Origin of the sequence: Microbacterium sp. 22242, from assembly GCF_052045495.1 — a bacterium.
Lineage (GTDB): Bacteria > Actinomycetota > Actinomycetes > Actinomycetales > Microbacteriaceae > Microbacterium.
The window spans coordinates 1-41,846 of record NZ_JBQEOZ010000021.1 but is presented as its reverse complement, the minus strand read 5'-3'; the positions used below and the strand labels follow the sequence as shown (position 1 = coordinate 41,846).

General features: G+C 71.6%; 36 protein-coding genes. 15 read left to right on the top strand and 21 right to left on the bottom strand.

Going from position 1 to position 41,846, the window contains the following annotated elements:
- The first annotated feature begins 282 nt into the window (after window positions 1–282).
- On the top strand, window positions 283–1,491 hold the full coding sequence (gene metX, locus ACTJJZ_RS16865; RefSeq protein WP_440722346.1) for a homoserine O-acetyltransferase MetX: 1,209 nt from the start codon (window positions 283–285) through the stop codon (window positions 1,489–1,491).
- A 209-nt stretch (window positions 1,492–1,700) separates the two neighbouring features.
- Here metX and ACTJJZ_RS16860 read toward each other — a convergent pair whose 3' ends face one another.
- The 5 genes from ACTJJZ_RS16860 to ACTJJZ_RS16840 all read right to left on the bottom strand — a co-directional run bounded on the left by ACTJJZ_RS16860 (window position 1,701) and on the right by ACTJJZ_RS16840 (window position 6,312).
- Window positions 1,701–2,378, bottom strand: a complete 678-nt coding sequence (locus tag ACTJJZ_RS16860; protein ID WP_440722345.1) for an NUDIX domain-containing protein — start codon at window positions 2,376–2,378, stop codon at window positions 1,701–1,703.
- Window positions 2,379–2,401: 23 nt separating this feature from the next.
- On the bottom strand, window positions 2,402–3,643 hold the full coding sequence (locus ACTJJZ_RS16855) for an MFS transporter (RefSeq protein ID WP_440722344.1): 1,242 nt from the start codon (window positions 3,641–3,643) through the stop codon (window positions 2,402–2,404).
- Between the two features lie 79 nt (window positions 3,644–3,722).
- Window positions 3,723–4,040: a thiamine-binding protein gene (locus ACTJJZ_RS16850; protein ID WP_440722343.1), complete on the bottom strand. Its 318-nt coding sequence runs from the start codon at window positions 4,038–4,040 to the stop codon at window positions 3,723–3,725.
- Window positions 4,040–5,356 carry a hypothetical protein gene (locus ACTJJZ_RS16845; protein ID WP_440722342.1) on the bottom strand — a complete coding sequence of 439 codons (1,317 nt, stop codon included), beginning with the start codon at window positions 5,354–5,356 and terminating at the stop codon, window positions 4,040–4,042. The genes ACTJJZ_RS16850 and ACTJJZ_RS16845 overlap by 1 nt, the downstream gene beginning before the upstream one ends.
- Window positions 5,353–6,312: an ADP-dependent NAD(P)H-hydrate dehydratase gene (locus ACTJJZ_RS16840; protein WP_440722341.1), complete on the bottom strand. Its 960-nt coding sequence runs from the start codon at window positions 6,310–6,312 to the stop codon at window positions 5,353–5,355. Before ACTJJZ_RS16840 ends, ACTJJZ_RS16845 begins: the two co-directional genes overlap by 4 nt.
- Before the next feature lie 115 nt (window positions 6,313–6,427).
- Between ACTJJZ_RS16840 and ACTJJZ_RS16835 the strand changes: the two genes are divergently transcribed.
- A complete protein-coding gene (locus ACTJJZ_RS16835) occupies window positions 6,428–7,495 on the top strand; it encodes an NADH:flavin oxidoreductase/NADH oxidase (protein ID WP_440722340.1) in 1,068 nt (355 codons plus the stop codon).
- 136 nt (window positions 7,496–7,631) lie between these two features.
- On the opposite strand, the gene ACTJJZ_RS16830 is transcribed toward ACTJJZ_RS16835, so the two are convergent.
- From ACTJJZ_RS16830 to ACTJJZ_RS16815, 4 genes are all read right to left on the bottom strand, one after another.
- The gene (locus tag ACTJJZ_RS16830; protein ID WP_440722339.1) at window positions 7,632–8,693 is read right to left on the bottom strand and encodes a hemolysin family protein; all 1,062 of its coding nucleotides are present in this window, start codon (window positions 8,691–8,693) and stop codon (window positions 7,632–7,634) included.
- Window positions 8,690–10,015 carry a hemolysin family protein gene (locus ACTJJZ_RS16825; RefSeq protein ID WP_440722348.1) on the bottom strand — a complete coding sequence of 442 codons (1,326 nt, stop codon included), beginning with the start codon at window positions 10,013–10,015 and terminating at the stop codon, window positions 8,690–8,692. Before ACTJJZ_RS16825 ends, ACTJJZ_RS16830 begins: the two co-directional genes overlap by 4 nt.
- Before the next feature lie 347 nt (window positions 10,016–10,362).
- Window positions 10,363–11,121: a hypothetical protein gene (locus ACTJJZ_RS16820; RefSeq protein ID WP_440722338.1), complete on the bottom strand. Its 759-nt coding sequence runs from the start codon at window positions 11,119–11,121 to the stop codon at window positions 10,363–10,365.
- Window positions 11,122–11,656: 535 nt separating this feature from the next.
- A complete protein-coding gene (locus ACTJJZ_RS16815; protein WP_440722337.1) occupies window positions 11,657–13,111 on the bottom strand; it encodes a GuaB1 family IMP dehydrogenase-related protein in 1,455 nt (484 codons plus the stop codon).
- A 170-nt stretch (window positions 13,112–13,281) separates the two neighbouring features.
- Here ACTJJZ_RS16815 and ACTJJZ_RS16810 point away from each other — a divergent pair, with 170 nt between their 5' ends.
- Window positions 13,282–16,959 carry a multifunctional oxoglutarate decarboxylase/oxoglutarate dehydrogenase thiamine pyrophosphate-binding subunit/dihydrolipoyllysine-residue succinyltransferase subunit gene (locus ACTJJZ_RS16810; protein ID WP_440722336.1) on the top strand — a complete coding sequence of 1,226 codons (3,678 nt, stop codon included), beginning with the start codon at window positions 13,282–13,284 and terminating at the stop codon, window positions 16,957–16,959.
- Here ACTJJZ_RS16810 and ACTJJZ_RS16805 read toward each other — a convergent pair.
- Genes ACTJJZ_RS16805 through ACTJJZ_RS16790 form a run of 4 tightly spaced genes read right to left on the bottom strand, consistent with a single transcriptional unit; the run spans window position 16,956 to window position 20,613 of the window.
- Window positions 16,956–18,305: an APC family permease gene (locus ACTJJZ_RS16805; RefSeq protein WP_440722335.1), complete on the bottom strand. Its 1,350-nt coding sequence runs from the start codon at window positions 18,303–18,305 to the stop codon at window positions 16,956–16,958. The genes ACTJJZ_RS16810 and ACTJJZ_RS16805 overlap by 4 nt on opposite strands.
- 29 nt (window positions 18,306–18,334) lie before the next feature.
- Window positions 18,335–19,636: a GNAT family N-acetyltransferase gene (locus tag ACTJJZ_RS16800; protein ID WP_440722334.1), complete on the bottom strand. Its 1,302-nt coding sequence runs from the start codon at window positions 19,634–19,636 to the stop codon at window positions 18,335–18,337.
- A 57-nt stretch (window positions 19,637–19,693) separates the two neighbouring features.
- Window positions 19,694–19,939 carry a mycothiol system anti-sigma-R factor gene (rsrA, locus tag ACTJJZ_RS16795; protein ID WP_440722333.1) on the bottom strand — a complete coding sequence of 82 codons (246 nt, stop codon included), beginning with the start codon at window positions 19,937–19,939 and terminating at the stop codon, window positions 19,694–19,696.
- Entirely contained in the window at window positions 19,936–20,613 is a 678-nt protein-coding gene (locus ACTJJZ_RS16790; RefSeq protein WP_440722332.1) for a sigma-70 family RNA polymerase sigma factor, read from the bottom strand. Before ACTJJZ_RS16790 ends, rsrA begins: the two co-directional genes overlap by 4 nt.
- A 63-nt stretch (window positions 20,614–20,676) precedes the next feature.
- Here ACTJJZ_RS16790 and aroA point away from each other — a divergent pair, with 63 nt between their 5' ends.
- The 3 genes from aroA (at window position 20,677) to bcp (ending at window position 23,661) form a co-directional block, all read left to right on the top strand.
- A complete protein-coding gene (gene aroA, locus ACTJJZ_RS16785; RefSeq protein ID WP_440722331.1) occupies window positions 20,677–22,041 on the top strand; it encodes a 3-phosphoshikimate 1-carboxyvinyltransferase in 1,365 nt (454 codons plus the stop codon).
- Window positions 22,038–23,111: a ribosome small subunit-dependent GTPase A gene (gene rsgA / locus ACTJJZ_RS16780; RefSeq protein ID WP_440722330.1), complete on the top strand. Its 1,074-nt coding sequence runs from the start codon at window positions 22,038–22,040 to the stop codon at window positions 23,109–23,111. Before aroA ends, rsgA begins: the two co-directional genes overlap by 4 nt.
- A gap of 73 nt (window positions 23,112–23,184) precedes the next feature.
- Window positions 23,185–23,661 (top strand): thioredoxin-dependent thiol peroxidase, encoded by a 477-nt coding sequence (gene bcp, locus ACTJJZ_RS16775; RefSeq protein ID WP_440722329.1) that lies wholly within the window; start codon window positions 23,185–23,187, stop codon window positions 23,659–23,661.
- A gap of 120 nt (window positions 23,662–23,781) precedes the next feature.
- Here bcp and ACTJJZ_RS16770 read toward each other — a convergent pair whose 3' ends face one another.
- The gene (locus tag ACTJJZ_RS16770) at window positions 23,782–24,207 is read right to left on the bottom strand and encodes a hypothetical protein (RefSeq protein WP_440722328.1); all 426 of its coding nucleotides are present in this window, start codon (window positions 24,205–24,207) and stop codon (window positions 23,782–23,784) included.
- Between the two features lie 248 nt (window positions 24,208–24,455).
- Here ACTJJZ_RS16770 and ACTJJZ_RS16765 point away from each other — a divergent pair, with 248 nt between their 5' ends.
- Window positions 24,456–24,704, top strand: a complete 249-nt coding sequence (locus ACTJJZ_RS16765) for a WhiB family transcriptional regulator (protein WP_308490387.1) — start codon at window positions 24,456–24,458, stop codon at window positions 24,702–24,704.
- 60 nt (window positions 24,705–24,764) lie between these two features.
- Here ACTJJZ_RS16765 and ACTJJZ_RS16760 read toward each other — a convergent pair whose 3' ends face one another.
- Both ACTJJZ_RS16760 and ACTJJZ_RS16755 read right to left on the bottom strand, forming a co-directional pair.
- A complete protein-coding gene (locus tag ACTJJZ_RS16760) occupies window positions 24,765–26,249 on the bottom strand; it encodes a sensor histidine kinase (protein WP_440722327.1) in 1,485 nt (494 codons plus the stop codon).
- 65 nt (window positions 26,250–26,314) lie between these two features.
- Window positions 26,315–26,698, bottom strand: a complete 384-nt coding sequence (locus ACTJJZ_RS16755) for an Rv3235 family protein (protein WP_440722347.1) — start codon at window positions 26,696–26,698, stop codon at window positions 26,315–26,317.
- 139 nt (window positions 26,699–26,837) lie between these two features.
- Here ACTJJZ_RS16755 and ACTJJZ_RS16750 point away from each other — a divergent pair, with 139 nt between their 5' ends.
- Window positions 26,838–27,437 (top strand): hypothetical protein, encoded by a 600-nt coding sequence (locus ACTJJZ_RS16750; RefSeq protein WP_440722326.1) that lies wholly within the window; start codon window positions 26,838–26,840, stop codon window positions 27,435–27,437.
- Between the two features lie 20 nt (window positions 27,438–27,457).
- Here the strand turns inward: ACTJJZ_RS16750 and ACTJJZ_RS16745 are convergent, their stop codons facing one another.
- Window positions 27,458–27,736: a helix-turn-helix domain-containing protein gene (locus ACTJJZ_RS16745; RefSeq protein WP_440722325.1), complete on the bottom strand. Its 279-nt coding sequence runs from the start codon at window positions 27,734–27,736 to the stop codon at window positions 27,458–27,460.
- A gap of 97 nt (window positions 27,737–27,833) precedes the next feature.
- Here ACTJJZ_RS16745 and ACTJJZ_RS16740 point away from each other — a divergent pair, with 97 nt between their 5' ends.
- Window positions 27,834–28,448 (top strand): SAF domain-containing protein, encoded by a 615-nt coding sequence (locus ACTJJZ_RS16740; RefSeq protein WP_440722324.1) that lies wholly within the window; start codon window positions 27,834–27,836, stop codon window positions 28,446–28,448.
- Window positions 28,445–29,692, top strand: coding sequence for an AAA family ATPase (locus ACTJJZ_RS16735; RefSeq protein ID WP_440722323.1), 1,248 nt, complete (start codon window positions 28,445–28,447; stop codon window positions 29,690–29,692). The genes ACTJJZ_RS16740 and ACTJJZ_RS16735 overlap by 4 nt, the downstream gene beginning before the upstream one ends.
- Window positions 29,693–29,696: 4 nt before the next feature.
- Here ACTJJZ_RS16735 and ACTJJZ_RS16730 read toward each other — a convergent pair whose 3' ends face one another.
- The 3 genes from ACTJJZ_RS16730 to ACTJJZ_RS16720 form a co-directional block, all read right to left on the bottom strand.
- Window positions 29,697–30,920 (bottom strand): pyridoxal phosphate-dependent aminotransferase, encoded by a 1,224-nt coding sequence (locus ACTJJZ_RS16730; protein ID WP_440722322.1) that lies wholly within the window; start codon window positions 30,918–30,920, stop codon window positions 29,697–29,699.
- Between the two features lie 96 nt (window positions 30,921–31,016).
- Complete coding sequence (locus ACTJJZ_RS16725; RefSeq protein ID WP_440722321.1) at window positions 31,017–31,715, bottom strand: GntR family transcriptional regulator; 699 nt, start codon at window positions 31,713–31,715, stop codon at window positions 31,017–31,019.
- A gap of 51 nt (window positions 31,716–31,766) precedes the next feature.
- Window positions 31,767–32,714 carry a carbamate kinase gene (locus ACTJJZ_RS16720; RefSeq protein ID WP_440722320.1) on the bottom strand — a complete coding sequence of 316 codons (948 nt, stop codon included), beginning with the start codon at window positions 32,712–32,714 and terminating at the stop codon, window positions 31,767–31,769.
- A gap of 153 nt (window positions 32,715–32,867) precedes the next feature.
- Between ACTJJZ_RS16720 and ACTJJZ_RS16715 the strand changes: the two genes are divergently transcribed.
- Genes ACTJJZ_RS16715 through ACTJJZ_RS16695 form a run of 5 tightly spaced genes read left to right on the top strand, consistent with a single transcriptional unit; the run spans window position 32,868 to window position 38,736 of the window.
- Window positions 32,868–33,824 carry an oxamate carbamoyltransferase subunit AllH family protein gene (locus ACTJJZ_RS16715; protein ID WP_440722319.1) on the top strand — a complete coding sequence of 319 codons (957 nt, stop codon included), beginning with the start codon at window positions 32,868–32,870 and terminating at the stop codon, window positions 33,822–33,824.
- Window positions 33,821–35,116, top strand: a complete 1,296-nt coding sequence (locus ACTJJZ_RS16710; protein ID WP_440722318.1) for a purine-cytosine permease family protein — start codon at window positions 33,821–33,823, stop codon at window positions 35,114–35,116. The genes ACTJJZ_RS16715 and ACTJJZ_RS16710 overlap by 4 nt, the downstream gene beginning before the upstream one ends.
- Window positions 35,113–35,736, top strand: coding sequence for an ankyrin repeat domain-containing protein (locus ACTJJZ_RS16705; RefSeq protein ID WP_440722317.1), 624 nt, complete (start codon window positions 35,113–35,115; stop codon window positions 35,734–35,736). The genes ACTJJZ_RS16710 and ACTJJZ_RS16705 overlap by 4 nt, the downstream gene beginning before the upstream one ends.
- Window positions 35,737–35,755: 19 nt before the next feature.
- Window positions 35,756–37,303 (top strand): acyl-CoA synthetase FdrA, encoded by a 1,548-nt coding sequence (gene fdrA / locus ACTJJZ_RS16700; protein WP_440722316.1) that lies wholly within the window; start codon window positions 35,756–35,758, stop codon window positions 37,301–37,303.
- The gene (locus tag ACTJJZ_RS16695) at window positions 37,303–38,736 is read left to right on the top strand and encodes a DUF1116 domain-containing protein (protein ID WP_440722315.1); all 1,434 of its coding nucleotides are present in this window, start codon (window positions 37,303–37,305) and stop codon (window positions 38,734–38,736) included. Before fdrA ends, ACTJJZ_RS16695 begins: the two co-directional genes overlap by 1 nt.
- Before the next feature lie 69 nt (window positions 38,737–38,805).
- Here ACTJJZ_RS16695 and secA read toward each other — a convergent pair whose 3' ends face one another.
- Window positions 38,806–41,607, bottom strand: coding sequence for a preprotein translocase subunit SecA (secA, locus tag ACTJJZ_RS16690; protein WP_440722314.1), 2,802 nt, complete (start codon window positions 41,605–41,607; stop codon window positions 38,806–38,808).
- Between the last annotated feature and the right edge of the window lie 239 nt (window positions 41,608–41,846).

The window sequence follows — 41,846 nt, the reverse complement described above, 5'->3', positions numbered from 1 at the left end:
GCCCCCTCCCAGGACCGCACCTGCGAGGGGGCGCCGACGCTACGAGGGGGCGCCGACGCAAGGGCGGGCCACGGCAGCAAGCCTCGACGCAAGGGCGGCCCGCGGCAAGCAGGCCTCGACGCAAGGGCGGCCCGCGGCAGCAGGCCTCGACGCAAGGCGGCCCGCGGCAGCAGGCCTCGACGCAAGGGCGGGCCGCTACGAGGGGGCCTCGACGCACGCGGCGCAGCGGCCGAGAACCGTAACCTTCCGCGCTCTCCGGCCCGCACCCGGGAGAATGGGTGCATGGACTGGCAGACCACCTCGGAGGACACGGTGCCCTCGGCGCGCGTGTCGGAGGCGGATGCCCGGCTCCTCCGCGCGCGTCCGCCGGCCACCGGCGCCTGGCGGGACGGCGATCCGCCCGGGGAGCGCCGGTTCGAGGCCTTCGGTCCGTTCCGCACCGAGGGTGGCGCGCAACTGCCCCTCATCCGCCTGGCGTACGAGACCTGGGGCGAGCTCAACGAGACGCGCGACAACGCGATCCTGATCCTGCATGCCCTCACCGGCGACTCGCACGTGGTCGGCGCGGCGGGCCGCGGTCATCCCACGAGCGGCTGGTGGGACGAGATCGTCGGCCCCGGCGGCGCGATCGACACCGACGAGTGGTTCGTGGTGGCGCCGAACATGCTCGGCGGCTGCCAGGGCTCCACGGGACCGGCGAGCGTGGCGCCCGACGGCTACGAGTGGGCCTCGCGCTTCCCGTACCTCACGATCCGCGACCAGGTCGCCGCACAGGTGCTGCTCGCTGACGCACTCGGGATCGACCGCTGGGGCGCCGTGATCGGCGGATCCATGGGCGGCATGCATGCGCTGGAGTGGGGCATCGGCCACCCCGACCGCGTCGCACGCCTCGCGATCCTGTCCTCTCCCCCGGTCACCACCGCCGATCAGCTCGCCCTGAACTTCGTCCAGCTGGAGACGGTGCGGATGGATCCGCGCTTCGCGGGCGGCGAGTACTACGACGCCCCGATCGGCGAGGGGCCGCACCGCGGGCTCGCCCTGGCGCGGCGCATGGCGCTGCTGAACTACCGCAGCCCGATCGAGCTCAACCAGCGCTTCCAGCGCTCCTGGCAGTCGGAGGTGTCCCCGCTCGGCCACGGCGGGCGATACGCGGTGGAGAGCTACCTCGACTTCCACGGCAACAAGTTCACCCGCCGCTTCGACGCCAACAGCTACCTCACCCTGGTCGAGGCGATGAACTCGCACGACGTCGGCCGCGACCGCGGTGGCGTCGAGGACGCACTCAAGCGGGTCACCGCGACCACGCTGGTGCTCGGGATAGACACCGACCGGCTGTTCCCGGTGGACGGGCAGCACCGGATCGCCCGGGGCATCCCGCACACGCTGGACGGGAACGAGGCCGTGGTGCTCGCGAGCGACTTCGGCCACGACGGATTCCTCATCGAGACTGACGAGGTCGGCCGGCACCTGCGGCGGCTGCTCGCGGCCTGAACCGCGGGTCCTTCCGCCGCACAGCCTCTGCCCCGCCGTATTCTTCCACCGGCTTCCGCCACCGGCTTCCTCTTCCGCCGGCTTCCTCTTGCGGCGGCTTCTGCCACACTTTTCGACCGATGCGCCGCCAATCGATGCGGCACCGGCGAAAAAATGCAGCACCGGCGAAAAAGTGCAGCACCGGCAGAGAGGTGCAGCAGGGCGGAAGGTCAAGAGCCTTCGTACCGCCACGCCGGCTCCGCCGCGATGAGCCGGTCCCTCGCACCCGGCGGCCCGCCGGCGAGCTCGTCCCCGTCCCAGAAGAACACCGTGCCGGTCTCGGTGCGCACGACCCGGGTGCGGAACAGCTGCGGCTCGCGTCCGCGCGCGAGCGCGAAGGCGTCCGCGATGCTCGCCGCGCCGAGGAGCCCGTGCAGCGTCCGCCAAGTGGGCGGCAGCAGCGCGATCTCGCCCGCCTGGTGCGCCGCGAGGGCGGCGGCCGGCGCGAACCAGCGCGCCTCGACGACCTCGTCCGGCGCGGCGACGATCATGCCGCCGGGATCCGCGCCGAGGAAGAACCACGTCCTGACCCGCTTCGGGATCCCGGCGGGCGGCACCCAGCACGACAGCGGCACGAGCAGCTCCAGCTCCAGCCCCGCCTCCTCGGCCGTCTCCCGCACCGCCGCACGGCAGGCGTCCTCCTGCTCGTCCGAACCCTCGCGACGATCGCCGGCGTCCACCATGCCGCCGGGGAACACCCACGCCCCCGCGAAAGAGCCGCGGTCGGGGCGACGCAGCAGCAGAACCTCGGGCGCGGACGGCACGTGCGGATCCGCGACAGGCGTCGCGTCGCGCAGGATCACGGCGGTCCCCGCGACCGGCAGGTCCTCGTCTTCGGCGGAGGTCATCCGCCCATGCTAGGCCGGACCGGTCAGAGCGTGTCGCGCACCCGCACGGATCCGGTCTCGGTGTGGAAGCGGCGCTGCACCGCGTACGAGACGAGCGCGATGCCGAGACCCAGGACCGCGAGGCCGGCACCGATCCAGGAGGGCGCGGCGAAGCCCCACCCCCACGCGATCACGAGGCCGCCGAGGAACGCGCCCAGGCTGTTGCCGATGTTCAGCGCCGAGTGGTTCAGCGCCGCGGCGATCGACTGGTTGTCTCCGGCGACCTCCATCAGCCGGGTCTGGATCGACACTCCCAGGATCGAGGACAGCAGCGCCATCACGAAGGACAGCGGCACGAGCAGCCAGATCGAGAAGGACAGCGCCGCCAGCAGCACCAGGACGCCGGCCATCAGGCCGAGTCCGAGCAGCAGAGTGCGGCGCAGGTCGCGGTCGGCGAAGTGGCCGCCGAGCAGGTTCCCGATCGTCATGCCGAGCCCGAACACCACCAGCGTGACCGGCACCATCCACTGCGGAGCCCCCGCCCGCTCCGTGACGAGCGGCGCGATGTAGCTGTACACCGCGAAGAACCCGCCGAACCCGATCGCGCCGGTCCCCAGCGCGAACCAGACCTGCGGGCGGCGGAACACCCCCAGCTCCGCCCGGAAGGTGCGCCCGGGATCGCCGGCGTGCTCGGGCACGAAGAGCGCGATGCACACGGTGGCGAGGGCGAACACGACCGTCACGACGAGGAACGCGCTGCGCCACCCCACGTGCTGGCCGAGGAACGTCCCCGCGGGCACCCCGACCACGTTGGCGATCGTGAGACCGGTGAGGATGAACGCGACGCCCTTGGCCCGCTTGCCCGGGCCGAGCACGTCGGCCGCGACGAGCGCACCGATCCCGAAGTACGCGCCGTGCGGCAGCCCCGCGATGAAGCGCGCGAGCCCCACGGTCTCGAAGGTCGGCAGCACGACGGCCAGGCCGTTGCCGAGGGTGAGCGCGATCGCGAGGCCGAGCATGACCCTGTGGCGCGGGAAGCGTGCGACCAGTCCGGCGATCGTCGGCGCTCCGATGACGACGCCGAGGGCGTACAGGGACACCAGGACGCCGGCGCGTCCGATCGCCTCGTCGGGGTTCTGCGCCCAGAGCTTCGGCAGCAGGTCCTGCGCGATGTTGGGCAGCAGGCCCATGGCGACGAACTCGGTCATGCCGATGCCGAAGCTGCCGATGGCGAGCGAGAGGAGCGCCCGCATCGCCGCACCCCTCGAGAGGCTCGAGGGTTTCATCCGTCCAGTTTAGAGGGGCCGGACGCGTCGACCGCACGCCCGAGGCGTTGGATCGAGGCGTTGGATCGAAGCGCCCGATCTAGTTGCCGGACGAGGCGTCCTCGATGGCGGCCTCCAGCCGTTCGATCTTCGCGTCGATCTCGCCCTCGTAGCCGGGGCGGATGTCCGCCTTGATCACGAGCGAGATGCGCGAGCCGAAGGGCTCCACGGCCTCGGTGGCACGCTTGACGACGTCGAACACCTCATCCCACGTGCCTTCCAGCTCCGTGAACATGCTCGACGTCCTCGACGGCAGACCGGAATCACGCACGACCTTGACCGCCGCGGCGACGGCGTCGTGGACGGAACCATCGGCGCGTCCGGTACCGGACGGGGCGACGGAGAAGGCGATGAGCATCAGGACTCCTCTGACTTTCGAAGGGGGACGGGGGTGCGCATGAGCGCGCGGATCGCGATCACGCAGATCACGACGACCATGACGTTCCGGGCGCTCAGCAGCGCGATGGCCAGGGGTTCGGCGCGCAGCAGCTCGTCGTAGGCGACGGGGTACACGGCCTGGGTGAGCGCGTAGTCGACGAGCAGCAGGATGGCGGGGACCCGTACGCGCGGGCGGTCGAACAGCCACCACAGGATCAGCGGGGTGAGCAGCCACACCTGGAACTGCGGGGATCCGATCTTGTTGCAGGCGATCAGCACGGCGACCATTGCGAGCATGGTCGCCGGCAGCAGCCTGCGCACCGAGGCCCCGGCGCGGAGCTTGCGCAGCGCGAGGACGGCGATCGCGACCACGGCGAGCGCCATCAGCGGGGTGAGCACCGCGCCGACCGCCGCGACCCCGGGCCCGGCGAGCTCGAAGGTGAGGATCTCGTGGGAGTACTGGATCCTGGTCACGCCGATCTGCGTGAGCCAGAGCAGCGGGGTGGCGCCGACCGCCTCGATCTGCAGGCCCCGGCCGGACATCTGGCTGAGGAACCCGAACAGGTACTTCCCTCCGCCGAGCGCGACGAGGCTCAGCACCACGACGACGGTCACGATCACGGCGGCCCCGATCATCCTGACGCGGTTGCGCAGGAGCACGAGCGCCGACACGAACAGGGCGCCCGGCCAGATCTTGATCCAGGCGCCGATCGTGAACAGCGCGCTCGCGACCGCGGGGCGGGACAGCAGCCACAGACCGCCGATGATGGCGAGCGGCACCGTGACCGCGTCGATCCGGAACATCGCGATCGGGCCGAGGGCCACCAGCGCGGCCACCCAGAACCAGGCGGCGCGCTGCCGGATCCGGCTGCGGCCGGCACGGGCGGCGCGGAGCAGGAACGCGAACCCGACCGCGTCCAGCGCGGTGACGAGGATCGACCAGGCGACCACGTAGCTCGCGGATCCGACCGCGTATCTGCCGGGCAGCAGCGGGTGCAGGAGCTCGGAGATCCCCTGCGCGATCAGGATCGGCAGCAGGGCGACCTGCGGGTAGACCCAGCTCTCGGTGATGCCGACGATCGGTCCGCCGCCGAGCGCGGCCCTCGCCCACGGCTCGTACACGAACACCGTGTCGCCCATGGCCAGGGCAGGCAGGAACCAGCCGATCGACGCGGCGTACACATGCGCGGCGACGAACGCCAGCCACAGCAGGCCGAGCGGCACCCCGACGCGGCGCACGGCCGTGCTCATCCGGCCACGGGCGTGTTCCGCACCGCGCAGCTCTGCACCGCTCACGCGGGAACCTCCTGGGTCTCGTCGCCGGTCTCGTCGCCGGTGCCATCGCCGTCACCCGAATCGTTGCGAGCACCGTCCGCGGCGAGGGCGAAGGCTGCGGGCAGCGCCTCAGCCACGTCCAGCGCGACGATGGGATGCCCCGCGGAACCCGCCCGCACGCCGGCGGCGATCCGCCCTGCCGCGCCGTGCAGCCGAGCCGCGGTGGCGGCGAGCTCGGCGAGCGATGACGCGGCGCCGGCGGCGCGGTCGGCGGCGATGAGGGCGCCGATCACCCCGCCGAGCACGTCGCCGGTGCCGGCGGTCGCGAGCCAGGCGGTTCCCGCCGTGACGGCGAGCACGAAACCGGCGCCGGGATCCGCGACGAGCGTGGTCGCGCCCTTCAGCAGCACCGTGGCGCGCGCGGCATCCGCGGTCTCCTGCACGGCGGAGGAACGACGTGCGGGATCCTGCAGCGCGTCCGACGCGAGCTCGGAAAGGTCCAATGCGCTGCGCAGGCGGCGGAACTCGCGCTCGTGCGGGGTCGCGACCACGGGTGCGGACCCTGGCAGCAGCTCCAGCGCGCCGGCGTCGACGACGACCGGGACGGAGCCGCGAAGCAGCAGCTGCAGTGCCGCGGTCTCCCCCGCACCCCGGGAGGCGGCGTCGGTCCCGGATCCGATCACCCAGGCGTCGGCGTGCACGGATCCGTCGCCCGTTCCGGTGGCGACGGTCTCCGGTCGCCGCGCGAGCACGAGATCGGCGGCGCGGCGGGGCCCGACGTAGCGCACGTACCCGGCGCCCGCGCGCCAGGCGCCCTCGACGCCGAGCACTGCCGCTCCGGGGAAGGCGTCGGATCCGGTGCGCAGCGCCACGATGCCGCGGCTGCGCTTGTCGGCCGTGTCCCCCGGGGCGCGCAGCAGGCGGCGAGCGTCGTCGCCCGACCACGCGCGCACGGACGGAGCTGACGCATGAGGCATGGGACAACGGTACTGTGCGACGGCTGTGCCCGCCGTCAGTGCCCGCCGTCAGGAACCGCCGCGATGCTGGTGCCCGCGCGACCCTCGCCTGCTCGGCGACCGGTAGCGTCGTACCGTGAGCCTCTTGTTCTCCCCGCTGACCATCCGTTCCGTCGAACTCCGCAACCGCCTCTGGGTCTCCCCGATGTGCATGTACAGCGCCGTGGACGGCGTGCCGCAGGAGTGGCACCACACCCATCTCGCGCAGTTCGCGTCCGGCGGCGCGGGCCTCGTCGTCGCCGAGGCCTCCGCGGTGGTGCCGGAGGGGCGGATCAGCCCGCGGGACACCGGACTGTGGAACGACGAGCAGCGTGACGCCTGGGCGCCCATCGTCGAGGCCGTGCACGCCCGCGGAGCGCGCATCGGGGTGCAGCTCGCGCATGCGGGCCGCAAGGCGTCGACGTGGTGGCCGTGGGCCGACGAGCGCGGATCCGTTCCCTCGGCCGACGGCGGATGGACGACGGTGGCGCCCTCGGCGATCGCGTTCGAGGGGTTCGCGGAACCGGTGGCGCTGGACTCCGCGGGCATCGCCCGGGTCGTGGACGGCTTCGCCGACGCCACCCGGCGGGCCGTCGACGCCGGCTTCGACGTGCTCGAGATCCACGGCGCGCACGGCTATCTGCTGCATCAGTTCCTCTCGCCGCTGAGCAACCATCGCGAGGACTCCTACGGCGGATCGCTGCAGAACCGCGCGCGGCTGCTGCTCGAGGTCGTCGACGCCGTGCGCGCGGCCGCCGGCGACGAGGTGCCGGTCTTCGTGCGCATCTCCGCCACCGACCACGCCCCCGGCGGGTTCACTCCCGAGGAGGCTGCGACGGTGGGCGGCTGGGCGATCGAGCACGGCGCCGACCTCATCGACGTCTCCAGCGGCGGCCTCGTCGCGCACCAGCGGATCGACGTGCATCCGGGCTACCAGGTCCCGCTGGCCGCGACGGTGCGGCAGGGCGGCCGGATCCCTTCGTCCGCCGTGGGGCTGCTCACCAGCGGCGCCCAGGCGGAGGAGGTGCTCGTCTCCGGCGACGCCGACGCGATCTTCGCCGCGCGGGAGTGGCTGCGCGATCCGCACTTCGGGCTGCGCGCCGCGCACGAGCTGGGCGCGACGGTGGAATGGCCCGCGCAGTACGAGCGGGCGCGCTGGCGCTGAGCACCGCTCCCCTGAACGCCGCAGCCTTGAGCGGCGCGATCGGGTTCCGGTCCTCTGAAGGTCGCAGCCCTGAGCGGCGAAGTCGGGTTCCGGTCCCCTGAACGTCGCAGCCCTGAGCCGCGAAATCGGGTTCCGGTCAGCGCCCGAAGCCGCGGCGGGTGATGTCGCGCACCTCGCCGACGAGCTCCTCGATGATGTCCTCCAGGAACAGGATCGCGGTGGTCCGGCCGTCCGCGTCCCGCACCTGCGCGAGGTGGCGGCCGGCGCGACGCATGATCGCGAGCGCGTCCTCGAGATCCGTGTCCTCCTGCATCGGCACCATCTGGTGGATCCGCTTCGCGGGGATCGGCTCCGCGAACTTCGCCGCGGCGTCCGGTCCCTCCGCCGAGCGGATCACGTCCTTCAGGTGCACGTAGCCGACCGGCACGCCGTCCTCGTCGACCATCACATAGCGGGAGAAGCCGTGCTTCGCCACCGCCCGCTCCACGTCGTCCGGGGTGGCGTGCAGCGGCAGCGTGACCAGTCCGTCCAGCGGGACAGCCACGTCGCGGGCGTCCTTGTCGGTGAACTCGACCACGGCGGTCACCGTGCCGGCAGCGTCGGTGAGCACGCCCTCGCGCCGGGACTGGCTCACGATCGTGGCCACCTCCTCGAGCGTGAAGGTCGAGGCCGCCTCGGCCTTGGGCTCGACGCGGAACAGCCGCACCACGCCGTTCGCGGCCGCGTTCAGCGTGCGGATCACGGGGTACAGCACCTTCGACAGCCACACCAGCGGCGTCGCGAGGATCAGCACGGCACGGTCCGGCATCGAGAACGCCAGGTTCTTCGGCACCATCTCGCCGAAGATCACATGCAGGAACGACACGAGCACCAGCGTGATCGCGAACGCGATCACGTCCACGGCCGCGTCTGCGAGCCCCAGCACGTGCAGCGGTGCGGCGAGCAGATGGTGCATGGCCGGCTCGGAGACGTTCAGGATCAGCAGCGAGCAGACCGTGATGCCGAGCTGCGAGGTCGCCAGCATCAGGGTGGCGTGCTCCATCGCGTACAGGGCCGTGCGCGCCGACCGCGACCCGCGCTCCGCGAGCGGCTCGACCTGCGAGCGGCGCGCCGAGATCACGGCGAACTCCGCCCCGACGAAGAAAGCGTTCGCCGCGAGCAGCACGATCAGCCAGAGGATCCCCGCCCAGTCGCTCATCGGGTGCCCCCTTCGCTGTCGGCCGCGTCCGGCTCCGGGTCGGGCGTGAATCGGATCCGATCCACCCTGCGCCCCTGCATCCGCACCACGTGCAGCGTGCCCCCTGGCACCGCGACTTCGTCGCCGCTCACCGGGATGCGCTCGAGCACGCTCATCACGTACCCGCCGATCGTGTCGTAGACGTCGCCCTCCGGCACCTCGATCCCCGCGCTCGCGCGCAGCTCGTCCGGTCGCAGCTCCGCCGGGAACGTGATCGAGTCGCGTCCCCGCACGACGCCGGTGCGGCTGCGATCGTGCTCGTCCGAGACCTCGCCGACGATCTCCTCCACGAGGTCCTCGAGCGTCACGACACCGGCGGTCCCGCCGTACTCGTCCACGACGATCGCGAGCTGATAGCCGCCTCCGCGCAGCTCGGCCACGAGGGCGTCCAGGTGCACGGTCTCCGGAACGCGCAGGGGTTCGGAGGCGAGCGCCCCCGCCGGCACGTCCGTGCGACGCTCCCGCGGCACCGAGACCGCGGCCTTCAGGTGCACGACGCCGGTGATGTCGTCCAGGTCCTCGTCGTACACCGGGAAGCGGCTGTGCCCTGTGCGCCGGGCGAGGCGGATGACGTCGTCAGCGGAGTCGCCGGCGGCGATCGCGTGCATGCTGGGCCGGGGCGTCATCACATCGCCCGCCGTGAGCCGGGCGAAGCCGAGGCTGCGGTCGAGCAGCGTCGCGGTGTCCTTCTCCAGCACGCCGGCGCTCGCCGAACGGCGCACGAGCGAGCTCAGCTCCTCCGCGGAGCGCGCTCCGGAGAGCTCCTCCTTCGGCTCGATGCCCATCCCGCGCAGCACGGCGTTCGCGCTGCCGTTCAGCAGCGCGACGACGGGACGGAACACGGTCGTGAACACCGTCTGGAACGGGATGACCAGTTTCGCGGTCGCGACCGGCAGCGCCATCGCGAAGTTCTTCGGCACGAGCTCGCCGAGGATCATCGACAGCATCGTGGCGACGAGCATGGCGACGAGCACCGAGATCGTCGCGGTCACCGGATCCGGAACTCCCCACCCGGACAGCACCGGGCTCAGCAGGTTGGACAGCGCCGGCTCCATCGTGAAACCGGTCAGCAGCGTCGTCAGCGTGATCCCGAGCTGCGCCGACGAGAGATGCGTCGACGTGATCCGCAACGCCGCGATCGTCATGCCGAGACGGGTCTCCCCGCGATCCCTTCGCGCCTCCAGATCGGCGCGATCGAGGTTGACCAGCGCGAACTCGCTCGCGACGAAGAGGCCGGTCCCCACGATGAGCAGAAGCCCCACGCCCAGCCAGATGTAATCCATCATGGCGTCACCTCCGCGATGGCGGAGAGCGGGCAGTGGGGCGATGTACTACAGGAGGGAGGGTCGTCCATGGTGCGCACGAGTCTACCGGCGGATCGCGGCCGGGAAGCCGAGCGGACCGTGGCACCCCGAGCAGACCTTGGCACGGCCCGAGCAGACCGAGCGGACCGTGGCACGGCCCGAGCAGACCGTGGCACGGCCCGAACGGTGCGCGGTGGCCGAACAGTGCGCCGCCGCCGAACAGTGCGACACGCCGGCCTCGCGCTCGGAGGCCACACTTTTTTGCCTTCTGCGCCACCAATAGATGTGGCGCCGGTCAAAAAGTGTCCGATTGGGCCGGTCTGCCCTCAGCTCCAGCGAACTCCCCGAGGCGGGCGCGATCTGCGGGTGGGGAGGCCCGCCGTCACCAGCAGGTCGTACAGCAGACGCGGATCATCGAGCGCCGGGGTGCGCCATCGGGACAGGCCGGACACCAGGCGGCGCAACGCGTCCTCGCGGTCCTTCTCCTCGACGAAGATCTGCGCAGGGTCCTTGCCTTGCGTGAGCCGCGGGTCCAGATACTTCCCCATTCCGTCGAATTCGCCGACGTGGTCCTGATCGGGGAAATAGAAGTCCGTCTCAGCACGCTTGCCCGGGGACAGCGAGAAGCTGTGCTGCAGAATCGGTTCCGGAAAGCCCAACCGGTCCAGGACGACCCGGCTCTGCGACTCGCGCACCGAGTCGGAGAGGTGCGTCGCGAACGACAGCGCTCTGGCGGCGCGCGACGACCCTCGCCTGCCGAGCGCGCCGTGCACCACGGCCTCCACCTCGTCGCGCCGCACGAGCGCTCCTCCCGGGCGTCGCCGCCAGAGCGCCTGATCGAGGACGACCACCGTCCCCGTGTAGCTCAGCTCGGCGGCAAGATCCGCGACGGTCTGGGCCGGGCTGGTCACCCAATGCCCGCCCCACGGCATCGCATCGACCCCGTCATCGAGGACGTGCCGGCGGATCAGGCCCGTGGATCGTCCGCCAGACGCGCCGCCCACCCGCACATCGATCGTCCGCGGCCAAGGACCGAGGACGTCGATGCCCCAGATCGCAGCCGCCGCAAAGTGCGAGAACAGCACCGGGCTCCGCACCCGGCACGCCGCCTCGGCGACGCGGATCCGATGCTGTTCGATTCCGCGCAGTTCCGCCCACTGCGCAGCCGGCGCGTAGGCGCCGGGCGCGACTCGCACGTACTCCTGCTTTCCGAGGGCACGCCGGAGTCGACGGTAGTCGATCGGATCGGGGAGACGATCGCGACGGCGGACGAGGGGGAGGTCGATGGCCGGTCGAAGCATGCGGAGATGCTGGCGCGCGCGGCGTCGCGGAGACGAGGGAACGCCGGAAGCCGTGCAGAACTCGTGCAGATCACGCCCGGTGCGGGCTCAAGCGAACCCCGCCCGCGGACCGCCCGTCCACCGCCCGCGGACCGCCCGTCCACCGCCCCCGGACGGCCCGCGGACCCCCGTGCACCGCGTGGCGGCCAAGACGAAGGCCACACGCCGCCTGGCTCGCCCGTCCGCACCGCTCCATGCCACACTTTTTGGCCCGCGCGCCATCGAATGACGTGGCATTGGTCAAAAAGTGTGGCAGAGGACGCGCCGACGGGCCCCGCGATCACCAGCTGACGGGGAGCGCCTTGCCCTCTTCGTAGCCCGCGGCGGACTGCAGGCCGACGAGCGCGCGCTCGTGGAACTCGGTCACCGAGGCGGCTCCGGCATAGGTGAACGAGGAGCGCACCCCCGAGGTGATCATGTCGAGCAGGTCCTCCACGCCGGGGCGGAGCGGATCCAGGTAGATCCGCGACGACGAGATGCCCTCGGCGAACAGCTCCTTGCGGGCCCGCTCGTACGCGTTCAGCCGTCCGAACCTGGCCTGCACCGCCTTGGTCGACGCCATCCCCCAGGACTCCTTGAAGACGCGTCCGTCGGGATCGGTCTGCAGCTCCCCCGGCGCCTCGATCGTGCCCGCGAACCAGGAGCCGATCATGACGGAGGCCGCCCCCGCGGCGAGAGCGAGCGCCACGTCGCGCGGGTATCGCACGCCGCCGTCGGCCCACACGTGCGCCCCGGCCTCGCGAGCCGCCTCCGCGGTCTCCAGCACGGCGGAGAACTGCGGGCGTCCGACGGCGGTCATCATCCGGGTGGTGCACATGGCGCCGGGGCCGACACCGACCTTGAGGATCGACGCGCCGGCCTCGACGAGGTCGCGCACGCCGTCCGCCGACACGATGTTGCCGGCCACGATCGGGATCCCGAGGTCGAGCGCCGCGACCGTCCGCAGCGCCCCGAGCATGCCCTCCTGGTGCCCATGCGCGGTGTCGACCACCAGCACGTCCACCCCGGCCGCGGCGAGCGCCTTGGCCTTGGCGGCGACATCGCCGTTGATGCCGACCGCGGCGGCGACCGCGAGTCGCCCCGAGGCGTCGACGGCCGGACGGTACAAGGTCGCGCGCAGCGCGCCACGAGCGCTCTGCGTGCCCACCAGATGACCGTGCCGCAGCACGCACACCATCTCGGCCCCCGCGGCCGTGATCGTGTCGAAGGCCTGGCGCGGATCGGTCACGTCCTCGGCGTCGAGCGACGGCGAGTCGGGGCGGACCAGGTCGCCCAGCTGCGCGTCCGGCAGCGCGGTCGCCAGCCGGGTGGCGGGGAGGATCCCGTGGATCGACTCGGCGAGGACCTCGCCCCGCGCATCCGCCACGACGACGCCGTACCCCTCCGTGGCGGGGAGCAGCCGCAGCGCGTCCTCCACGGTGGCACGCGGCGACAGCACCAGCGGGGTGTCCCAGGCGACCGGCTGGCGCTTGACCCAGCGGATCGCCTCGTCGAGCTGCTGCAGCGGCATGTCCTGCGGCAGCACGCCGATCCCGCCGCGGCGGGCCAGGGTCGCCGCCAGGCGGGGCCCGGTCACCGAGTTCATGTTCGACGAGACCAGCGGGATCGTCGCCGGGGTGCCGTCCTGCGGCGCCAGGTCGACCTGCAGCCGGCTGGTCACGGCGGATCGGCGGGGCACGAGGAACACGTCCGAGTAGGTCAGATCCACCATCGGTCGTTCACCGGAGAACTGCATCCCCTCAGGGTAGCCGCCCCGGATCGGATCCGACCTTCCGGACGCGCCTTCCCGCGGCCCGCAGACGAGCGCCGACACGTTAGGCTTGAGACCCGGAGCGTGGCCATACCCGGGAGATGCCCGGGGCGGAAATCACCTCCTGATTCAGCGATGAAAGAGGGCGATCGAGCGTGTCGAGCCAGGTGACGGGCGTCGGGACTTCGGGAGACGGGGAGTTCGGAGCCAATTCCTGGCTCGTCGACGAACTGTACGAGCAGTTCAAGGTCGACCGGAACTCCGTCGACAAGGAGTGGTGGCCGGTTCTCGAGAACTACCATCCCTCGGACACGGCGGCTCCCGCCGCAACGGCCCCCGCGGCTCCCGCGCATGATGCGAACCCGGTCACGGCCCCCATCCCGGTGATCGGCCAGCAGCCGGTCGCCCGGACCACCACCAAGCCGGCGCGCCAGGCCCCCATCCCGGCCCAGGCGCAGGACCGCGCCGCGGGCGAACCGGGCACCGAGCAGCACGAGGACCTGGTCACCCCGCTGCGCGGCATGCCGAAGACCCTCGCCGCGAACATGGACGAGTCGCTCACGGTCCCGACCGCGACGAGCGTCCGCACGGTCCCGGCGAAGCTGATGATCGACAACCGCATCGTCATCAACAACCACATGTCCCGCACCCGCGGCGGCAAGGTGAGCTTCACGCACCTGATCGGCTGGGCGCTGATCCAGGCGCTCAAGGAGTTCCCGAGCCAGAACGTCTACTACGCCGAGGTCGACGGCAAGCCGAGCGTCGTCGCCCCCGCGCACATCAACCTCGGCATCGCGATCGACATCCCGAAGCCCGACGGCACCCGCGCGCTCCTGGTGCCGAGCATCAAGCGCGCCGAGACCCTCACCTTCGGCGAGTACTTGTCCGCCTACGAGGACCTGATCACCCGCGCACGGGGCAACAAGCTCACCGCCGCGGACTTCCAGGGCACCACGCTCTCGCTCACCAACCCCGGCGGCATCGGAACGGTGCACTCCGTCCCGCGTCTGATGAAGGGCCAGGGCTGCATCATCGGCGCCGGCGCCCTCGAGTACCCGGCCGAGTTCCAGGGCACCAGCCAGAAGACGATCGACGTGCTCGGCATCGGCAAGACGATCACGCTCACCAGCACGTACGACCACCGCGTCATCCAGGGCGCCGGATCCGGCGAGTTCCTGAAGAAGGTGCACGAGCTGCTGATCGGCCAGCGCGACTTCTACGAGGACATCTTCCGCGCACTGCGGATCCCGTACGCGCCGATCCACTGGGCCAACGACATCGCGGTCGACCTGTCCGAGCGCATCGACAAGACCGCGCGCGTGCAGGAGCTCATCAACTCGTACCGCGTGCGCGGCCACCTGATGGCCGACATCGACCCGCTCGAGTACGTGCAGCGTTCGCATCCCGACCTCGAGATCGAGACGCACGGCCTGACCTTCTGGGACCTCGAGCGCGAGTTCGTCACGAACGGCTTCGGCGGCCGCCGCCAGATGAAGCTGCGCGACATCCTCGGGGTGCTGCGCGACTCGTACTGCCGCACGATCGGCATCGAGTACATGCACATCCAGGACCCGGAGCAGCGCGCCTGGTTCCAGCAGAAGGTCGAGGTCAAGTACGTCAAGCCCGGCCACGACGAGCAGCTGCGGGTGCTGAGCAAGCTCAACGAGGCGGAGGCCTTCGAGACCTTCCTGCAGACCAAGTACGTCGGCCAGAAGCGCTTCTCGCTCGAGGGCGCCGAGTCGCTCGTGCCGCTGCTGGACGAGATCCTGCAGGGCGCGGCCGGCGCCGGTCTCGACGGCGCCGCGATCGGCATGGCGCACCGCGGACGCCTGAACGTGCTCGCGAACATCGCCGGCAAGACGTACGGCCAGGTCTTCCGCGAGTTCGAGGGATCCATGCAGCCGGGCAACCAGCGCGGATCCGGCGACGTGAAGTACCACCTCGGCAAGGAGGGCACCTTCGTCGCCGACGACGGCGCCGAGCTGCCGATCCTCCTCGCCGCGAACCCCTCGCACCTGGAGACCGTGGACGGCGTGCTCGAGGGCATCGCCCGCGCCAAGCAGGACCGCAAGCCGATCGGCACCTTCACCTGGCTGCCGATCCTGGTGCACGGCGACGCGGCCTTCGCCGGTCAGGGCGTCGTCGTGGAGACCCTGCAGATGTCCCAGCTGCGCGGCTACCGCACCGGCGGCACGGTCCACGTGGTCGTGAACAACCAGGTCGGCTTCACCACGCTGCCGAACGACTCGCGCACCTCGGTGTATGCGACCGACGTCGCCAAGACGATCCAGGCCCCGATCCTGCACGTCAACGGCGACGACCCGGAGGCCGTGGTCCACGTCGCCCAGCTCGCGTTCGAATACCGCGAGCGGTTCCACCGCGACATCGTGATCGACCTGGTCTGCTACCGCCGCCGCGGTCACAACGAGGGCGACGACCCGTCGATGACGCAGCCGCTGATGACCGACCTCATCCAGGCCAAGCGTTCCGTCCGCAGCCTGTACACCGAGTCGCTCGTCGGCCGCGGCGACATCACGCAGGAGGAGTACGACCAGGCCAAGGCGGACTTCCAGAACCGCCTGGAGATCGCGTTCGCCGAGACGCATGCGGCCGCCACCGGCGCCACGCCGATCGCGCCGGACCTCGCCCCCGTCGACGACCAGACCGGCTCCCCCGAGTTCACCGGCGTGCCGACCGAGGTCGTGCAGCTGATCGGCGACGCGCACGCGAACAAGCCCGAGGGCTTCACCGTGCACCCGAAGCTGCAGCAGGCGATGGAGAAGCGCGTCGAGATGAGCCGCAACGGCGGCATCGACTGGGGCTTCGGCGAGCTGCTCGCGTTCGGCTCCCTGCTGGTCGAGGGCACCCCGGTGCGCCTGGCCGGGCAGGACTCGCGCCGCGGCACGTTCGTGCAGCGCCACGCCGTGCTGCACGACCGCGAGAACGGCCAGGAGTGGCTGCCGCTGGCGAACCTGTCCGAGAACCAGGCCCGCTTCTTCGTGTACGACTCGCTGCTCAGCGAGTACGCCGCCCTCGGCTTCGAGTACGGCTACTCCGTCGAGCGCCCCGAGGCCCTGGTGCTGTGGGAGGCGCAGTTCGGCGACTTCGTGAACGGCGCGCAGTCGGTCATCGACGAGTACATCTCCGCCGCCGAGCAGAAGTGGGGTCAGCAGTCGAGCGTCGTGCTGCTGCTGCCGCACGGCTACGAGGGCCAGGGGCCGGACCACTCCTCGGCGCGCATCGAGCGGTTCCTGCAGCTGTGCGCGCAGGACAACATGACCGTCGCGCGTCCGTCCACCCCGGCGTCGTACTTCCACCTCCTCCGTCGCCAGGCCTACGCCCGTCCGCGCCGGCCGCTGATCGTGTTCACGCCGAAGGCGATGCTGCGCCTGCGCGGCGCGACAAGCCCCGTCGAGGACTTCACGAAGGGCCGCTTCGAGACGGTGATCGACGACACCAGGGAGCTGGATCGCTCCGCCGTGAAGCGCGTGATCTTCCACTCCGGCAAGGTGCACTGGGACCTGCTGGCCGAGCTGGAGAAGAACCCCAACCCGGAGATCGCCCTGGTGCGGGTGGAGCAGCTGTACCCGGTGCCGCTGCGCGCGCTCAAGACCGTCGCGGACACGTACCCCAACGCCGAGATCGTCTGGGTGCAGGAGGAACCGGAGAACCAGGGCGCCTGGCCGTTCCTCGCCCTGCACTTCCAGACCGTCCCCGGGCCGCGCACGGTCCGTCCGATCACCCGCCCCGCCTCGGCGGCCCCGTCCACCGGGTCCTCGAAGGTGCACGCCGCGGAGCAGGCCGACCTGCTCTCCCGCGCGCTGACGCTCTAGGCCGGATCGCTCACCGACGCGGTGTCCCGGGTCTCCGGGGCACCGCGTCGTCGTCTCCGCCACCTCCGCACCACCGTGACGAGGACCGCGATGACGGCCACCACGGCGGGCACCACGAGCGCGGCGCCGGCGAGCACGAGCAGCCCGATCGTGCAGACCGCGGCGATCACCGCCATCCACCATCCCGTGGTCCGTCGCGGCAGGATGCGGATCGCGGCGATCATGCCGACCGTGTAGACGGCGACCATGCTCGCGGTGTGGACGAGGATGAACGGCTGCAGCGCGAACCCGGTCGCCCACGCCACCGCGAAGTACGCGAGCACCAGCAGCATCGACAGCATCAGCGCGCGGCGCGGCACGGTGCCCGCGGCAGCTCCCTTCGCGAACCAGCGCGGCAGGTCGCCGTTCTCGGCGAGCGAGGCGCCGAGCTTGCCGAACGCCGCGAGATACACGTTCAGGACGCCGAGCGCGACCACCGCCGACACCACCCCGATCAGGGTCGGCGCCGCACGCACGCCACCGGCCTCGACGAGATCGAGCAGCACGACGTCGCCGTGGTCCGCGCGCTCCCCCAGCGCGCCGACCGTGACGACCTGCAGTGCCAGATAGCAGCCGCCGGCGAGCACGAGCGTGATCGCGGTCGCGAGCGGGATCACGCGGCGGGGGCGGGCGAACTCGCCGGAGATGTGCGTGCCGACCTCCCAGCCCGCGAAGGCCCAGACGAACATCACGATCGCCGTGCCGACGCCGCCCCAGCCGTGCGGCAGGAACGGCGTGAAGCTCTCCGGGCGCACGGCGGGAGCCGCCACGGCGACCACCACCACCACGATCGCGAGCAGCAGCCCGGTGAGCGCCAGCTGCAGCCAGCCGGTGAGGCGCACCCCGAACAGGTTGGCGACGAACGGCACCAGCAGGAAGCCGAGCGCGAGCCACGGGATCCCCGCCCGGTCGATCCCGACGACGGTCGCGATGTACCGGGCGCCGAGCACCGCGACGACGGGGCCGCCCGCCGCGACCCCGAAGAGGAACCAGTACCCGGTCGCGCGCGCGGCGGTCGGACCCAGTGCGCGGCGGGCGTAGCTGGCCACGCCGCCGGGATCCGGATGGCGGGCCGCGAGCGCCGCGAACGCGCCCGCAAGCGGCACGGCGAGCACGGTGATCACCGCGACCGCGATCAGGCTCGCCGGTCCTGCGGTCTGTGCGGCGAGCCCGGGGAGCACCAGCAGGCCTGTGCCCAGCACGGAGGCCAGATACAGGGCGATCCCCTGCGCGAGGCCCAGCCCGCCTGGAGCGCCGAGCCCGAGATCCGGGCTCTCTGCGCCCTCCGCGGGGTGGATTGCGGTCATGGCGACACCGTACCGAGGGCCGCCGACATTCAATACCAGATCGTGAGCGCGGGCGCCGCCGCGGCGCCGAGGGCGTGATCGAACGCCTCCGCCGCGTCGGCGGTCGCGCCGACCCGCCCCGCGGCCCGCAGCGTGGTCGCGCTCACCCCGCCCAGGTACAGCGCCGACAGCGCCGCCACGTCCAGCTCCAGGTCGGCGGCGTCCGCGGACACCGCGACGTGCGCCTTCCCGTCCGCGCCGACCCGCACCCGCCAGGCGCCGTCGGCGAACCCCAGCGGATCCGACACCCGCAGCACGAGATCGAGCGGCGCGCGATAGCGGCGCGCCTGCAGCGCCGCCGGAACGTCCAGGATCCGCAGCCAGCCGTGATCGTGCACGACCGTCTGCACCGCACGCTGGTCCGCGACGAGCCAGGGCAGCGGGTCGTCCACCGGGCGCAGGCTCGCGCGGACCGTGCGCACGAGATCGTGCGTCACCGCGAAGCACCACAGCGCCCGCATCGCCTCCGGGGTCGCGGCGGCCAGGTGGCGGACGGTGAGGTCGGCGCCGAATCCGTCGCTGAGCGGCTCGAGGAGGTACGCCATCGCGCCCTGCACCGCGCCATCGGCGTCCACGTAGCGGACGCCGCGCACGGCGGGGCCGCTCGCGTCGCCGGCCGCGAGACCGGACAGCTGCGCCCAGCGCTGCGGCCACGCCGAGACCTGGCCGGCGCGCGCGGGGCGGAGCCGTTCGTGCAGGCCCGCGAGCGCGTCCGCGAGCACGTCCTGCTCGACGCTGTCCAGCCGTCCCGGCGAGGGCACGGCGCTCCACCCCGCACGCCGGGCGTCGACGGTGAACGATGCCACCGGCACGGCCGGACCGAATCCGTACCGGCCGTAGATCGTGGCCTCGGTGACGGTGAGGCCGGCGAGCGCGGCTCCCGCAGCCGCGGCCGAGCGCAGCTCGCCCTCGAGCATCGCCCTGGCCACGCCGCGCCGGCGATGCGTGGGGTTCACCGTCACCGCGCTGATGGCCCAGATCGGCACCTCTCCGCCGGGCACCGAGAGCCGGGTCTCGAACGAGTTGACGGTCGCGATCGGCACGTCCGCGAGGCCGGTCGAGCCCGGGTCGAACACGCCGATGTCGCGACGGGTGCGGAACACGTCGCGCGTCTCGGCGATCGCCTCGGGCGACGGATCCTTGTCCAGGAAACCCCGGGCGACCGCGCGCACGAAGGCCGCAGCCGACGCCTCGTCGTCCAGCTCAACGACGCGGTATTCGAGGCCGGCGGCGCGAAGGCTCTCGGCGGACTGCGCGTCGGCGGGGACGGTCTTGGGATCGAGCGGCGTCATGCCCTCAGCGTATCCAGGAGGACGCACGCGCTGCTCGCCCGCGACGGGCTCCGGCCGTCAGTGCACGGCGGCCTGCACCGCGCGGAGCCGTGCCAGGACCTGGTCCCGCAGTTCCTCCGGAGCCGTCTCCTTGCAGGCGCGGGAGACGACCTCGGTCAGCGTCGTCGCGACCAGGGCCTCCTCCGCACAGGAAGGGCAGTTCTCGAGATGCTCGCGGATGTCCGAGTGCTCGGTCTTGCACATCTCGTTGCGGAGGTACTCCTCCAGGTCCTGCCGCGCCTTGGCGCATCCGCAGTCGGTCATTTCGTGCTCCTCGTGGCCGCCGAGGCGATCCCTCGCTCCGCGGCGTAGTCCGCCAGCAGCTCCCGGAGCATGCGGCGCCCGCGGTGCAGGCGGCTCATGACGGTGCCGATGGGGGTCTTCATGATGTCGGCGATCTCCTGGTAGGCGAAGCCCTCGACGTCTGCGAGGTACACCGCCAGCCGGAAGTCCTCCGGCACGGCCTGCAGCGCCTCCTTGACGACGGACGCCGGCATCCGGTCGATCGCCTCGGCCTCGGCGGACCGGCTGTGCGAGGCGGTGGTCGACTCGGCGCCGCCGAGCTGCCAGTCCTCGAGCTCGTCGATCGTGCCCTGATAGGGCTCGCGCTGACGCTTGCGATAGATGTTGATGTAGGTGTTCGTCAGGATCCGGTAGAGCCACGCCTTGAGGTTCGTCCCCTGCGTGAAGCTCGCCCAGGATGCGTACGCCTTCACGAACGTCTCCTGCACGAGGTCCGCGGCGTCGGCGGGGTTGCGGGTCATGCGCATCGCGGCTGCGTAGAGCTGATCCATGTACGGGATCGCCTGCTCTTCGAATTCGCGGCGCGCCGTGTCGGGCTCGTCGTCCGGCGAGGCCTGCATCGGTGCCTGATCGTTCATCGCCAGCCAGTCTAGGCCGTCGAGATCGACCGACACCCGCTCGAGCGTCGCCTGCATGAACCCTCCTCACCTGACATATCCGCGGTCTCCGGTCGGAGGCCTTCAGTAGGGTAGGAACCGATGAGCGACTCGACGTATTCCCCCGCACCGCGCGGACGCTGGTCGGCGCCGGTCTCCCCGGGCGCCCTGCATGCCGAGCTGCGCGTGCCCGGCTCCAAGTCGCTCACGAATCGCGAGCTGATCCTCGCGGCGATCGCCGACGGACCGGGCCTCGTGACGTCCCCGCTGCACTCGGAGGACTCGGCGCACATGGTCGCCGCGCTGCGTGCTCTCGGCGTGGGGATCGAGGAGCGTCCTGGGTCCGGCGAGTTCGGACCGGACCTGCAGATCACCCCTGCGCCGCTGCGCGGCGGTGCTCCGCACGAGGCCGTCACGGTGGACTGCGGACAGGCGGGCACGGTGATGCGCTTCATCGCCCCGCTGGCGGGCCTCGCCCGCGGCGACGTGCTGCTGACCGCCCACGAGACCGCCCTGCACCGGCCGATGGGCGCCATGATCCACGCCCTGCGCGATCTCGGGATCGACGTCGAGGACGGCGGGAGCTGGGCGCTGCCGTTCACGATCCGCGGACTGGGCCACATCCGCGGCGGACGCATCGAGATCAACGCCTCGGCGTCCAGCCAGTTCGTCTCCGGTCTGCTGCTCGCCGCGCCGCGCTTCGACGTCGGCCTGCATCTGGTGCACACCGGCGACCGCCTGCCGAGCATGCCGCACATCGACATGACCGTCGAGGCGCTGACCCGGCGCGGGATCAAGGTGCAGCGTCCTGCCGCTGGCGAATGGATCGTCGAGGCGGGCGTCCCGCGCTCGGTGGACACGGCGATCGAGCCGGATCTGTCGAACGCGGCGCCGTTCCTGGCCGCGGCGCTCGTCACCGGCGGCTCGGTCTCGATCGCGGGCTGGCCGTCCCGCTCCACGCAGCCGGGTGCGCTGCTGCCCGGCCTGCTCTCCGCGCTCGGCGCCGAGACCGTCCTGGCCGGAGGCGTGCTGACCGTCCGCAGCCTCGGCCGCATCCGCGGCGCTGACCTCGATCTGTCCGCCGCTGGCGAGCTCGCACCGACGTTCGCAGGCCTCGCCGCGCTCGCGGACGGTCCCTCCACGCTCACCGGAATCGGCCACATCCGACTGCACGAGACCGACCGCATCGCCGCGCTCACGGGGAACCTGCGCGCACTCGGCGGCGACGTGGAGGAGCTCGCAGACGGGATCCGGATCGTCCCCGCTCCCCTGCACGGCGGCGAGTGGCCGGCCCATCACGATCACCGCATGGCGACCACCGGCGCGCTGATCGGGCTGCGCGTGCCCGGCGTCGAGGTCGACGAGATCGGCACCACGGCCAAGACGCTCCCCGAGTTCGCCGGGCTGTGGCAGCACCTGCTGGCGTCCGCCGGCACGGCCGGGGCGCCAGGGAGCGCGACCGCGTGAGCTGGCTGGACGACGACGGAGACGACGACGAGCTCGACGAGTTCGACGAATCCCAGATCCGGACGCGTCCGAATCCCAAGGCCAACCGGCCCCGCACGAAGCGCCGGCCTGCGCACGCCGACGCCGAGACCGGCCGCGTGCTCGGCGTCGACCGCGGCCGCTACTCGGTGCTGATCGGCGAGGGAACGGAAGCCGAGCGCACCATCACCGCGACCAGGGCACGAGAGCTGCGCCGCATGCCGATCGTCACCGGCGACGCGGCCCGCGTGGTGGGAGACACCTCGGGCGACGAGGGCACTCTCTCGCGCATCATCGGCATCGTCGAGCGCACCTCGCTGCTGCGTCGCAGCGCGGACGACACGGACCAGGTGGAGCGCGTCATCGTCGCGAACGCCGACCAGATGCTCATCGTGGTCGCCGCCGCCGACCCCGAACCCCGGGAGCGCCTGGTCGACCGGTATCTGGTCGCCGCGCTGGACGCGGGGATCCGTCCGCTGCTGGTGGTGACGAAGACCGACCTGGCGGATCCGTCCGAGTTCCTCCGGCATTTCGAAGGCCTCGATCTGCAGGTCTTCACGAGTGCGCAGGACCCGACGGCCGAGCACGGCGGAATGCCGCTCGACGAGATCGGAGCGGCCCTCGTCGGGCACTCGACCGTGTTCGTCGGCCACTCCGGGGTCGGCAAGTCCACGCTGGTGAACGCGCTGGTGCCGAGCGCGGGGCGCGCGACCGGCCACGTCAACGTGGTGACCGGCCGGGGCAGGCACACGTCCTCGTCCACGGTGTCGCTGCGGTACGTGGCGCCCGGCGGCGCCGGCACCGGGTGGGTGATCGACACCCCCGGCGTGCGGTCCTTCGGGCTGGGGCACGTGAACCCGGAGAACATCCTCGCGGCGTTCACCGAGCTCGCCGCGATCGCCGAGGACTGCCCGCGCGGGTGCACCCACCGCGCCGACGCCGAGGACTGCGCGCTGAACGAGGCCGCCGCCGCCGGCCGGCTCGGCGAAGCGGGGCTCTCCCGCCTCGAGTCTCTGCAGCGGCTGCTGGCGACCTTCGCCGACAAGCTCTGAGCGGATCCGGCCGGGCGGATCCGGGCGAACGACTCCGACCCGCGGGGGCGGGGCGTCCGGGTACCCTGGAGCGGTGACTGCGCAGCGCCTCGAACCCGGTACCCCCGCCCCCGACTTCGCCCTCCAGGACCAGGACGGCGCCACCGTGTCGCTGCAGGACCTGCGCGGCAGGAAGGTCGTGCTGTACTTCTACCCGGCCGCGATGACGCCGGGCTGCACCACCGAAGCCTGCGACTTCCGCGACAGCCTGTCCTCGCTGCAGGGCGCGGGCTACGCCGTCGTCGGAGTCTCCCGCGACGAGCCCGCGAAGCTGAAGCAGTTCGCCGAGCGCGACGGACTGACGTTCCCGCTGCTCAGCGACCCCGATCTGGCCGTGCACCAGGCGTACGGCGTCTGGGGCGAGAAGAAGAACTACGGCAAGGTGATCCAGGGCGTGATCCGCTCGACCTTCATCATCGACGAGCAGGGCGTGGTCGAGCAGGCGCTGTACAACGTCAAGGCGACCGGTCACGTCGCCCGCATCCGCAGGATCCTGGGCCTCGCAACCTGAGCCGCTCGGCGTCGACCTGTCGATCGAGGTCGCCGACGTCGACGACGCCCGCGATGACGCGTGGGCCCGTCATGTCCCCACCGGACAGGACCGATCGGACAAGCCGCCCGTCGCAGCGGACTAGCCTCGGCCGGGCCCGTCGGCGCCGTCGCCTTCGGCGAACTGCCGCCGCGCGGCAGCGCCCTCGCGCCGCGCCACGAGGAAGAGCAGCACCGCTCCGACCGCGCCGGGGATCGCGAGCGAGAACACGAACACGGCCGGGAAGGGACGCACGCCGAGGGAGCTGAGCGCGATCGCGATCGCGAGGATCTGCACGACGAGACCCCCGCTGCGTCCGGACGAGCGTCCCCGCAGCACGGCGAAGGCGAGCGCGCCGAGCAGGACGGCGCCGACCGCGGTGAGCCCGATCAGCCCGAGGGCGGACGGCAGCGAGGCCGCATCCCCTGCTCCCAGTCCGAAGGCCTCGATCAGGGCGATCACGAGGAGCGCGAGGGCCTCGAGGGCGAGCACGGCGGCCGCCGCGGTGGTCAGTGCAGACGCGCGCATGGCAGGCTCCCGGCTCGTTCTTCGTGCGGCGGTTCATCGCGCGTCGGGCGTCCATCCACCCGCCGTGCAGAAAACCCTTGAAACAAGACGTTTCATGTAAGAGAATAGATGACGGCCATGTGCTCCCACAGCGGCGTGGGGCGAGCATCCGCTCGCAACACCGAGGACGACGGACCCCCCGAACGCCGCCTTGAATTCCGAGCACGCGAGAACTGCGCGTGCTCACGACATCCACACGAGGAGCCCCCATGGATTGGCGCGACAAGGCCGCCTGTCTCACTGTCGACCCCGAGCTGTTCTTCCCCGTCGGGAACACCGGACCGGCCGTCGATCAGATCGAGAAGGCGAAGGCCGTCTGCGCTCGCTGCACCGTCACGGAGATCTGCCTGCAGTACGCCCTCGAGACCAGCCAGGACTCGGGCGTCTGGGGCGGCCTCAGCGAGGACGAGCGCCGCGCTCTGAAGCGCCGCGCCGCCCGCGCACGCCGCGCCGGCTGAGCCGCCGCGGCCCGGCGTCGTCGCGAGGGCTGAGCGTCGCCGGGCTGAGCGTCGCCTGGCTCAGCCCTTCATCCAGCGCATCGGAAGGTCGATGGTCACGACCGTGCCCTCGCCGTCCGCGCCCTGCCAGACGATGGTGCCGCCCAGCTCTCCCTGGATGAGCGTGCGGATGATCTGCGTGCCCAGGCCCTGGCCGATCCGCCCCTCGGGCAGCCCGTGCCCGGTGTCGCTCACGATCACCCGCAGGTTCTCATCGGTGCGCTGCGCCTCGATCGTGACCACGCCCTCCTGACCGGCGAGGCCGTGCTCGACGGCGTTGGTGACCACCTCGGTGAGCGCGAGCGCGAGCGGGGTGGCGTATTCGCTGGGCAGCACGCCGAAACGACCGGTGGACTGCGTGCGCGCGCGGGTGTTCGGGGCCGAGGCCACCTCGGCGACGAGCTTCAGCACGCGCGCGAAGACCTCGTCGAAGTCCACCTTCTGCGCCAGTCCCCCGGCCAGGGTGTCGTGCACGACCGCGATCGACTCGACCCGGCGCATGGCCTGGGTGAGCGCGTCGCGCGCCTCCTCGGAGTGCGTGCGACGGGCCTGGATCCGCAGCAGCGAGGCGACGGTCTGCAGGTTGTTCTTGACCCGGTGGTGGATCTCCCGGATCGTGGCGTCCTTGGTGATGAGCTCCTGCTCCTGGTGGCGCAGCTCCGACACGTCCCGGCACAGCACGATCGCGCCGATGCGGGTGCCGTGGTCCTTGAGCGGGATGGCCCGCAGCGACACCGTCACTCCGCGCGCCTCGACGTCCGTGCGCCAGGGCGCCCGGCCGGTCACCACGACCGGGAGCGACTCGTCGACCTGGCGGGCGGGCGGCACGATCCGCGTGGTCACCTCGACCAGCGACTCGCCCTCGAGCTCCTCGTCGAAGCCCATCCGGTTGAACGCGGACAGCGCATTCGGGCTCGCGAACGTGACGACGCCGTCGACGTCGATGCGGATCAGCCCGTCGGACGCACGCGGGGCGCCGCGGCGGGGCGAGGTGGGCGCGGACGGGTCGGGGAACTCACCGCCGGAGATCATGCCGAACAGGTCGTCCGCCGCCTCGTTGAAGGTGATCTGCTGTCGCGAGGGGGTCCGCGCCTCGCCGAGGTTGGTGTGCCGGGTGAGCACGCCGATCGGCGTCGCCGTCTCGCCGTCCTTGGCGCGCATGCGCACGATCGGCACCGCCCTGACCCTGGTCGGCGTCTCCTCGAACCAGTCCGGGTTGGCGGAGTCGACGATCGCGGCCTCCGCGAACGCGCCCTGCACCTGGGTGCGCCACTGCGGTCGCACCCGCTCCCCCACGATGTCGCGGTAGAAGAGAGTGGCCGCGCCGCTCGGACGGGTGTGCGCGACGGCGACGAAGGATCCGTCCGCCGTCGCGATCCAGATCACGATGTCGGCCGACGCCAGATCCGCCAGCAGCTGCCCGTCTCCGGCGAGCCGATGCAGCCATTCGACGTCGTCATCGGCGAGGCAGCCCTGAGCCTGGGCGAGGTCACTGAGAGTCGACACCCTCTCAGCCTAGAGGGCGCCGCAGCGGTGCCGGCACGCAGCGGCGGGCGCTGCCGGGAGCTCTCTCAGAGCACCGCAAGCGTGGTCACGCGCCAGCGTCGGTCCATCCCCTCCAGACGGATCGCGACGGCGCGGGTGCGGCCGGGGCTCTCCACGATGACGGTGGCCTCGACGACGCCGTCCGCGGGTGACGAGGCGCGGGTGGACAGGATCCGGTAGACCGGCCGGGTGGGCACGACGCCGCGCGCACTGCGTGCCCTGGCGGACAGATTGGCCCGTGCGATCAGCACGCGGAACGCATCCTCCGTGAACCACCGCGCGAGCTGATCCGCCTCCCGGACTCCGGCCAGCACCTCGAGCACGCCCCTGGTCAGGCTCTCCAGCAGCGGCGTCGGATCGGGCAGCTCGGCCGTCGGCGTCGGCTGTCGTGCGAAGTCTTCGAGCGTCATCATCGGCGGTCCCCCCGGGTCGCTTGTCACGGCGTGTCTGACCGGCATTCGAGCACATCCGCGGCCTCCGTGGGGAGGATCCGCCGAGGAATGTGGATAACCCGTATGCCGCGATCGCCGTTCCCGTACCCTCGACCGCATGGAATGGGAGCGGCTGTTCGAGGACCTCGAGGACCAGATCGCCTCGGGGTGGGAGGCGGAGCGCGCCGCTCTCGACGCCGAGGCGGAACGGGTGCGGATCGCCCGGCTCGACCTGCGCACACGGCTCGGCGCTCTGGCCGGCGAGGGCGCCGTCGTGTCCGCGGTGCTCATCGACTCCACGCGGCTGCGCGGACGCCTGCGGGCGGTCGGCGCCGACTGGGCCGGCCTGCAGCCGCTCGACGCGCGCGGTCTCGTGCTGCTGCCCGCGCACGGCGTGGAGACCTGGGCGCTGGACCACGGCGCGCTCCTGTCCAGCGGCGCCGGCGCCGAGCCGCTGTCGCCGCTGCGGGAGCGGATGACGTTCGGGTTCGTGCTGCGCGATCTGGCCCGCCGCCGCAGCGGCGTGACGGTCCGGACGCGCTCCGGCACCGTGCTCGCCGGGACCATCGACCGCGCGGGCGCGGATCACCTCGACCTGGCGCTGCACGACGCCGGAGCTCCCCGGCGTGCGCAGGCGGTCACCGGGTTCCGGATCGTGCCGTTCTCGGCGGTGCTGTCGGTCGGCACGGACGGTCCCGCTCCCGGCCTGTCCGGCTGAGCACCCCCCACCGCGTGCGGTCAGTCGCCGAGCCGCGCCGGCGGACCCCACAGCTCGGGGAAGCTCGCGGCGTTGGCCTGGCGCCACAGCGCCATCCGCCGGGCCTCCTCCGCCTGCTCCGCGAGGTACTCGGCGATGCTCCGCTCCTCGATCCGCCACGCGGCCGGCACGCCCAGGCGCGCGCCCCGGAGCCGGCCCTGCAGGACGAGCTCGACGACCTCCTCCACGCGCACGTCGAGGAGCTCTGCGACCTGGGCCGGCGCGAGGTGGCGCGGGACGGGCATGGAGGCATCGGGCATGGCACCATTGTGCTCTCCGCACGCCCACCGGTGAACCCGGCGATCCGTCTGTGGATAACTTCCCCGCGGACGCGTCCGATTCTGTGACGATGTGCGCATGAGCACCGCACGAACCGTCCGCCGGCCGTGGACCGACCTGCGCTTCTTCATCGGCCTGGCCCTGATCGTCGCCTCCGTCCTGGGCGTGTGGCTGATCGTGGGCGCCGCGAAGCAGACCACGCCCGCCCTGCAGGCCGTGCGGACGATCGTCCCCGGCGAGCCGCTCACCTCCGCCGACGTGCGCGTGGTGGACGTCGCGCTCGGCACCGTCGGCGGCGGGTATCTCACCCCCGCGACACTCGATCCCGGACTGATCGCGACCCGCACGATCACGGAGGGCGAGCTGGTGCCCGCGGCGNCCGCGGACGCCGACAAGGGCCGGACGACCTCGGTCGTGGTGCAGAGCGCGGTGCGCGTGCCCGCATCGCTCGGCGCCGGTGCCGTGGTCGAGGTCTGGGCCGCGGCGCCGCGTCAGGACGGCAAGGGGTTCGCGGAGCCCCGGATCCTGCTCTCCGAGGCGACGGTGGCGTCGATCGATCGTGACGACGGGCCGCTCGCGGCGAAGAGCACGAGCCTCGAGCTGGTGGTCGAGCGCTCCCGGGTCGGCGACGTGCTGGCTGCGGTGACCGGCGGCTCGTCCCTGTCCGTCGTCCCCGTCGGAGGCCGCTCATGACCGGGATCGTGCTCGCGCTGCCGGCCGACCGGGCGGAGGTGCTCGCCGAGGAGCTGGGCCTCGCCGGCGTCCCTGTGATCGCGCGGATCCCGCCGGAGCAGGCCGCGCAGCTGTCCGCGCACGCCGAGGAGCTGCACGAGGCGGACGCGCTGCTGATCCCCGCCGAGCGCGCCTGGCTCAGCGCTGCCCTGCGCACCGCCTGCGATCGCGCGGGCGTCCGCATCCTGACACTCGGCGACGGCCCTGCGTCCGAACGCCTCACCCGCCGGCACGGCCTGTCCGCGCCGCTGCCCGCGACGGCGAGCGGGTGGGATGTCGCGGATGCCCTGCACGAGGCGGCACCCGGCGCCGACGCCGGCGAAGCGACGGCCGAGCCCGCAGGAAACCGCCTCGTCACGGTGTGGGGGCCGCACGGAGCTCCGGGCCGCAGCACGCTCGCGGTCCAGCTCGCCGCCGCCCTCGCCTCCCCCGATCGCGGCGTCGCGCTGGTCGACGCCGACACGCACGCCCCCGCACTGGCGCTCATGCTCGGCCTCACCGACGACGGCCCCGGCATCGCGGCCGCCTGCCGCCGTGCCGAGCTCGGGCTGCTCGACGGCGCGGAGCTCAGCCGGCTCGCGAGCCCCGTGGAGACCGCCGGCGGGACCGTGGACGTGCTCGTGGGGATCAACCGCCCCGCGCGCTGGCCGGAGCTCTCGGCTCCGCGCGTGCACGACGCGCTGGAGGCGTGCCGGGCGTGGAGCACCGTGACCGTGGTCGACGTCGCCGCCTCGCTCGAGGCGGACGAGGAGATCATGAGCGATCTGGCGGGTCCGCGCCGCAATGCTGCCACCCTCGCCGCCCTGCGCGCCGCAGACCGCATCGTGGCGGTCGCGAGCGCGGATCCGCTCGGCATCGCCCGCTTCGTCCGCGGTTACGCCGAGCTGCGCGCCGAGATCGGCGACACCCCGGTCACGGTCGCGGTGAACAGGGTGCGCCCAGGGCCGCTCGGCATCGACGCGCGCGGGCAGATCCGCCGCGCGCTGGATCGCTTCTCCGGCATCCGCGACGTGCACTTCCTGCCGTACGACCAGCGGGCGCTGGACGCGGCGGCGCTGCACGCCCGGCCGGTGTCGGATGTGGCGGGGCGCTCGCCGTTCACGGCAGCCGTGCGCACCCTGGCCGCAACCCTGGTCCGGTCAGAGGATGCGGCGGCACCGCCGACGCGGCGGGAGCGCCGTCGCCGGGCTCCCGCCGCCGTCTGAGGGACTACTGCCGGTAGCTCGCGAGGAAGTTGCCGAGGCGTTCGATCGCCTCCGTGATCACCCGCGGCTCGGGAAGCGTGACCACCCGCAGGTGGTCGGGCGTCGGCCAGTTGAACCCGGTGCCCTGCACGAGCAGGATCCGCTCCGCTACCAGCAGGTCGTAGATCAGCCGCGCGTCGTCGTGGATCTCGTGCACCTCGGGATCGAGCCGCGGGAAGGCGTACAGCGCGCCGGCCGGCTTCACGCAGCTCACGCCCGGGATCGCCGAGAGCCCCTCCCAGGCCGCGTCGCGCTGCAGATGCAGGCGGCCGCTCGGCGCGATCAGGCTCTCGATCGACTGCACGCCGGACAGCGCGGCCTGCACCGCGTGCTGCGCCGGCACGTTCGGGCACAGCCGGGTCGAGGCCAGCAGCGTGATGCCCTCGATGAAGCCCTTCGCGTGCTGCTTGGGCCCGGTGATGACCAGCCAGCCCGAGCGGAAGCCCGCGACGCGATACGTCTTGGACAGGCCGTTGAAGGTCAGACAGAGCAGGTCGGGGGCGAGCGTCGCCGTGGAGATGTGCCGCGCGCCGTCGAACAGGATCCGGTCGTAGATCTCGTCGGAGAGCAGCAGCAGCCCGTTCTCCCGGGCGATCTGCACGATGCCCTCGAGCACCTCGCGGGAGTACACCGCCCCGGTGGGGTTGTTCGGGTTGATGATCACGATCGCCTTCGTGCGCGGCGTGACCTTGGCGCGGATGTCCTCCAGGTCGGGGTTCCAGTCGTTCCCCTCGTCGCAGAGGTAGTGCACGGGCGTACCGCCGGCCAGGCTCGTCATCGCGGTCCAGAGCGGGTAGTCGGGGGCGGGGATGAGCACCTCGTCGCCCTCGTCGAGCAGCGCCTGCATCGTCATCGTGATGAGCTCGGACACGCCGTTGCCGAGGTAGACGTCCTCGGGATCCACCGTCGGGAACCCCTCGACCTCCTCGTACCGGCTGACGACCGCGCGCCGGGCCGAGATGATGCCCTTGCTCTCGCTGTAGCCGTGCGCGGTGGGCAGCGTCGCGAGCATGTCCCGCACGATCTGCTGCGGCGCCTCGAACCCGAAGATCGCCGGGTTTCCGGTGTTCAGCTTCAGCACCGAGTGACCTGCCGCCTCCAGCCGCGCCGCCTCGACGAGCGCGTTGCCGCGGATCTCGTACAGGACGTTCTTCAGCTTGGACGACTGGTCGAAGGTTCTCGGTGTCATCGGCCAAGATTACCGCCCGGGAACGACCGCCCCGTGCACGCGCCCCGCCGCCGGAGGCTCGCCCGCCGGCGCACGTCGACAGGGAGCGGACCGGGATCACCGGCCGTGGACGGCCGCCTCATCCGTCCCCGCGGAGCGGAGCGCGGTCGCGCGCAGGGCCTCGGCGTGCGCGGCGCGTTCGCGCCGGCTGCTCTGCACGTGCGCGGCGGCCAGCGCGGCGGCCCGGTCGCCGTCGCGGGACAGGATCGCCTCGTACAGCACGACGTGCTCCTCGCTCATGTGCCGCAGATCGTCGTGCTGCGACAGCGCCCAGCGCAGCCTGCTGCGGACGCTGCGCATCATGTCGCCGAGCAGCCGGTTCTCGGCGAGCTCTGTGACGATCTCGTGGAAGTCGGCGGCGGCCCGGCGCGAGCCGACCACGTCCCCGGCGAGGCCGCGGGATTCCTCCGCTTCGAGCGACTGCCTGAGCCGCTCGAGATCGTCGCGGCGGTGCCGCTCTGCCGCCAGCCGGAACGCGAGCGGCTCGAGCACCGCGCGGACCTCGTCGAGATCCGCGAGATCCGCATCGGTGAACTCGCGCACGACCGCCCAGGTGTGCGGGCGCAGGTCGACGAGGCCTTCCGCGACGAGCATCTTGAGCGCGTCGCGGACCGGCACGCGGCTCACGCCGAACTCGGCCGCGAGGTCGCGTTCGACGAGTTTGCTCCCCGGCGCGCGCACGCCGTCCAGGATCGCGTCACGCAGCCAGGACGCGATCCTGGTGGACTCGAGCTGCCGTTCTTCCGCTTCAGGCACGAGGCCATTCTTCCATCATGCGGAACGCGGCGCGGTGCCGCGACGCACCCCTCACGCCTTCTTCGCGTGGTCCACCCAGCGGATGCCCTCCTTGAGGGCCGGGACGATCTCGGTGCCGACCTTGCGGGCGAGCAGGTCGTCGAGACGGTCCAGAGGGCCGATGAGGGCACGGCCGCCCGCGCGGGCGACGCGGATCGCGGCGTCGATCTTGGGCTGCATCGAGCCCTCGGCGAAGGTCATCGCGGCGACCGCGTCGGCGGATGCCGTGTGGATGTCGCGCTGCTCCGGCGTGCCCCAGTTCTCGCTCACGTAGTCGCCGTCCGTGAGCATGATGAGGGTGTCGGCCTGGATGTCCTCGGCGAGCGCCGCGCTCGCCAGGTCCTTGTCCACGACCGCCTGCACCCCGACATGGCGCCCCTTCGCATCGATGCGGACCGGCACGCCTCCGCCGCCGACGCACACTGCGAGACTTCCGGCCTCGAGCAGCCGGCGGATCAGCGGCGCCTGGACGATCGAGACCGGCACCGGCGAGGGCACGACGCGTCGGAACGCGTTGCCGTCCTTGGCGATCGTCCAGCGGTATTCCGCCGCTGCCTCCGCCGCGTCGTTCGCGGAGTACTGCGGTCCGATGAGCTTGGTCGGGCGGACGAAGGCCGGATCCGCCTCGTCGACCACCGTGGTGGTGATGAGCCCGGCGACCTCGCGCTCGCCGCCCAGCGCGTTGGACAGCTCCTGCTGCACCACGTACCCGATCATGCCCTGGGTCTCGGCGCCGAGGATGTCGAGCGGATACGCCGCGACATCCTGGTAGGCGAGGTTCTGCAGCGCCAGCAGGCCGACCTGCGGGCCGTTGCCGTGAGTGATCACCATCTCGTTCTCGCGCGCGAACGAGGCCAGCGCCTCGCAGGCGGACTTGACGTTGGCCCGAAGATATTCGGCCGTCATCGGCTCGCCCCGCCGGGCGAGGGCGTTGCCCCCGAGTGCCACTACGACGCGCATCTGGTCTCTCCTCTGCTGAGGCCGCGGGGCGGCCGGTGTGCGGTGGGGAAATGGTACTCCATTTCAAACGATGGTATACATTTCTCAGAAGATGGAACTCCCTCCCCCGGATCGTCCTGCGCGAGCCCTCGGAGGCGCTGCAGAGAGAAGACGATGACCCCCGTCGCCACCCCGGTCGCCGTGCGCGCCCTCACCTGGGATGCCGCGCTTGCGGAGACGCTCGCGCACGCGGCCGATGACGCGTTCTCCCGCCTCCCGGCCGTCGTGCACTCCGTGCACCGCCGCGCGCTGAACCTGCGCATCGGCGACGAGCTGATCGCGCTGGTCTCCTCCGGCCTGGAAGACGCCCCCGCCACCGTCCGCGTCCCCGTCGAGGACTGGACGGCACTGGCGCGGCAGGGAGATGAGGTGCGGATCGAGCCCGGCGGCTTCCGCATCGAGACCGCGAGCGGGCCGATCACGGTGCTCACCGGCTCCGCGACCGCCTGGACGGCTGCCGAGGCCTGCCTGTGCACGCTCTCCCCCGACCGGCTGCTGCGTGCGGAGGCGCGGATCTCGATGCTCCCCCGGCCGACCGGGCAGAGCGCGTTCGGCCGTGCCGCCGCGGCTCTGCTCGAGGAGTGCGTGCAGGATCTCGGCGAGGCGCTGCTGCAGGGCGATCCTGCCGGGATCACCGCCGCAGCGACCCCTCTGCTCGGTCTCGGCGAGGGCCTCACCCCCTCGGGCGACGACGTGCTGACCGGGCTCGCCTTCCTGAGCGCCCAGCACGGCATGCGGCTGCGCAGCGCCGTCGCCTCGCTCGCAGCTGCCCTGGAGAACGGCGCCGACCGGACCACGCTGCTGAGCGTCGTGACGGTGCGCCACGCACTGCAGGCGCGCGCGACCAGGGCCCTGCACGACCTGGCGCTGGCCATCGGCGACGACGGCGACGACGGCGCAGGCATCGATCCCGCCGCCCGCCGCATCGCGGCGATCGGCCACACCTCTGGCGCGGACATCCTCACCGGCGTCCGGCTCGCCCTGCGCACCGAGGCCGCGCTGCGCGCCCTCCCCGACCCCGTGCCCGCGACGCCGACGTCCGGGACCTATCCGAAGGAAACCGCGAGATGACCAAGACCGCCCCTCCTGCAGAGAGCAGCACCGCCGAGTTCGAGCACGAGCCGGTGCCGCTGAGCCATCGCAAGTCGCTCTTCACCGTCTCGGCGGTCTGGTTCGGCTTCCCGATGATCCTCACCAACGCCGTGCCGGGAGGACTCGTCGTCGCGATGCTCGGCTTCTGGCCCGGCGTCGCCGCGATCCTCACCGCCAACGCGATCATGTTCGTCTACGTCAGCCTGCTCAGCTGGCGCGCGGGCCGCACAGGCAAGAGCTTCGCACTGCAGGCGACCGAGACATTCGGCACGGCGGGCTACGCGGTCGCCTCCGGCTTCCTGTCCACGGTCGTGGTCGGCTGGTTCGCGTTCAACACGGGCGCGACCGGCGACAGCCTGAGCACCGCGTTCGGCTGGAACGAGACGCTGATCGCCGGGCTCGCGGGCCTCGTGTTCATCGCCATCACCTACCTCGGCATCCGCGCGCTCTCGGTGCTCGGCTCGATCGCCGCGCCGCTGTTCATCGCCGCCGTCCTCATCGCGATCACGATCGCCGCGCAGAACCACGACTTCTCCGCCGTCTTCGGCTACCGGGGCGTGGGCGGCGGTGCCATGTCGTTCGGCGTCGCGGTGACCGCGATCATGGCGACCTTCGCCGACTCCGGGACGATGACCGCGGACTTCACCCGCTGGGCACGCACCGGCAAGCAGGCCGTGCTGGCGACCGTGACAGCCTTCCCGATCGCCAGCCTGGTCGCGCAGCTCAGCGGCGCCCTGTTCGTCGCCGCGGGGGCGATCGCGATGCCGGCGGCGAACGGCGGCAACTTCGCGCCGATCCTGACCAGCACGCACAACCCGATCCTGGACGTGTTCCTCCTCCTGTTCGTCGTGATCAACCTGGGCTCGGTGTGCACGCACTGCCTCTACAACGGCGCCCTGGGCTGGTCGCATCTGACCCGCTCGAGGATGCGCGTGCTCACGCTCATCCTCGGCGTGATCGGCACGCTGGTGGCGGTGCTCGGCGCCTGGCACTACTTCGTGAACTGGCTGGTCCTGCTCGGGGTCCTCGTGCCGCCGCTCGGGGCCGTGCTGATCGCGGACCAGATCATCCTCGGCAGGCGCAACGCCGGGCGCGCTCCGCAGCGGGTGCGCTGGACCGCTCTCGTGGCCTGGGCGATCGGCGCGGGTGCGGCGCTGCTGTCGCACTTCTTCGCCCCTGTGCTCTCGGACGCCGTGGTCGGCCTCATCGTCGGCTGCGTCGCCTATCTCCTCCTGGACCAGATCACGCACGCGAAGGAGACCGCACGATGAGCAGTCCCGTGACCGCCGGCCCGCGCAGCGCCGACGAGCGCTTCCTCGCCGCCGCGGCGGCCGGAGACCTGGGCGGCGTGCGCGCCGCCCTGGCCGAAGGCGCCGGCAAGGACGCCATGGACCGGGAGGAGGCCAGCGCGATCCTGCTCGCCGCCCGCGCGGGGCACCTCGAGGTCGTCCGCGCCCTCATCGCGGAGGGCGTCGACGTCGATGCGCAAGACCAGACCTGCGCCAACCCGTTCCTGTTCGGCTGCATCCACGACGACCTCCCGCTCGTGCAGACCATGGTCGAAGCCGGCGCGGATCTGAAGCGGCTCACCCGGATGGGCGGCAACGGCCTCACCCCCGCGGCCGAGAAGGGCCACCTCGAGGTGGTGCGCTACCTGCTGGAGAACACGCGCATCAACGTCAACCACACCAACAACCTCGGCTGGACCGCGCTCATCGAGACGATCATCCTCGGCGACGGCGGTCCGGTGCGGCAGCAGATCGTCGAACTGCTGCTCGCGCACGGCGCGAAGCCGGGGATGCCGGATCCGTGGGGCGTGCCGCCCGTCGAGCTGGCGCGGGAGCGCGGCTACGACGAGATCGTCCGCATCCTCGAGCGCCACGCCGCCTGAGACACCCGAAGGGACCACGATGACCAGGCATATCGACATCAGGAAGAACACCTACCTCGACTCCGTGTCGCTCATGTCCATGAGCACCAGGGCGAACGCGGTCGAGGGCGTCACCCAGGCGCTGCTCGGGATGGCGACGCCGATGAACAAGGAGGTGCTGCTCAACGTCGGGGTGCAGGATCCGGCGATCGACGCGGCGAAGCCGAGCGACCTCATGGTCGTGATCGACGCGTCCGAGGACACGATCGGGACGGCGATCGCGGCCGTCGACGACATCCTCGCGCGCAAGGACAAGGGCGGTTCGGGGACGTCCGAGGTGCGCTATCGCACCCTCGACCGCGCCTTCGCGGAGGAGCCGGACAGCAACCTCGTGCTCATCTCCGTGAACGGCGCGTACGCGGCCCGCGAGGCCGGCAAGGCTCTGGACGCGGGCAAGCACGTGATGATCTTCTCCGACAACGTGCCCGTGCAGGACGAGCTCGCGCTGAAGACCCTCGCCCACGAGAACGGGCTCCTGGTGATGGGCCCGGACTGCGGCACCGCGATCATCAACGGGGTCGGTCTCGCGTTCGCGAACGCGGTGCGCCGCGGCTCGATCGGGATCGTCGGCGCCTCCGGCACGGGCAGCCAGGAGCTGTCGGTGCGGATCCACGAGTTCGGCGGCGGCGTCTCGCAGCTGATCGGCACCGGCGGCCGCGACCTCAGCACGGAGATCGGCGGCATCTCGATGATCGACGGCATCGCCGCCCTCGACGCGGACCCCGAGACCGACGTCATCGTCGTGGTGTCCAAGCCGCCCGCCGAGGAGGTGGCCGACAAGGTCCTCGCCGCCGCGGGAGCCGCCTCGAAGCCGGTCGTCGTCACCTTCCTCGGGTCCGACCGGACCGAGAGCGGCCACGACAACGTGACCCTCGTCTCCGGCACCAAGCCGACCGCGATCGCGGCGGTCGTGGCGAGCGGCATCGACGAGTCGACGCTCGACACGCACCCGCTGAACCAGCCGCTCATCGCCGAGGTGCGCGCCCGGCTCGCCCCCGAGCAGAAGTACGTGCGCGGCCTGTTCTGCGGCGGGACGCTCTGCGACGAGGCGATGTTCGCAGCGCTGGACGTCTTCGACGACGTGTACTCGAACATCCAGAAGGATCCCGCCCACCGGATCGGCGCGATGGATGCCTCTCGCGCGCACACCTTCCTGGACATGGGCGACGACGACTTCACCAACGGGCGTCCGCACCCGATGATCGATCCGTCGCTGCGCCTGCAGCGCCTGGTGCAGGAGGCCGACGACCCGACCGTGGGCGTGATCGCGATGGACTTCATCCTCGGCTTCGGCTCGCACCAGGACCCGGTGGGCGTCACCGTCCCCGCGATCCAGGAGGCCAAGGCGAAGGCGGCCGCGCGCGGGCAGCATCTCGAGATCCTCGGCTATGTGCTCGGCACCGACCTGGACACCCCGGCGATCGCCGGCCAGGTCGCGCAGCTCGAGGCGGCGGGCGTCACGGTCGCCTCCTCGTCCACCAACCTCGGGCTGCTGGCCCGCGAATTCGTCGCGAAGGGTGACAACTGATGAGCATCGACGAGCTGTTCGCCTCGCCGCTGAGGCCGGTCAACCTCGGCCTCGACATGTTCGCCGACGACCTGCGAGCGCAGGGCGTGAACCCCGTGCTGATGGACTGGGCTCCGCCGGGCGGCGGGGACCCCGAGGTCGTCGCCGCGCTCGGCCGGCTGGAGGATCGGGCGATCGCGGAGAGGATCGAGGCCGCCAATCAGGAGGCGCTGAGCCGGATCCTTTCCGCGCAGCCGTTCCTGGAGGGCTTCGGCCAGGCGATCGACACGGTCCCCGGGATGACGAAGACGACGATCCTGCACGCCGGCCCGCCGATCGAGTTCGCCCGCATGTCCGGGCCGATGAAGGGCGCCGTCACCGGAGCCCTGGTCTTCGAGGGACTGGCGAAGGACCTGGACGAGGCGTTCGAGCTCGCCGGGTCCGGCGAGATCACCTTCTCGCCCTGCCACGAGCACCAGTCCGTCGGCTCCATGGCCGGCGTCACCAGTGCGAGCATGTGGGTGCATCAGGTCCGCGACCGCACGCACGGGAACCTGGCGTTCACGAACCTGTCCGAGCAGCTGTCGAAGATCCTGCGCTTCGGCGCCAACGACCAGTCCGTCATCGACCGGCTGAATTGGATGCGCGACGTCTTCGGGCCGGTGCTCGCCGGGGCGATGCAGCTCAACACGGACGGCATCGACCTGCGGCTCATGCTGTCCCAGGCGCTGCACATGGGCGACGAGGCGCACAACCGCAACGTGGCCGGCACCACCCTGCTGATCCAGGCGCTCGCGCCGTACATCCTGGAGACGGACTTCACGACGAAGGAGAAGCGCGAGGTGTTCGACTTCGTCGCTTCGTCGGACTACTTCTCCGGCCCGACCTGGATGGTCACCGCGAAGGCGTCCCTGGACGCCGCGAACGGCATCGAGAACTCCACCGTGGTGACCACGATGGCCCGCAACGGCGTCGACTTCGGCATCCGCGTGTCCGGCACCGGAGGCCAGTGGTTCACCGGTCCCGCGCAGCAGGTGATCGGCCCGATGTTCGCCGGCTACACGCCCGCGGACTCGGGCCTCGACATGGGCGACTCCGCGATCACCGAGACGTTCGGCATCGGCGGGTTCGCGATGGCCGCCGCTCCCGCGATCGTCGCGCTCGTCGGCGGGACCGTGGACGAGGCCATGGGCTACTCGCGCACGATGAACGCCATCACGACCGGCAGCAACCCGAACGTGACGATCCCTGCGCTCGACTTCATGGGCGTTCCCACCGGCATCGACGTGCGCAAGGTCATGGAGACCGGAATCCTGCCGATCATCAACACCGCGATCGCGCACAAGGATCCGGGCATCGGCATGATCGGCGCCGGCATCACCCACCCGCCGATCGAGGCGTTCCAGCAGGCGCTCGTCGCGCTCGCCGACCGCATCGCCGGAGCCGCGCGCTGAGCAGGCGCGGCGGACGAGGAAGGGCGGCACCCGCGGGTGCCGCCCTTGCTCGTCCATCCGCGGACGCGGTTACTTCTTCTTGCCCTGCGCGCGGCGCTCGGCGCGGTTCGACGCAGCGGCCTGACCGCCGTCGACGCGCTGCCCGAAGGCGCCACGGGCCGGTGCCTCCTCGTGCTCGGCGGCCTCGGCCTCGGCGCGGGCGGCCGCCTGGCGCAGCCGATCCGTCGCCGCCTGCTGCACCTGGCCGCGGTCGTTGCGGACCTCGACGTCGCCGGCGTCGTTGGGCGCCGAGTACTCCAGGCGCTGGTCCCCGGCGGAGTCGGCGAGACCCTTGGCCTCGACCTCGGTGATGCCCTCGTCGCCGGCTCGGCGCACCTCGACCTCGAGGTTGTAGAGGTAGCCGACCGACTCCTCCTTGATCTGGCCCATCATGGCCTGGAACATGGAGTAGCCCTCGCGCTGGTATTCGACGAGCGGGTCGCGCTGCGCCATCGCGCGCAGGCCGATGCCGTCCTTGAGGTAGTCCATCTCGTACAGGTGGTCGCGCCAGCGGCGGTCCAGCACCTGCAGTACCACGCGCCGCTCGAGCTCGCGCGTCGCGGCCTCGCCGAGCGAGCCCTCGCGCTTCTCGTAGGCGACCATGGCGTCCGAGATCAGCTCGCGCTTGAGCCCCTCGGCCGTGATCCCGCCCTTGCGTCCGCCGGCCTCGGCGACGACCTCGTCGATCGTCACGTCCACCGGGTACAGGGTCTTCAGCTCGGTCCACAGGCTGTCGAAGTCCCAGCTCTCGGTGTGCCCCTCGGACGTGTGGTCGTCGACGATCGCGCTGATCGCGTCCTCGATGAAGTGCCGCACCCGGTCGGCGATGTCATCGCCCTCCAGGATGTGCCGCCGGTCGGCGTAGATCGCCTCGCGCTGCCGGTTCAGCACGTCGTCGTACTTCAGCACGTTCTTGCGCATCTCGGCGTTGCGCGCCTCGACCTGGCTCTGCGCGCTGCGGATCGCCCTGGTGACCAGACCAGACTCGATCGGCATGTCCTCGGGGAAGTTGGTGCGGGCCAGGATCGCCTCCGCGGCGCCCTGCTGGAACAGCCGCATCAGGTCGTCGGTGAGGCTCAGGTAGAACCGGCTCTCGCCGGGGTCGCCCTGACGGCCGGAGCGGCCGCGCAGCTGGTTGTCGATGCGACGCGACTCGTGGCGCTCGGTGCCGAGGACGTACAGGCCGCCGGCGTCGACGACCTTCTCGGCCTCGACCGCGACCTTCGCCTTCATGGCCTCGTACGTCTCGTCCCAGGCCGCCTCGTACTCGTCCGGCGTCTCGACCGGATCCAGGCCCTTGGCCTTGAGCTCCTGCACCGCGAGGAACTCGGCGTTTCCGCCGAGCATGATGTCGGTGCCGCGGCCGGCCATGTTGGTGGCCACGGTGACCGCGCCCAGCCGGCCGGCGCGGGCGACGATCTCGGCCTCGCGTGCGTGGTTCTTGGCGTTCAGGACCTCGTGCTTGATGCCCTTCTTGGCCAGCAGGCGGGAGAGGTACTCGCTCTTCTCGACGCTGACCGTGCCGACCAGGACCGGCTGTCCGTTCTCGTGCCGTCGCGCGATGTCCTCGACGACCTGCGCGAACTTCGCCGTCTCGTTCTTGTAGACGAGATCGGGCTTGTCGGTGCGGATCATCGGCTTGTTCGTCGGGATCGGCACGACGCCGAGCTTGTACGTCGACATGAACTCGGCGGCCTCGGTGTCGGCGGTGCCGGTCATGCCGGCGAGCTTCTCGTAGAGGCGGAAGTAGTTCTGCAGGGTGACCGTGGCGAGGGTCTGGTTCTCGGCCTTGACCGGCACGCCCTCCTTCGCCTCGATGGCCTGGTGGATGCCCTCGTTGTAGCGGCGTCCGACCAGGATGCGGCCGGTGTGCTCGTCGACGATCATGACCTCGTCGTTCATGACGACGTAGTCGGTGTCTCGCTTGAACAGGGCGAGCGCCTTGATCGAGTTGTTCAGGAACGAGATGAGCGGGGTGTTCGCCGACTCGTACAGGTTGTCGATGCCGAGGTAGTCCTCGACCTTCTCGATGCCGGGCTCGAGCACGCCGACGGTGCGCTTCTTCTCGTCGACCTCGTAGTCCACGTCGGGCTCGAGCGTGCGCGCGATCTTCGCGAACTCGGCGAACCAGCGGTTCGCCTCGCCGGACGACGGCCCGGAGATGATGAGCGGGGTGCGGGCCTCGTCGATGAGGATCGAGTCGACCTCGTCGACGATCGCGAAGAAGTGCCCGCGCTGCACGAGGTCCTCGCTGCGCCACGCCATGTTGTCGCGGAGGTAGTCGAAGCCGAACTCGTTGTTGGTGCCGTACGTGATGTCGGCCGCGTACTGCTCGCGACGGACCTCGGGGGTCTGCCCGGAGACGATCACGCCGGTGGTCATGCCGAGCGCGCGGTAGACGCGGCCCATCAGCTCGGACTGGTAGGTCGCGAGGAAGTCGTTCACCGTGATGACGTGCACGCCCTTGCCGGCGATCGCGTTCAGGTAGGAGGGGAAGGTCGCGACGAGCGTCTTGCCCTCACCGGTCTTCATCTCGGCGATGTTGCCCTCGTGCAGCGCCGCGCCGCCCATGATCTGGACGTCGTAGGCGCGCATGCCGAGCGTGCGCTTGCCGGCTTCGCGCACGGCGGCGAAGGCCTCGGGCATGAGCTGATCGAGAGTCTCGCCCTTCTCGAAGCGCGCCCGCAGCTCCGCCGTCTCGTTGCGGAGGTCCTCATCGCTGAGCTTGGCGAAGTCGTCCTCGAGCGCGTTCACGGCCTTGACGACGCCGCCGAGGCGGCGCAGGATCCGCCCCTCGCCTGCGCGGAGGAGCTTCTCAAGAGGATTCGCCACGGATTCCATCTCCCTAGTGGTCTGTGCCCGATCTGTTTCGGGGCCCGCGCGCGACGAGCGCACGGCACACGCACTCATGTTACCGGGCTGTGACCTGTCGATCCCGTGGGACGAGGCGCCGATCGGAGCAGTGGTGTGCCCGGCTTGGTCAGAACGGCGCCGGTTCGTGGTCGGGTGGCGGATCGGCGTGTGAATCGTCGATGGTGAAGGTGACGGGTGCGGGTGGTTTGTCGATGTAG

Coding starts and splice junctions, on each gene's coding strand:
- metX (WP_440722346.1), top strand. CDS start 283: ATGGACTGGCAGACCACCTCGGAGGACACGGTGCCCTCGGCGCGCGTG.
- ACTJJZ_RS16860 (WP_440722345.1), bottom strand. CDS start 2,378: ATGACCTCCGCCGAAGACGAGGACCTGCCGGTCGCGGGGACCGCCGTG.
- ACTJJZ_RS16855 (WP_440722344.1), bottom strand. CDS start 3,643: ATGAAACCCTCGAGCCTCTCGAGGGGTGCGGCGATGCGGGCGCTCCTC.
- ACTJJZ_RS16850 (WP_440722343.1), bottom strand. CDS start 4,040: ATGCTCATCGCCTTCTCCGTCGCCCCGTCCGGTACCGGACGCGCCGAT.
- ACTJJZ_RS16840 (WP_440722341.1), bottom strand. CDS start 6,312: ATGCCTCATGCGTCAGCTCCGTCCGTGCGCGCGTGGTCGGGCGACGAC.
- ACTJJZ_RS16830 (WP_440722339.1), bottom strand. CDS start 8,693: ATGAGCGACTGGGCGGGGATCCTCTGGCTGATCGTGCTGCTCGCGGCG.
- ACTJJZ_RS16825 (WP_440722348.1), bottom strand. CDS start 10,015: ATGGATTACATCTGGCTGGGCGTGGGGCTTCTGCTCATCGTGGGGACC.
- ACTJJZ_RS16815 (WP_440722337.1), bottom strand. CDS start 13,111: ATGCAGTTCTCCGGTGAACGACCGATGGTGGATCTGACCTACTCGGAC.
- ACTJJZ_RS16805 (WP_440722335.1), bottom strand. CDS start 18,305: ATGACCGCAATCCACCCCGCGGAGGGCGCAGAGAGCCCGGATCTCGGG.
- ACTJJZ_RS16800 (WP_440722334.1), bottom strand. CDS start 19,636: ATGACGCCGCTCGATCCCAAGACCGTCCCCGCCGACGCGCAGTCCGCC.
- rsrA (WP_440722333.1), bottom strand. CDS start 19,939: ATGACCGACTGCGGATGCGCCAAGGCGCGGCAGGACCTGGAGGAGTAC.
- ACTJJZ_RS16790 (WP_440722332.1), bottom strand. CDS start 20,613: ATGCAGGCGACGCTCGAGCGGGTGTCGGTCGATCTCGACGGCCTAGAC.
- aroA (WP_440722331.1), top strand. CDS start 20,677: ATGAGCGACTCGACGTATTCCCCCGCACCGCGCGGACGCTGGTCGGCG.
- ACTJJZ_RS16770 (WP_440722328.1), bottom strand. CDS start 24,207: ATGCGCGCGTCTGCACTGACCACCGCGGCGGCCGCCGTGCTCGCCCTC.
- ACTJJZ_RS16765 (WP_308490387.1), top strand. CDS start 24,456: ATGGATTGGCGCGACAAGGCCGCCTGTCTCACTGTCGACCCCGAGCTG.
- ACTJJZ_RS16755 (WP_440722347.1), bottom strand. CDS start 26,698: ATGACGCTCGAAGACTTCGCACGACAGCCGACGCCGACGGCCGAGCTG.
- ACTJJZ_RS16750 (WP_440722326.1), top strand. CDS start 26,838: ATGGAATGGGAGCGGCTGTTCGAGGACCTCGAGGACCAGATCGCCTCG.
- ACTJJZ_RS16745 (WP_440722325.1), bottom strand. CDS start 27,736: ATGCCCGATGCCTCCATGCCCGTCCCGCGCCACCTCGCGCCGGCCCAG.
- ACTJJZ_RS16735 (WP_440722323.1), top strand. CDS start 28,445: ATGACCGGGATCGTGCTCGCGCTGCCGGCCGACCGGGCGGAGGTGCTC.
- ACTJJZ_RS16730 (WP_440722322.1), bottom strand. CDS start 30,920: ATGACACCGAGAACCTTCGACCAGTCGTCCAAGCTGAAGAACGTCCTG.
- ACTJJZ_RS16720 (WP_440722320.1), bottom strand. CDS start 32,714: ATGCGCGTCGTAGTGGCACTCGGGGGCAACGCCCTCGCCCGGCGGGGC.
- ACTJJZ_RS16715 (WP_440722319.1), top strand. CDS start 32,868: ATGACCCCCGTCGCCACCCCGGTCGCCGTGCGCGCCCTCACCTGGGAT.
- ACTJJZ_RS16710 (WP_440722318.1), top strand. CDS start 33,821: ATGACCAAGACCGCCCCTCCTGCAGAGAGCAGCACCGCCGAGTTCGAG.
- ACTJJZ_RS16705 (WP_440722317.1), top strand. CDS start 35,113: ATGAGCAGTCCCGTGACCGCCGGCCCGCGCAGCGCCGACGAGCGCTTC.
- fdrA (WP_440722316.1), top strand. CDS start 35,756: ATGACCAGGCATATCGACATCAGGAAGAACACCTACCTCGACTCCGTG.
- ACTJJZ_RS16695 (WP_440722315.1), top strand. CDS start 37,303: ATGAGCATCGACGAGCTGTTCGCCTCGCCGCTGAGGCCGGTCAACCTC.